General features: G+C 69.8%; 61 protein-coding genes and 1 tRNA gene (2 of these 62 only partly in view). 35 read left to right on the top strand and 27 right to left on the bottom strand.

What is annotated here, in order from left to right:
* Positions 1–1,063 carry the 3' end of a phosphoenolpyruvate carboxylase gene (ppc, locus tag BLQ62_RS14150; RefSeq protein ID WP_068568591.1) on the top strand. Its footprint begins 1,691 nt before the window's first position, so the window shows 1,063 of its 2,754 coding nt (coding positions 1,692–2,754); its start codon lies off the left edge, out of view; its stop codon occupies positions 1,061–1,063.
* A gap of 54 nt (positions 1,064–1,117) precedes the next feature.
* Positions 1,118–1,576 (top strand): limonene-1,2-epoxide hydrolase family protein, encoded by a 459-nt coding sequence (locus BLQ62_RS14145; RefSeq protein WP_068533937.1) that lies wholly within the window; start codon positions 1,118–1,120, stop codon positions 1,574–1,576.
* Positions 1,577–1,646: 70 nt separating this feature from the next.
* On the opposite strand, the gene BLQ62_RS14140 is transcribed toward BLQ62_RS14145, so the two are convergent.
* On the bottom strand, positions 1,647–2,795 hold the full coding sequence (locus BLQ62_RS14140) for an acyl-CoA dehydrogenase family protein (protein ID WP_068533935.1): 1,149 nt from the start codon (positions 2,793–2,795) through the stop codon (positions 1,647–1,649).
* Positions 2,796–3,051: 256 nt separating this feature from the next.
* Between BLQ62_RS14140 and BLQ62_RS14135 the strand changes: the two genes are divergently transcribed.
* From BLQ62_RS14135 to BLQ62_RS14120, 4 genes are read left to right on the top strand one after another with little or no spacing between them, the layout of a single operon-like run.
* Positions 3,052–3,387 (top strand): YbaB/EbfC family nucleoid-associated protein, encoded by a 336-nt coding sequence (locus BLQ62_RS14135; protein WP_160126310.1) that lies wholly within the window; start codon positions 3,052–3,054, stop codon positions 3,385–3,387.
* Positions 3,384–3,692, top strand: coding sequence for a hypothetical protein (locus BLQ62_RS14130; protein ID WP_068568590.1), 309 nt, complete (start codon positions 3,384–3,386; stop codon positions 3,690–3,692). Before BLQ62_RS14135 ends, BLQ62_RS14130 begins: the two co-directional genes overlap by 4 nt.
* An 11-nt stretch (positions 3,693–3,703) precedes the next feature.
* Positions 3,704–4,630: a hypothetical protein gene (locus BLQ62_RS14125; RefSeq protein WP_170842914.1), complete on the top strand. Its 927-nt coding sequence runs from the start codon at positions 3,704–3,706 to the stop codon at positions 4,628–4,630.
* Between the two features lie 22 nt (positions 4,631–4,652).
* The gene (locus BLQ62_RS14120) at positions 4,653–5,345 is read left to right on the top strand and encodes a VOC family protein (protein ID WP_231857740.1); all 693 of its coding nucleotides are present in this window, start codon (positions 4,653–4,655) and stop codon (positions 5,343–5,345) included.
* Here the strand turns inward: BLQ62_RS14120 and pgl are convergent.
* From pgl to tkt, 5 genes are all read right to left on the bottom strand, one after another.
* The gene (pgl, locus tag BLQ62_RS14115) at positions 5,342–6,100 is read right to left on the bottom strand and encodes a 6-phosphogluconolactonase (protein ID WP_068568588.1); all 759 of its coding nucleotides are present in this window, start codon (positions 6,098–6,100) and stop codon (positions 5,342–5,344) included. The genes BLQ62_RS14120 and pgl overlap by 4 nt on opposite strands.
* Positions 6,100–7,014, bottom strand: a complete 915-nt coding sequence (gene opcA, locus BLQ62_RS14110; protein ID WP_068534176.1) for a glucose-6-phosphate dehydrogenase assembly protein OpcA — start codon at positions 7,012–7,014, stop codon at positions 6,100–6,102. The genes pgl and opcA overlap by 1 nt, the downstream gene beginning before the upstream one ends.
* Positions 7,011–8,531, bottom strand: a complete 1,521-nt coding sequence (zwf, locus tag BLQ62_RS14105; protein WP_068533925.1) for a glucose-6-phosphate dehydrogenase — start codon at positions 8,529–8,531, stop codon at positions 7,011–7,013. Before zwf ends, opcA begins: the two co-directional genes overlap by 4 nt.
* 65 nt (positions 8,532–8,596) lie before the next feature.
* Positions 8,597–9,703 carry a transaldolase gene (gene tal / locus BLQ62_RS14100; RefSeq protein WP_068533923.1) on the bottom strand — a complete coding sequence of 369 codons (1,107 nt, stop codon included), beginning with the start codon at positions 9,701–9,703 and terminating at the stop codon, positions 8,597–8,599.
* A 7-nt stretch (positions 9,704–9,710) separates the two neighbouring features.
* Positions 9,711–11,807: a transketolase gene (gene tkt / locus BLQ62_RS14095; protein ID WP_068568586.1), complete on the bottom strand. Its 2,097-nt coding sequence runs from the start codon at positions 11,805–11,807 to the stop codon at positions 9,711–9,713.
* Positions 11,808–12,114: 307 nt separating this feature from the next.
* Here tkt and BLQ62_RS14090 point away from each other — a divergent pair, with 307 nt between their 5' ends.
* Together BLQ62_RS14090 and BLQ62_RS14085 are read left to right on the top strand one after the other, a co-directional pair.
* Complete coding sequence (locus BLQ62_RS14090) at positions 12,115–13,095, top strand: heme o synthase (protein WP_068533920.1); 981 nt, start codon at positions 12,115–12,117, stop codon at positions 13,093–13,095.
* A gap of 1 nt (position 13,096) precedes the next feature.
* Entirely contained in the window at positions 13,097–13,726 is a 630-nt protein-coding gene (locus tag BLQ62_RS14085; protein ID WP_068533918.1) for a maleylpyruvate isomerase family mycothiol-dependent enzyme, read from the top strand.
* 18 nt (positions 13,727–13,744) lie between these two features.
* On the opposite strand, the gene BLQ62_RS14080 is transcribed toward BLQ62_RS14085, so the two are convergent.
* Entirely contained in the window at positions 13,745–14,320 is a 576-nt protein-coding gene (locus BLQ62_RS14080) for a TetR/AcrR family transcriptional regulator (protein WP_068533916.1), read from the bottom strand.
* Between the two features lie 44 nt (positions 14,321–14,364).
* A complete protein-coding gene (locus BLQ62_RS14075; RefSeq protein ID WP_068568584.1) occupies positions 14,365–15,330 on the bottom strand; it encodes a quinone oxidoreductase family protein in 966 nt (321 codons plus the stop codon).
* A gap of 86 nt (positions 15,331–15,416) precedes the next feature.
* On the opposite strand from BLQ62_RS14075, the gene BLQ62_RS14070 reads away from it, so the two are divergent.
* The gene (locus tag BLQ62_RS14070) at positions 15,417–15,986 is read left to right on the top strand and encodes a dihydrofolate reductase family protein (RefSeq protein WP_068533912.1); all 570 of its coding nucleotides are present in this window, start codon (positions 15,417–15,419) and stop codon (positions 15,984–15,986) included.
* Between the two features lie 12 nt (positions 15,987–15,998).
* Here BLQ62_RS14070 and BLQ62_RS14065 read toward each other — a convergent pair whose 3' ends face one another.
* The 5 genes from BLQ62_RS14065 to mptB are packed head-to-tail and all read right to left on the bottom strand — an operon-like array spanning position 15,999 to position 20,831.
* Positions 15,999–16,292, bottom strand: a complete 294-nt coding sequence (locus tag BLQ62_RS14065) for a hypothetical protein (RefSeq protein ID WP_068568581.1) — start codon at positions 16,290–16,292, stop codon at positions 15,999–16,001.
* The gene (locus BLQ62_RS14060; RefSeq protein ID WP_068568579.1) at positions 16,289–17,269 is read right to left on the bottom strand and encodes a COX15/CtaA family protein; all 981 of its coding nucleotides are present in this window, start codon (positions 17,267–17,269) and stop codon (positions 16,289–16,291) included. The genes BLQ62_RS14065 and BLQ62_RS14060 overlap by 4 nt, the downstream gene beginning before the upstream one ends.
* 39 nt (positions 17,270–17,308) lie before the next feature.
* Entirely contained in the window at positions 17,309–18,094 is a 786-nt protein-coding gene (locus BLQ62_RS14055; protein WP_068568577.1) for an ABC transporter permease, read from the bottom strand.
* 1 nt (position 18,095) lies between these two features.
* Positions 18,096–19,028, bottom strand: a complete 933-nt coding sequence (locus BLQ62_RS14050; RefSeq protein WP_068533908.1) for an ABC transporter ATP-binding protein — start codon at positions 19,026–19,028, stop codon at positions 18,096–18,098.
* A gap of 6 nt (positions 19,029–19,034) precedes the next feature.
* Positions 19,035–20,831: a polyprenol phosphomannose-dependent alpha 1,6 mannosyltransferase MptB gene (mptB, locus tag BLQ62_RS14045; protein WP_068568575.1), complete on the bottom strand. Its 1,797-nt coding sequence runs from the start codon at positions 20,829–20,831 to the stop codon at positions 19,035–19,037.
* A gap of 103 nt (positions 20,832–20,934) precedes the next feature.
* On the opposite strand from mptB, the gene BLQ62_RS14040 reads away from it, so the two are divergent.
* Genes BLQ62_RS14040 through BLQ62_RS14005 form a run of 8 tightly spaced genes read left to right on the top strand, consistent with a single transcriptional unit; the run spans position 20,935 to position 27,739 of the window.
* The gene (locus tag BLQ62_RS14040; RefSeq protein ID WP_068533904.1) at positions 20,935–21,621 is read left to right on the top strand and encodes a helix-turn-helix transcriptional regulator; all 687 of its coding nucleotides are present in this window, start codon (positions 20,935–20,937) and stop codon (positions 21,619–21,621) included.
* On the top strand, positions 21,618–23,048 hold the full coding sequence (gene sufB, locus BLQ62_RS14035; RefSeq protein WP_068533902.1) for a Fe-S cluster assembly protein SufB: 1,431 nt from the start codon (positions 21,618–21,620) through the stop codon (positions 23,046–23,048). Before BLQ62_RS14040 ends, sufB begins: the two co-directional genes overlap by 4 nt.
* The gene (gene sufD / locus BLQ62_RS14030; protein WP_068533900.1) at positions 23,048–24,223 is read left to right on the top strand and encodes a Fe-S cluster assembly protein SufD; all 1,176 of its coding nucleotides are present in this window, start codon (positions 23,048–23,050) and stop codon (positions 24,221–24,223) included. The genes sufB and sufD overlap by 1 nt, the downstream gene beginning before the upstream one ends.
* Positions 24,224–24,240: 17 nt before the next feature.
* Positions 24,241–25,011 (top strand): Fe-S cluster assembly ATPase SufC, encoded by a 771-nt coding sequence (gene sufC, locus BLQ62_RS14025; protein WP_068568573.1) that lies wholly within the window; start codon positions 24,241–24,243, stop codon positions 25,009–25,011.
* Positions 25,008–26,270, top strand: a complete 1,263-nt coding sequence (locus tag BLQ62_RS14020; RefSeq protein ID WP_068533897.1) for a cysteine desulfurase — start codon at positions 25,008–25,010, stop codon at positions 26,268–26,270. Before sufC ends, BLQ62_RS14020 begins: the two co-directional genes overlap by 4 nt.
* The gene (gene sufU / locus BLQ62_RS14015) at positions 26,270–26,728 is read left to right on the top strand and encodes a Fe-S cluster assembly sulfur transfer protein SufU (RefSeq protein WP_068533895.1); all 459 of its coding nucleotides are present in this window, start codon (positions 26,270–26,272) and stop codon (positions 26,726–26,728) included. The genes BLQ62_RS14020 and sufU overlap by 1 nt, the downstream gene beginning before the upstream one ends.
* The gene (locus tag BLQ62_RS14010) at positions 26,725–27,111 is read left to right on the top strand and encodes a metal-sulfur cluster assembly factor (protein ID WP_068533892.1); all 387 of its coding nucleotides are present in this window, start codon (positions 26,725–26,727) and stop codon (positions 27,109–27,111) included. The genes sufU and BLQ62_RS14010 overlap by 4 nt, the downstream gene beginning before the upstream one ends.
* Positions 27,112–27,124: 13 nt before the next feature.
* Complete coding sequence (locus tag BLQ62_RS14005; protein ID WP_068568571.1) at positions 27,125–27,739, top strand: hypothetical protein; 615 nt, start codon at positions 27,125–27,127, stop codon at positions 27,737–27,739.
* Here BLQ62_RS14005 and BLQ62_RS14000 read toward each other — a convergent pair whose 3' ends face one another.
* Positions 27,740–28,174 carry a hypothetical protein gene (locus BLQ62_RS14000; RefSeq protein WP_068568569.1) on the bottom strand — a complete coding sequence of 145 codons (435 nt, stop codon included), beginning with the start codon at positions 28,172–28,174 and terminating at the stop codon, positions 27,740–27,742. It lies immediately after the preceding gene.
* Positions 28,175–28,281: 107 nt separating this feature from the next.
* Between BLQ62_RS14000 and BLQ62_RS23385 the strand changes: the two genes are divergently transcribed.
* Positions 28,282–28,875 (top strand): hypothetical protein, encoded by a 594-nt coding sequence (locus BLQ62_RS23385; RefSeq protein ID WP_139184209.1) that lies wholly within the window; start codon positions 28,282–28,284, stop codon positions 28,873–28,875.
* A 30-nt stretch (positions 28,876–28,905) separates the two neighbouring features.
* Here BLQ62_RS23385 and BLQ62_RS13990 read toward each other — a convergent pair whose 3' ends face one another.
* On the bottom strand, positions 28,906–29,319 hold the full coding sequence (locus tag BLQ62_RS13990) for a hypothetical protein (protein ID WP_068568566.1): 414 nt from the start codon (positions 29,317–29,319) through the stop codon (positions 28,906–28,908).
* A 184-nt stretch (positions 29,320–29,503) separates the two neighbouring features.
* Here BLQ62_RS13990 and BLQ62_RS13985 point away from each other — a divergent pair, with 184 nt between their 5' ends.
* Positions 29,504–29,980, top strand: coding sequence for a hypothetical protein (locus BLQ62_RS13985; protein ID WP_139184208.1), 477 nt, complete (start codon positions 29,504–29,506; stop codon positions 29,978–29,980).
* Between the two features lie 22 nt (positions 29,981–30,002).
* Here the strand turns inward: BLQ62_RS13985 and BLQ62_RS13980 are convergent, their stop codons facing one another.
* Positions 30,003–30,890, bottom strand: coding sequence for a bifunctional helix-turn-helix transcriptional regulator/GNAT family N-acetyltransferase (locus BLQ62_RS13980; protein ID WP_068568562.1), 888 nt, complete (start codon positions 30,888–30,890; stop codon positions 30,003–30,005).
* Between the two features lie 106 nt (positions 30,891–30,996).
* Between BLQ62_RS13980 and BLQ62_RS13975 the strand changes: the two genes are divergently transcribed.
* Positions 30,997–32,526 (top strand): AMP-binding protein, encoded by a 1,530-nt coding sequence (locus BLQ62_RS13975; protein ID WP_068568560.1) that lies wholly within the window; start codon positions 30,997–30,999, stop codon positions 32,524–32,526.
* Between the two features lies 1 nt (position 32,527).
* Here BLQ62_RS13975 and BLQ62_RS13970 read toward each other — a convergent pair whose 3' ends face one another.
* Positions 32,528–32,977 (bottom strand): MarR family winged helix-turn-helix transcriptional regulator, encoded by a 450-nt coding sequence (locus BLQ62_RS13970; RefSeq protein WP_068568558.1) that lies wholly within the window; start codon positions 32,975–32,977, stop codon positions 32,528–32,530.
* A 128-nt stretch (positions 32,978–33,105) separates the two neighbouring features.
* On the opposite strand from BLQ62_RS13970, the gene BLQ62_RS13965 reads away from it, so the two are divergent.
* Positions 33,106–34,329, top strand: coding sequence for an acyl-CoA dehydrogenase family protein (locus tag BLQ62_RS13965; protein WP_068568556.1), 1,224 nt, complete (start codon positions 33,106–33,108; stop codon positions 34,327–34,329).
* Between the two features lie 178 nt (positions 34,330–34,507).
* Positions 34,508–34,642, top strand: coding sequence for a hypothetical protein (locus BLQ62_RS24355; protein WP_269451337.1), 135 nt, complete (start codon positions 34,508–34,510; stop codon positions 34,640–34,642).
* Between the two features lie 73 nt (positions 34,643–34,715).
* Here the strand turns inward: BLQ62_RS24355 and BLQ62_RS13960 are convergent, their stop codons facing one another.
* Positions 34,716–35,288: a LysM peptidoglycan-binding domain-containing protein gene (locus tag BLQ62_RS13960; protein ID WP_068533872.1), complete on the bottom strand. Its 573-nt coding sequence runs from the start codon at positions 35,286–35,288 to the stop codon at positions 34,716–34,718.
* Between the two features lie 130 nt (positions 35,289–35,418).
* Here BLQ62_RS13960 and trxA point away from each other — a divergent pair, with 130 nt between their 5' ends.
* Positions 35,419–35,787, top strand: coding sequence for a thioredoxin (gene trxA, locus BLQ62_RS13955; RefSeq protein ID WP_068533870.1), 369 nt, complete (start codon positions 35,419–35,421; stop codon positions 35,785–35,787).
* Here the strand turns inward: trxA and BLQ62_RS13950 are convergent.
* Genes BLQ62_RS13950 through BLQ62_RS13940 form a run of 3 tightly spaced genes read right to left on the bottom strand, consistent with a single transcriptional unit; the run spans position 35,756 to position 38,537 of the window.
* Entirely contained in the window at positions 35,756–36,820 is a 1,065-nt protein-coding gene (locus BLQ62_RS13950) for a lycopene cyclase family protein (protein WP_068533868.1), read from the bottom strand. The two genes, trxA and BLQ62_RS13950, sit on opposite strands and share 32 nt — an antisense overlap.
* Positions 36,817–37,443: a response regulator transcription factor gene (locus BLQ62_RS13945; RefSeq protein ID WP_068568553.1), complete on the bottom strand. Its 627-nt coding sequence runs from the start codon at positions 37,441–37,443 to the stop codon at positions 36,817–36,819. Before BLQ62_RS13945 ends, BLQ62_RS13950 begins: the two co-directional genes overlap by 4 nt.
* Positions 37,440–38,537, bottom strand: a complete 1,098-nt coding sequence (locus BLQ62_RS13940) for a sensor histidine kinase (protein ID WP_068533864.1) — start codon at positions 38,535–38,537, stop codon at positions 37,440–37,442. The genes BLQ62_RS13945 and BLQ62_RS13940 overlap by 4 nt, the downstream gene beginning before the upstream one ends.
* A 108-nt stretch (positions 38,538–38,645) precedes the next feature.
* Between BLQ62_RS13940 and BLQ62_RS13935 the strand changes: the two genes are divergently transcribed.
* The 6 genes from BLQ62_RS13935 (at position 38,646) to BLQ62_RS13910 (ending at position 44,859) form a co-directional block, all read left to right on the top strand.
* The gene (locus BLQ62_RS13935; protein ID WP_068568551.1) at positions 38,646–40,175 is read left to right on the top strand and encodes an ArnT family glycosyltransferase; all 1,530 of its coding nucleotides are present in this window, start codon (positions 38,646–38,648) and stop codon (positions 40,173–40,175) included.
* 34 nt (positions 40,176–40,209) lie between these two features.
* Positions 40,210–41,211: a prolipoprotein diacylglyceryl transferase gene (gene lgt / locus BLQ62_RS13930; RefSeq protein WP_082756970.1), complete on the top strand. Its 1,002-nt coding sequence runs from the start codon at positions 40,210–40,212 to the stop codon at positions 41,209–41,211.
* Between the two features lie 10 nt (positions 41,212–41,221).
* Positions 41,222–42,643 carry a pyruvate kinase gene (pyk, locus tag BLQ62_RS13925; RefSeq protein ID WP_068568915.1) on the top strand — a complete coding sequence of 474 codons (1,422 nt, stop codon included), beginning with the start codon at positions 41,222–41,224 and terminating at the stop codon, positions 42,641–42,643.
* A 37-nt stretch (positions 42,644–42,680) separates the two neighbouring features.
* On the top strand, positions 42,681–43,571 hold the full coding sequence (locus BLQ62_RS13920) for an acyl-CoA thioesterase (RefSeq protein ID WP_068568549.1): 891 nt from the start codon (positions 42,681–42,683) through the stop codon (positions 43,569–43,571).
* A gap of 61 nt (positions 43,572–43,632) precedes the next feature.
* A complete protein-coding gene (locus BLQ62_RS13915) occupies positions 43,633–44,124 on the top strand; it encodes a hypothetical protein (protein ID WP_068568547.1) in 492 nt (163 codons plus the stop codon).
* 6 nt (positions 44,125–44,130) lie between these two features.
* On the top strand, positions 44,131–44,859 hold the full coding sequence (locus tag BLQ62_RS13910; protein WP_068568545.1) for a rhomboid family intramembrane serine protease: 729 nt from the start codon (positions 44,131–44,133) through the stop codon (positions 44,857–44,859).
* On the opposite strand, the gene BLQ62_RS13905 is transcribed toward BLQ62_RS13910, so the two are convergent.
* Entirely contained in the window at positions 44,860–45,831 is a 972-nt protein-coding gene (locus tag BLQ62_RS13905; RefSeq protein WP_082756899.1) for a cytochrome c oxidase assembly protein, read from the bottom strand.
* Positions 45,832–45,966: 135 nt separating this feature from the next.
* On the opposite strand from BLQ62_RS13905, the gene BLQ62_RS13900 reads away from it, so the two are divergent.
* Entirely contained in the window at positions 45,967–46,275 is a 309-nt protein-coding gene (locus BLQ62_RS13900) for a helix-turn-helix domain-containing protein (RefSeq protein ID WP_068533852.1), read from the top strand.
* Positions 46,276–46,282: 7 nt separating this feature from the next.
* On the opposite strand, the gene BLQ62_RS13895 is transcribed toward BLQ62_RS13900, so the two are convergent.
* Complete coding sequence (locus BLQ62_RS13895) at positions 46,283–46,897, bottom strand: ANTAR domain-containing response regulator (protein ID WP_068533850.1); 615 nt, start codon at positions 46,895–46,897, stop codon at positions 46,283–46,285.
* Between the two features lie 59 nt (positions 46,898–46,956).
* Between BLQ62_RS13895 and BLQ62_RS13890 the strand changes: the two genes are divergently transcribed.
* The 4 genes from BLQ62_RS13890 (at position 46,957) to BLQ62_RS23375 (ending at position 49,685) form a co-directional block, all read left to right on the top strand.
* The gene (locus BLQ62_RS13890; RefSeq protein ID WP_068568541.1) at positions 46,957–48,072 is read left to right on the top strand and encodes an alpha/beta fold hydrolase; all 1,116 of its coding nucleotides are present in this window, start codon (positions 46,957–46,959) and stop codon (positions 48,070–48,072) included.
* A gap of 37 nt (positions 48,073–48,109) precedes the next feature.
* Positions 48,110–48,186 (top strand) — tRNA-Leu (locus BLQ62_RS13885).
* Between the two features lie 172 nt (positions 48,187–48,358).
* On the top strand, positions 48,359–49,138 hold the full coding sequence (locus BLQ62_RS23380; RefSeq protein WP_139184207.1) for a hypothetical protein: 780 nt from the start codon (positions 48,359–48,361) through the stop codon (positions 49,136–49,138).
* 55 nt (positions 49,139–49,193) lie between these two features.
* On the top strand, positions 49,194–49,685 hold the full coding sequence (locus BLQ62_RS23375) for a hypothetical protein (protein WP_139184206.1): 492 nt from the start codon (positions 49,194–49,196) through the stop codon (positions 49,683–49,685).
* A 311-nt stretch (positions 49,686–49,996) separates the two neighbouring features.
* Here BLQ62_RS23375 and BLQ62_RS13875 read toward each other — a convergent pair whose 3' ends face one another.
* From BLQ62_RS13875 to BLQ62_RS13865, 3 genes are all read right to left on the bottom strand, one after another.
* The gene (locus BLQ62_RS13875; protein WP_231857739.1) at positions 49,997–50,632 is read right to left on the bottom strand and encodes a DUF4145 domain-containing protein; all 636 of its coding nucleotides are present in this window, start codon (positions 50,630–50,632) and stop codon (positions 49,997–49,999) included.
* A gap of 152 nt (positions 50,633–50,784) precedes the next feature.
* Positions 50,785–52,683, bottom strand: coding sequence for a DNA/RNA non-specific endonuclease (locus tag BLQ62_RS13870; RefSeq protein WP_068568537.1), 1,899 nt, complete (start codon positions 52,681–52,683; stop codon positions 50,785–50,787).
* A gap of 110 nt (positions 52,684–52,793) precedes the next feature.
* The gene (locus tag BLQ62_RS13865) at positions 52,794–53,402 is read right to left on the bottom strand and encodes a TetR/AcrR family transcriptional regulator (RefSeq protein WP_068568912.1); all 609 of its coding nucleotides are present in this window, start codon (positions 53,400–53,402) and stop codon (positions 52,794–52,796) included.
* A 74-nt stretch (positions 53,403–53,476) separates the two neighbouring features.
* On the opposite strand from BLQ62_RS13865, the gene BLQ62_RS13860 reads away from it, so the two are divergent.
* Entirely contained in the window at positions 53,477–54,349 is an 873-nt protein-coding gene (locus BLQ62_RS13860; protein ID WP_068533844.1) for an alpha/beta fold hydrolase, read from the top strand.
* Here BLQ62_RS13860 and BLQ62_RS13855 read toward each other — a convergent pair.
* Positions 54,346–54,653 carry the 3' portion of a tautomerase family protein gene (locus BLQ62_RS13855; protein ID WP_115391346.1) on the bottom strand. It continues 190 nt past the right edge of the window, so the window shows 308 of its 498 coding nt (coding positions 191–498); its start codon lies off the right edge, out of view; it ends in the stop codon at positions 54,346–54,348. The genes BLQ62_RS13860 and BLQ62_RS13855 overlap by 4 nt on opposite strands.

The raw sequence follows: 54,653 nt of genomic DNA, 5'->3' as shown, positions 1-54,653 counted from the left end.
GGGCGGGCTGCAGGAGATCATGCTGGGGTACAGCGATTCCAACAAGGACGGCGGCTACCTCGCGGCCAACTGGGCGTTGTACCGGGCGGAGCTGGACCTCGTCGCGATGGCGCGCGAGGCGGGGATCACGCTGCGGCTCTTCCACGGTCGCGGCGGCACCGTCGGGCGCGGGGGAGGCCCGAGCTACGAGGCGATCCTCGCGCAGCCGCCGGGGGCGGTCCGCGGCTCGCTGCGCCTGACCGAGCAGGGCGAGATCATCGCCGCCAAGTACGCCGAACCCGCGCTGGCCGTGCGGAACCTGGAGTCGCTGGTGGCGGCGACACTCGAGTCCTCGCTGCTCGATGTCGAGGGGCTCGGCGACGACGCCGAGGAGGCCTACGCGGTCCTCGACGAGCTCGCCGCGCTCGCCCGCGACGCCTACGGCGATCTCGTGCACCGCACCGACGGCTTCGTCGAGTACTTCAAGACCTCCACGCCGGTGGAGGAGATCGGCTCGCTGAACATCGGCTCGCGCCCCAGCTCGCGCAAACAGACGTCCAAGATCTCGGACCTGCGCGCGATCCCGTGGGTGATGGCCTGGTCGCTCTCACGTGTGATGCTGCCGGGCTTCTACGGCACGGGCTCCGCGTTCGAGGCGTGGATCGGCGGCGACCCGGAGCGGCTCGAGCGGCTGCGCGCGCTGTACCGGCGCTGGCCCTTCTTCCGGTCGGTCCTCTCCAACATGGCGCAGGTACTCGCGAAGTCCGACCTCGGTCTGGCCGCGCGGTACGCGGATCTCGTGCCCGATGCCGCACTGCGGGAGCGGGTCTTCGGGAAGATCGCCGACGAGCACCGGCGGACGATCGAGATGTACTACGCGATCACCGAGACCGACGATCTGCTCGCCGACAACCACGCCCTCAAACGCTCGGTGTTCAACCGATTCCCGTACCTCGAGCCGCTCAATCACCTGCAGGTCGAGCTGCTCCGTCGGTACCGGTCCGGCGACGAGGATCCGTTGGTGCAGCGCGGCATCCTCCTGACGATGAACGGCCTCGCCACCGCCCTGCGCAACTCCGGCTAGGTCTCCGCCCCAGGACGGAGGACGTGGCGCGCCACCGGCGGTACTGTCGGCCGCATGACTGACGTAGTGGTGCAGGACGAACGGGCGACGGTACTGAACTTCCTCGCCGACATGGCGGACGGCAGGGCGGAGGAGGCGATCGCCGCCTTCGACGAGGACGTGGTCTACACGAACGTGGGCCTGCCCACCCTGCGCGGGCGCTCGCGCGCCGGCCGGGTGATCAGGCTGCTCTCCCTGCCCGCTCTCGGCTTCGGCGTCGAGGTCACCTCGATCGCGTCCGACGGTGCGCTCGTCCTCACCGAGCGCATCGACGAGCTCCGGGTGGGGCCGCTGCGCGTGCGGTTCTGGGTGTGCGGCCGGTTCGACGTGCGCGACGGCCGGATCGTGCTGTGGCGCGACTACTTCGACAACGTCGACGTGTTCAAGGGCATCGTGCGCGGCGTGCTGGCGCTGGTGATCCCCGCCGCGCAGCGTCCGATGACGCCGCTGCAGCGCCCGGGCGACCCGGCGTAGCGGAGCCGGGATACGAGGAAGGGGCGCCGCGGCCGGTGGCCGCGACGCCCCTCGTCGGGGATCGTGCGCGTCAGAGGGTGCGCGCGATGATCTCCTTCATGATCTCGTTGGTGCCGGCGTAGATCATCTGGACGCGGTTGTCGACCCAGAAGCGCGCCGCCGGGTACTCGGCCATGTAGCCGTAGCCGCCGAAGAGCTGCAGGCACTCGGAGGCGACCTCCTGGGCGCGGTCCGAGGTCCACCACTTCGCCATGGCGACGGTGGGGATGTCCAGCTCGCCCTTGACGTGCTTCTCGATGCAGTCGTCGACGAAGACGCGCGCGATGGTGGCCTCGGTGAGCGCCTCGGCGAGCTTGAACTTGGTGTTCTGGAAGCCGAAGATGGGGCGGCCGAAGGCCTCGCGCTCCTTGGTGTAGCGCAGGGTCTCCTCGAAGATGACCTCCATGCCGGCGACGCACGCCTGGCCGATGATGAGGCGCTCCTGGGGGAGCTGCTGCATGAGCTGGTAGAAGCCCTGGCCCTCTTCGGTGCCGAGCAGGTTCTCGACGGGCACGTGGACGTCGTCGAAGAAGAGCTCCGAGGTGTCCTGGCCCTTCTGGCCGATCTTGTTGAGGATGTTGCCCTTGCGGAAGCCCTCGCGGTCGGCTTCGACCAGGATCAGCGAGATGCCGGCGGCGCCCTGATCGGGGTCGGTCTTGCAGACCAGCACGACGATGTCGGCCTGCTGGCCGTTCGTGATGAAGGTCTTGCTGCCGTTGATCACGTACTCGCCGCCGGTCTTGATGGCGCGGGTCTTGACGTTCTGCAGGTCCGAGCCGGTGCCGGGCTCGGTCATGGCGATGGCGCCGACGGCCTCGCCGGAGGCCATCTTCGGCAGCCACTGCTGCTTCTGCTCCTCGGTGCCGTACGCGAGGATGTAGTGCGCGACGATGCCGTTGTGCAGCGAGACGCCCCAGCTGGTGTCGAAGGCCTGCGCCTGCGCGGCGATGAGCACCGACTCGTGGCGGAAGTCGCCGCCACCGCCGCCGTACTCCTCCGGGATCGACAGGCACAGCAGGCCGAGCTCGCCGGCCTTGTTCCACAGGTCGCGGTCTACGTGGTGCTGCTCGGCGAACTTCTCGACGTTCGGCGTGAGCTCCTTGGCCAGGAACTTGTCCGCGAGGTCGCGGAGGGCGTCGAGCTCCTCGTTCATCCAGCTCGAGCGGCGGCGTGCGGCCATGGGGTGACCACCTTTCTGCAGGGGTTCTGCGGGCTTGTTGAACACCACTTAATCAGAACCGTCTCGTCGAAAACAAGCACGACTGACTGATTACCGGCTAACGTGCAGGTCAGCGCCGGAACTCGGTGTCGCTGGCGCGCGTCCCAGGCAGGGCCTGCGCCGCCCGACGGCCGGCGCGAAACTTTTTCGGAACCGTTCCCCGAGCCGGTGCGTCTAATTGATGCGGAGGAAAAACCAACGAGATCGGGGGGACGAGTTGGAGGCGACACCGCAGTTCTGGTCGGACGCCGCGGGGGCGGAGAAGACGTTCGAGCAGGCAAACGAGGTCCGTGAGCGATTGGCCCGGGTAACGGGCACCGGGACGGCCGCGCGTGGGGGCGTGCGGGTCACCGTCGGAATGGGGGGACGGCTCACGGGGGTAGTGATCGCTGGACGCGCCATGGAGCTCTCGGGGGAGGCTCTCGGCGCGGAGATCATGACGGCGGCCTCCCTGGCCGAAAAGGCCGCGGCCAGGGAGGTCCACTCGATAGCCACCGAGTTCTACCCGGACCTGGACTTCTGGGATCAGTACACGGGAGCGGGGGAGAAATGACCGACTGCCGAATCGACCCGGCCACCGTCGCCGCGCACGAGAAGGTGCTGAACGACGTGGCGGCCACGGTGAGCGCCGCCGGTAGCACGTCGGCATCGAACCGGGTCGGAGACGGTGATTACGGAGCACTGTTCGGATGGCTCGCGACGCGTGTCAACAACGCGTTGGACGACCTCACCGAATCCGTCACCACGCACAGCGGAGAACTCGGCACGCACCGTGCCGAGTTCCAGCGCAACGTCGCCGTGAATCAGCAGGCCGATCAAGGCGGCGCGACGGCGCTGACCGAAACGGGCCGGCGATGAGCGGCGACGGCGTGATCGACACCGTCGGCGACGCGGTCGCCGGAGTTCCGCTCGCGGAGGCAGTCGTCGACGCGGCCGAGGCCGTCTTCCAAGACCAGAGCCCCATGGGGCTGATCGCCGCGGTCCTGAGCGGTACCTCCGAAGTGTCGGGCATCATCGACGATCCGATCGGGAGCTTCTTCGCCTCCGGGGTGGGCTGGATCATCGAGGCCATCCCCGCGCTGCAGTCCGCGCTGGACGCGGTGTCAGGCAATGAGGAGAACATCGAAGATCTGAACAAGCTGTGGACGGAACAGATCGCGAAGCCCCTCGCCGGCGTCGCCGACGACGTGCGCAGCGCCGCCGTCGCGACGGCCTCGGGGTGGTCCGGAGTCGACGCCACTGCGTATCGCACCACGACCACGGCGTTGGCCGAGCACAGCGAAGCGTTGGGAACCGCGGCCCGGGCGACCGCCGCAGGTATGAGCTTCGCGGGTTCTCTCGTCCTGGAAGTCCGGACCTTCATCCGGGACGAGCTGTCGAAACTGCTCGTCTGGGCCGTTGCGGCGTACGCCGTTGCCACGGCGTCCTCGATCCCGACGGGCGGTGCTTCCGTTGTCGCGGCGACGAACACGATCCTGCTCCGGGGCGCTGCGCTCGCGCAGCGATTCGCCGGAGTCCTGCGGAAGTTGACCACCAAGCTGGAATCCCTCGCTGAGAAGTTCGCCTCCCTCGGAACTGCTGCCCGAGCGTTGAAGCGTGCGAGCACTGGTATCGACAACGTGGCCGCGTCGACGACGCGCGCCGTCGACGACGGGATCGTGGTGCAGACCGCTTTTCACTTGATGGGCAAGAGTCCGATCTCGTCCGCCACTGAAGTGGCGGCCTCTGCTGGAACGAGTGCGATCAAGGCGACCGGGGACGGGTGGAGCAGCTGGGCCGGATCGCAACCCGCCTGAGTGATTGGTGCACTATGGCGGGGTGACAATCGCATCGGCACGTGACCTGGTGATCCTCGACGTCCCGGACGAGGCGCGTGCCGCGCACGCGCGGCTGCTCGGGGCCGAGCCCGCGGAGCGGTACACCACGGGCGGCATCGATGTGGTGGTCGGCGCACCGCCGTGGGCGGCCTCGTCGGGGCTGCTGGTCGCGTCGGACGACCCCGCCGCGCAGGCGAGGCTCGTCGAGCGACGCGGCCTGCCACTGAAGGAAGCGGAGGGCGGATTCGCCGGCGTCGCAGACGGACTCGTGCTCGGCCTCGGCGGGCCCACCGAGCCCGCCGTCGCACCGGGCGCGGACATCACCGGCGTCGACCACGTCGTCCTCACCTCGCCGAACCGCGACCGGATCATCGCGGCGCTCTGCGGCCGCCTGGACTTCGACCTGCGCCTCGACCGCGTGCAGTCGTGGGGCGTGCACCAGCTCTTCTTCCGCCGTGGTGACCTCCTCATCGAGGTCGTGCTGCAGGAGGGCGAGGGCGTCGACCCCGCCGGCCCGGACGCGCTGTGGGGCCTCGCTTGGCGCACCGTCGACGCGGATGCGACGCACGCCCGCCTGACGGAGCAGGGCATCACCGTGAGCGAGGTGCGGCGCGGCGCCAAGCCGGGCACACGCGTCGCCACGGTCAAGGACCCCGCGCTGGGCGTCCCGACGATCGTGCTGGAGCAGGCCTAGCCGAGCCGGGACGCGGCGGCACCGTCGAGGTACCAGACCGTCGCCTCGGAGCCGTGGGCACCGGCGCAGGGCCAGTCCTCGGGCGAGGCGCCGCCGACGCCGGCCGCGACCGCCTCCGCCTTATCGGTGCCCGAGACCAGGAACCACACGCGCCGTGCCGCGGCCACCGCGGGCAGCGTCAGCGTGAGCCGGCGCGGGGGCGGCTTGGGGGAGTCGCGCACCGAGACGACGGGCTCCTCCGTCTCGCGCACCGCATCGGTGTGCGGGAACAGCGAATTGATGTGGCCCTCGCCGCCCATGCCCAACAGGTGCAGGTCGAACCGGGGCACGGTCGCCGCCCCTACCCGCACCGCGTTGCCGCGGGCAGCGGCGTTGTCCGCCAAGCGCTTCGCGTAGACACGGGCGGCCAGCTCGCCGTCGCCGCTGAACTCGTCGGAGGCGGGGAAGCGGTAGACGTTGGCGTCGGGGATCGGCACGTGCGCCAGCAGCGCGTCCTCGGCCTGCAGCACGTTGCGGTCGGGATCGTCTCCCGCCACGAAGCGCTCGTCGCCGAAGAACACGTCGACCCGCGACCAGTCGATCACCTTCTCGCGCAGCGCCGCCGAGAGGGCGTTGCCGTTCGTGCCGCCGGTCAGCACGATCGAGGCGAAGCCCCGCTCGGCCTGGGCCGCTTCGATCACGGCGACCACGTCGTCGGCCGCCGCGGCGACCAGGGCCGCGGCGTCGTCGAAGGTGCGGACGGTGGGCTCGGTCATCAGGGCATCTCCGATCGGTCCACGTCGGACACGCCGCCCAACGCCGTGAAGTAGATGTCGTCGTCGTCGAGGCGGCGCAGCTCCTCCGCCAGGCAGTCCGCCACATCCCGCCGGCGGATCGCGACGCGGCCGTCGGGCTGACCGGGGCGCACGAGGACGGCGGTGGAGTTCTGATCGAACTCCAGGCGCAGCGGGCCGCTCGGCTGGTCCAGCTGCACCTCGAAGCTGCCCGCGCGCCGCTGCACGGGTACGTCGAGCTGCGCCCGCAGCCACCCGGCGAGCAGATCGATGCCGGGGCTGTTCGACGGCCCGGTCACGACGGCGGAGGTGATCGCCTCGAACGGCGGCTGGTCGAGCGCGGACGCCAGCAGTGCGCGCCACGGGGTGATCCGCGACCAGGCGAGGTCGGAATCGCCCGGCGCGAAGCCGTCGCGGCGCCGGGCCAGAACGGCGACGGAGTCGTCGGAGGCGGTGGCGTCGGTGATGCGGCGGGTCGCCAGCGCGCCCACCTTGTCGGCGGAGGGCACCGCCGGGGCCGCGCCCGGCCACCACGCCACGACGGGGGTGTCGGGGAGCAGGAACGGCACGATCACCGAGGCGGCGTGGTCGGCCAGTTCGCCGAAGAGGCGGAGTACGACCACCTCGGAGGCGCCGGCGTCGCCGCCCACGCGGATCTGGGCGTCGAGGCGGGTCCGCTCGGCGCGCGGGCCCCGCGCGACCACGATGACGCGGCACGGGTGCTCGCGCGAGGCGGCGTTGGTCGCCTCGATCGCGCTCTCGGTGGGCTCGCCCTCCTCGGCGGAGATGATGAGCGTCAGGACGCGGCCCAGGGTCACCGCGCCGCCCGACTCGCGCAGGCGGACGAGCTTCTTCGAGACGTCCTGGGTGGAGGTGTCCGGCAGATCGAGAATCATGGGCGACGCCACGTCCTTCCGGTCCGGGCCAGCATCTCGTCGGCCGACGCCGGGCCCCACGACCCGGACTCGTACTCCTCGGGCCTGCCGCCCTCGGCCCACATCTCGAGCACCGGGTCGAGGATCTTCCAGGACAGTTCGACCTCGTCGTTCACCGGGAACAGCGACGGCTCGCCGAGCAGCACGTCGAGGATCAGGCGCTCGTACGCCTCGGGGGAGCTGACGGTGAACGCCTCGCCGTAGCTGAAGTCCATGTTGACGTCGCGGACCTCCATCGAGCTGCCCGGCACCTTCGAGCCGAACCGCAGCGTCACGCCCTCGTCGGGCTGGACGCGGATGACGAGCGCGTTCTGGCCCAGCTCCTCGGTCATGGTGTCGTCGAAGGGCAGGTGCGGCGCGCGCTTGAACATGAGCGCGATCTCGGTGACCCGCCGCCCCAATCGCTTGCCCGTGCGCAGGTAGAAGGGCACGCCGGCCCAGCGCCGGGACGCGATCTCGACGGTGATCGCGGCGTAGGTCTCCGTGGTGGAGGTCGCGCTGAAGCCCTCCTCCTGCAGCAGGCCCACGACCTTCTCGCTGCCCTGCCAGCCGGGACCGTACTGGCCGCGCGCGGAGGTCTCCGCGAGCGGCTCGACGGGGGAGGTCGCGGAGAGGACCTTGATCTTCTCCGCCTGCAACTCGGCCGGGTGGAAGCTGGTCGGCTCCTCCATCGCGACGAGCGCCATGAGCTGGAGCAGGTGGTTCTGGATGACGTCGCGGGCGGCGCCGATGCCGTCGTAGTAGCCGGCGCGACCGCCGAGGCCGATGTCCTCGGCCATGGTGATCTGCACGCTGTCGACGTAGTGGCTGTTCCACGTCGGCTCGAAGAGCTGGTTCGCGAACCGCAGCGCGAGGATGTTCTGCACCGTCTCCTTGCCGAGGTAGTGGTCGATCCGGAAGACGGACTGCTCGGGGAAGACGTCGTTGACCACCGCGTTGAGCTTCTGCGCCGACTCCAGGTCGTGCCCGAAGGGCTTCTCGATCACCACGCGGCGCCAGCCGTGCGACTGATCGGCGAGCCCGGAGCGCTTGAGCTGCTCGCACACCGTGGGGAAGGCGTCCGGCGGGATCGACAGGTAGAAGGCGGTGTTGCCGCCCGTGCCGCGCACCCGGTCGAGTTCCTCCAACGCGGCGGAGAGCCGGTCGAAGGAGTCGTCGTCGTCGAACTCACCCTGCACGAAGCGGATGCCCTCGGCCAGGCGCTCCCAGACGTCGTTGCGGAACTCGGTGCGCGAGTGGGCTTTCGCCGCCTCGCGCACCGTCGCCGCGAAGTCCTCATCGGTCCAGGGGCGGCGACCGAAACCGACCAGCGAGAAGCCGGGCGGCAGCAGGCCGCGGTTGGCCAGGTCGTACACGGCGGGCATGAGCTTGCGCCGCGAGAGGTCGCCGGTGACGCCGAAGATCACCAGGGACGACGGCCCCGCGATCCTCGGCAGCCGCCGGTCCTTGGGGTCGCGCAACGGATTTCCGGGCATCATGCCTCCCCGTCCGGGCGGTGCCGGCTGCTCGCGGCGATGCCGCTCCGGATCCGGCGCACCGCGGGTTAGGCCTCGGCCTTGAGCTGCTCGGCGGTCGCGTCCAGCAGCTCCTGCCAGGCCTTCTCGAACTTCTCCACGCCCTCGGTCTCGAGCAGTTCGAAGACCTCGGAGAGGTCCACACCTGCGCCCTGCAGATCACCGAAGACCTGCGCCGACTCCTCGGCGCGGCCGAGGATCGTTCCGTCGGTGACCTCGCCGTGGTCGGCGAAGGCCGCCATCGTGGCGCCCGGCATGGTGTTGACGGTGTTCGGCGCGATCAGGCCGGCCACGTACAGCGTGTCCGGGTAGTCCGGGTTCTTCACGCCGGTCGAGGCCCACAGCGGCCGCTGGACGTTGGCGCCCTCGATCGCGGCGAAGCGGGCGGCGCCGAAGATCTCCTCGTAGGCGGCGTACGCGAGGCGCGCGTTGGCCAGGCCCGCCTTGCCGCGCAGCGCCTGCGCGGCGTCGGTGCCCATCTCCTCGAGCCGCTTGTCGATCTCGGTGTCCACGCGGGAGACGAAGAACGAAGCGACCGAGTAGATCTCGGAAACGTCCTTCCCGGCCGCCGCGGCCTCCTCGAGGCCGTCGAGGTAGGCGTCCATGACCTGACGGTGCCGCTCCACGGAGAAGATCAGCGTCACGTTCACCGAGATGCCCTCGGCGATGACGCGCGTGATGGCGGGCAGGCCGGCCAGGGTGGCGGGGATCTTGATCAGCACGTTCGGCCGGTCGACGATGCGGTGCAGCTCGATCGCCTGGGCGATGGTGCCCTCGGTGTCGTGCGCGAGCCGCGGGTCCACCTCGATGGAGACGCGACCGTCGACGCCGCCGGTCTTCTCGAAGACGGGCGCGAGCACGTCGCACGCCGCACGCACGTCGTCGGTGGTGACGGTGCGGATCGTCTCGTCCACGCCCGCACCGCGGGCCTTGAGCTCGGCCACCTGGCCGTCGTACTCGGTGCCCTTGGACAGCGCGGACTGGAAGATCGCCGGGTTGGTGGTGACGCCGGTGACGGAGTCGGTCTCGGTGAGCTCCTTGAGCTTGCCGGACTCGATCAGGCTGCGCGACAGGTCGTCGAGCCAGACGGAGACGCCTGCCTCGTAGAGGGCCGCGAGGTTCGGGTTCTGAGCCATGGTGTGGTTATCCCTTCAGGTTGGCGAGGGACTGCTCGGCCTTCTGGGCCACGTTCTCGCCGGTGAATCCGTACTTGGCGAACAGGACCTTGTCGGAGGCGGACTCGCCGAAGTGCTCGAGCGAGACGACCTCGCCGAAGCCGCCGACGATGCGCCACCACGACTGGGCGATGCCGGCCTCGACCGCGACGCGGGCCTTGACCGCCGGCGGCAGCACGCTGTCCTGGTACGCCTGCTCCTGCGCGTGGAACCACTCGACCGAGGGCATGGAGACGACGCGCGCCGCGATCCCCTTGGCGGCGAGCAGATCCGCGGCCTGCACCGCGAGCTGGACCTCCGAGCCGGTGCCGATGAGCAGCACGTCCGGGGTGCCGTCGGTGTCGCGGAGCACGTACCCGCCGCGGGCGACGCCCTCCGACGAGGTGCCCTCGAGGATCGGCACGCCCTGGCGGGTCAGGACGAGGCCGGTGGGGCCGTTGCCGCCCTTGCGCTCCAGGGTCGCCTTCCACGCCGCGACGGTCTCGTTCGCGTCCGCCGGGCGCACGACGTTCAGGCCCGGGATGGCGCGCAGCGCGGCCAGGTGCTCGACGGGCTGGTGGGTGGGGCCGTCCTCGCCGAGGCCGATCGAATCGTGCGTCCACACGTAGATCGGGTCGATGTCCATGAGGGCCGCGAGGCGCACGGCGGGGCGCATGTAGTCCGCGAACTGCAGGAAGGTGCCCGCGTAGGGGCGGGTCTTGCCGTGCAGCACGATGCCGTTGAGGATCGAGCCCATGGCGTGCTCGCGGATGCCGAAGTGCAGCGTGCGGCCGTAGGGCTGCGCGTTCCAATCGTTGGTCGAGATCGACGTCGGGCCGAACGAATCGGCGCCCTTGATCGTGGTGTTGTTCGAGCCGGCCAGGTCGGCGGAGCCGCCCCACAGCTCGGGCAGGGTCTGGCCAGCGGCCGCGAGGAAGGCGCCCGACGCGGCGCGGGTCGCGAGGGCCTTGTCGTCGACCGACCAGGTGGGCAGCTCGGCGTCCCAGCCCTCGGGCAGCGCACCCGCCTCGAGCCGGTCCAGCAGAGCCTTGCGCTCCGGGTTGGCCGCGGCCCAGGCGCCGAACTTCGCGTTCCAGGCCTCGTGCTCGGCCTGCCCGCGCTTGATCAGCTCACGCGAGTGGGCGATCACCTCGGGGGCCACGTCGAAGTTCTTGGCCGGGTCGAAGCCGAGGATCTCCTTGACGGCGGCCACCTCGTCGGTGCCGAGCGCGGAGCCGTGCACGCCGCCGGTGTTCATCTTGTTCGGCGCGGGGAAGCCGATCACGGTGCGCAGGATGATGATCGAGGGCTTGTCGGTGACCGCCTTGGCGGCGGCGACGGCCTCCTCGATCGCGGTGACGTTCTCGCCGCCCTCGACGTACTGCACGTGCCAGCCGTAGGCCTCGTAGCGCTTCGCGACGTCCTCGGACAGCGCGATGTCGGTGTCGTGCTCGATCGAGATCTTGTTGTCGTCGTAGAAGACGACCAGGTTGCCCAGCTGCTGGGTGCCGGCGAGCGACGAGGCCTCGGAGGTCACGCCCTCCTCGATGTCACCGTCGGAGGCGATGACGTAGACGAAGTGGTCGAACGGGCTCTGGCCCGGCGCGGTCTCGGGATCGAACAGGCCGCGCTCGTAGCGCGAGGCCATCGCCATGCCCACCGCCGAGGCGAGGCCCTGACCCAGCGGACCCGTGGTGATCTCCACGCCGCGGGTGTGGCCGTACTCCGGGTGCCCGGGGGTCAGCGAGCCCTCGGTGCGCAGGGCCTCGATGTCGCTGAGCTCGAGGCCGAAGCCGCCGAGGTACAGCTGCAGGTACAGGGTGAGGCTCGAGTGGCCGCAGGAGAGCACGAACCGGTCGCGGCCGATCCAGTGCGTGTCCGACGGGTCGTGCACCATCACCTTCTGGAACAGGGTGTAGGCCAGGGGAGCGAGGCTCATGGCGGTGCCCGGGTGGCCGTTGCCGACCTTCTGCACCGCGTCGGCCGCCAGCACTCGGGCGGTGTCCACCGCACGCGTGTCGAGATCGGTCCAGTCGGCGGGGTGGTGCGGCGTGGTGAGTGCGTGGATCTCGGCGGTGCTGGTCACGGCGGGCGGACTCTCCTGGTCGTGTAGGCGTACGTGCTCAAGTGTGAACCCTACTCGGCGCCGACGCACGGTCTGCGGAAACTACCGGTTGGCTCGTCGGGCGGCGGGGGTCGCGGTTCCCCGGTGGCCAACCCGATTCGGCACCTCGGGGCCGGAGGACTACCATGGCTCGTAGTAGATGGGGTCTGCGCCGGTCGCGGGCCCGCGGCGGGACCGATGAGTCCCACCGCCCGCGGTCGGTCAGCCCCGGCTGGGGAGGAAACGAGTCCGGCGGCGTCGGGCGTGCGAAGAAGAGAGTGCGGCACACATGGTTTTCAAGGGCGGGCACGGGACCAACACCCCAGACGCTCGCTCGGCGGCCGCACCGGTTCCCGCCTCGTTCGCGGGCCGGGCCTGGCAGACGGTGCTCGCCTACATCGCGCTCACCAAGCCGAAGGTGATCGAGCTGCTGCTCGTCGCCACCATCCCGGTGATGCTGCTGGCCGACCGCGGCCACGTGAACCTGCCGCTCATCCTGTCGACGTTGTTCGGCGGCTGGCTGGGTGCGGCGTCGGCGAACACGCTGAACATGGTCGCGGACGCCGACATCGACCAGAAGATGAAGCGCACCGAGCGCCGCCCGCTCGCGCGGCACGCGGTGCCCGTCCGGCACGCCCTGATCTTCGGTCTGGTGCTCGCCGCGGCCTCGTTCGCCTGGCTGACGTGGCGCGCGAACCTCCTCGCCGCCGTGCTGGTGCTGGTGACGATCGCCTTCTACCTCTTCGTCTACACGATGCTGCTCAAGCGCCGCACCTCGCAGAACGTGGTGTGGGGCGGCGCCGCGGGCTGCATGCCCACCCTCGTGGGCTGGGCCGCCGCCACCGGCACCATCGAGTGGCCGGCCATCGTGCTGTTCCTGGTGATCTTCTTCTGGACGCCGCCGCACACGTGGGCGCTGGCCATGCGCTACCGCGAGGACTACAAGGCCGCCGGCGTGCCCATGCTGCCCGTCGTGGCGCCGGAGACCACCGTCGCGCGACAGATGGTCTGGTACACCTGGGCCACCGTCATCACCACGCTCGTGCTGATCCCCGCCGCGGGCCTGGTCTACGCCATCGCCGCCGCGGTGTGCGGCGGCTGGTTCCTCTACGCCGTGCACAAGCTGTACTCGCAGACCAAGGCCGGTCAGGAGATCAAGCCGCTCAAGGTCTTCCTGCAGTCGAACAACTACCTCGCGGTGCTGTTCTGCGCCCTCTCGGTGGACTCGATCCTCAACTACAGCACCGTCTGGCAGTTGCTCGGCCACTGACATGGCAGCCTCCGACCGTGACGTCTGGCCGCTGATCTTCGCCGAGCGCGCAGCGCTCGCCGAGGACGTGGACGCTCTCACGGACGAGCAATGGAGCACCCCGTCGCTGTGCGCGGGGCTGACGGTCCGCGAGGTCCTGGCCCACCTCACCGCCGGGGCGTCCGACAATCCCGTCGTCTGGTTCGCGGGCGTGCTGCGCAACCGCTTCGACTTCGACGCCAACGTCGCGCAGCGGCTCGCCAAGCGCCTGGGCGACGACCCCGCCGAGACGCTGCAGCGGTTCCGCGGCGTGCGCTCCAGCCGGACCAAGGCGCCGATCCCGGTGTCCGCGATGCTCGGGGAGATCGTGGTGCACGGCGAGGACATCCGGCGCCCGCTCGGCATCGTCCGCGCGTATCCGGCGCAGGTGCTCGAGCGCGTCGCCGCCTTCTACGCCGGCTCGGATCTCATGCTGCCGTCCGCCACCCGGGCGCGCGGGCTGCGCCTGCGGGCCGTCGACGGTGCTTTCGCCGCCGGTGACGGCCCCGAGGTCGCCGGGCCCACCCTCGCGCTGATCATGGCGCTGACCGGGCGCGACGACTATCTCGGCGAGCTGAGTGGACCGGGAGTGGCGGAGTTCGCCGCGCGCTGACCGATCTGCGAGGCGTGCTCAGGCCTGCGCGATCCCCAGGGCGGCGGTCACCGTCGCGCGGACCCGACGGTGCACCTCCTCGGCCGGCGACGCGTCGAACTTGCCGTCCAGGTGGAGGAAGGCCAGCCCGTGGACCAGCGCCCACACGGCCGTGGCGGTGTCCGTGGAATCGGCCGAGCCCGGCAGCGTCTGCTGGATCAGCCCCGTGAGATAGGTCTTGACGGCCTCGACGGCCTCGACCCGGTCGGGCTCCGTGCCGCACGGCTCGGCGAACATGGCGCGGAAGAGTCCGGTGCGGTGCAGGGCGAAGTCCACGTAGGCGATCGCGATGTCGGGCAGGTCCTCGGGGCCCGACGGTGCGGGGCTGGCGGCGGCGAGCGCGGCCGCGAGCTCGCGGTAGCCGACGGCGGCGACCGCCGAGATCAGCGCGCCACGATCCGGGAAGTGCCGGTACGGCGCGGCGGTGGAGACACCGGCGCGGCGAGCGACGGCGCGCAACGACAGATCGGTGGCGCCGCCCTCCTCGTCGAGGATCTCGACGGCGGCGCTCACCAGGGCGCCGGGCAGGTCGCCGTGGTGGTAGGTCGTGGGCATGGGCTCAGAATACAACACCGTGTTGACACCGCTTACATGCCGTGTCAGGGGAGCAGCGCCACCGAGCCGGTCGTCCGCCGTGCCTGCAGGTCCGTGTGGGCGCGCCCGGCCTCCGCCAGAGGGTAGGTCGCGCCGACGGTGAACGTCAGCGAGCCGTCGCGCAGCCCGTCGAGGACGGCGCCGCTGCGCCGCGCGAAGTCCTCCGGCGTCGCGACGTGATGCGCGAGCGTCGGGCGCTGCACGAACAGCGAGCCCAGTGGGTTGAGCCGCTGCAGGTCGAAGGGCGGCACCGGGCCGGACGCCGCGCCGAACAGCACGACGATGCCCTTGTGCCGCGTCGCGAGCAGCGAGGCCTCGAAGGTGTCCTTACCCACGCCGTCGTACACGGCGGCCACGCCCTCGCCGTCGGTCAGCTCTCGCACGCGGGCCGCGACGTCCTCGTCGTAGCGCAGCACCTGCCACGCGCCCGCCTCGCGCGAGAGCCGCTCCTTCTCGTCGGTCGAGACCGTCGTGATCACGCGGGCACCCAGCGCGGTCGCCATCTGCGTCACCAGCAGGCCCGTGCCTCCCGCGCCGGCGTGCACCAGCACGGTCTCGCCCGCCGTCACCGGGTGCGAGTCGTGCGCGAGGTAGTGGGCGGTCATGCCCTGCAGCAGGACCGACGCCGCGACCTCGGGCGCCACCCCGTCGGGCACGACGACGGTGCGGTCGGCCGGGACGTTCACCAGCTCCGCGTACGAGCCCGGGCCGTCGCACCAGGCGACCACGTCGCCCACGGCGCGGCCCGTGACGCCCTCGCCCAGCGCCACGACGGTGCCCGAGCCCTCGCTGCCCGGGACGTACGGCAGCGTCGTGGGGTACATGCCCTCGCGGAAGTAGGTGTCGATGAAGTTCACGCCGATCGCGGACGTGCGCACCAGCACCTGGCCGGGGCCCGGGACGGGGTCGGGTGCCTCGCCGTAGGTCAGGACTTCGGGGCCGCCGTGTTCGGTCACAGTGATCGCGCGCATGTGTCCTCTCTACCGCACGGGGTGTGACAGGGTCGACGGGGCCGCGGAATCCGGCGGCACATCCACCTCGACCGAGGAGTTCCTCGTTGCGTTCACTCGTCTACTACGTCGCCGTCTCGCTCGACGGTCGGATCGCCGGCCCCGAGGGCCAGTACGACTTCTACCCCGTCGACGAGGAGTACTCCCGGCAGATGAACGAGGAGTGGGGCGACGGCCTGCCGACGGGGCTGCACGAGGCCCTGGGGATCACGCCGCCCCGGACCAAGTGGGACACCGTCGTCATGGGCACCACGACCTACCGGATCGGCGCCGACGTGGGCGTGAACGATCCGTACTCGCATCTGCGGACGATCGTCTACTCGCGGTCCCTGAACGCCGCGGACTTCCCGGAGGTGGAGATCGTCGCCGACGATCCCGTCGAGCACATGCGCGCGCTCAAACAGCAGGAGGGCGGCGACATCTGGCTGTGCGGCGGGGGAGCGCTCGCTGCGACGCTCGCGCCCGAGGTCGATCGGCTCGCGCTGAAGATCTACCCGGTGACCGCGGGCGACGGGGTGCCGCTGTTCGCGGGCGGGTTCGCGCCGCAGCAGTGGAAGCTGACCTCGCACCGCGCCTTCGACATCGGCGTGATCCTGGCGCAGTACGAACGGGCCTGAGCCCGTGGTGGCCTAGCGGCCGAATGCGCGGTAGCCGGCCATGCGCTCGTGGTGGCCGGACGCCGTGGTGGCCTTGCTGACCAGCTCGCGGTCCCACTCGGAGGTGTCCAGGCCGGCCTTCTCGGCGGCGTCCTTCGCCTGGGCGGGGTTCGCGACGATCTGATCGCCCATCACCCCGTCGCCGCCGACGAGGGTGATGCGCACGCCCTCCTCGCCCATGTTCTGCAGCACGGCGGTCGCACCGTCGTGCTTGGCGGCGAAGCCCTTCAGGCGGGAGACGACGTTGCCGGGTGCCTGATCACTCATGCGGCCAGCTTATCCGGCGCGACGTCCGAGCCGCGCAGCACCCGCGCCGACATCAGTCGGTAGAGGATCGCGGTCTCCGCGATCACCGACATGGCGCCCGCGACGTGCAGGACCACCAGGAGCGCCGGAACGCCGGTGAAGTACTGGACCACGCCGATCAGCGACTGCGCCGCGACGACCGCGAAGACGATCTTCACCCGTCGCCGCACGGCCTCGCTCGACGGTCCACGGACGATCAGCACCGCGGCCCACACGAGGATCGCGACGTACACCGCCACCAGTAGTCCGTGGGTGAGCGAGAGCGCCGGGATCGACACGTCGAGCCGGTCGATGGCCTTGGGGTTGGTCCGGTCGCCCGCGTGCGGGCCGGCGGCGGTGACGACCACGCCCGCCGCGAGGACGAAGGCCATGACGACCGCGGAGAGGGCGACGAGGCGGCGCGCTCCGGCCGGCGCCGCCTCGATCTCGACGCCGTCGTCGGGTTCACCGACCTTCGCGTAGAGCGTCGCGGCGATCCAGACCATGGCGCAGGAGACCAGCATATGTGCGCCGACGACCCACCAGCGCAACCCGGTGAGCACGGTGATGCCGCCGAGGATGCCCTGGGCGAACGTGGAGAAGGGCAGGATCCAGGCGTAGACCAGGATCTCGCGGCGGCGCCGGGCGCGGGTCACGGCCAGCACGATCGCGATCGACGTGGTGACCACGATCCACACCGCGATCTGCCGGTTGCCGAACTCGATGGCCTGGTGCCACCAGGGGACCTCGTCCTGCGGGATCGGCAGGAGGGAATCGTCGAAGCACTTGGGCCAGGTGGGGCACCCCAGCCCGGATCCCGTCACGCGCACCACCGAGCCGGTGACGGCGATCAGCGCCTGGGAGAGCAGCGCGGCGAGCGCGAACCGCCGCTGCGCCTTCACACTGGGCAGTGGCAGGCGGTCGACGAGGCGCAGGAAGAGCTGGTACACGCCGATCATCGTACGTGGGCGCCCCGGAGCTACTACGGCCTGTAGTGGCTAACCGGTGAACCGGAACAGCCGCACGGCCGCGGCTGAGCCGATCACGCCCCACACCGCGAGGACCGCGAGACCGAACCAGTCGACCGCACCGGACGCCGCGGCGCGGGTCAGGGCCTCGGTGAGCGCACCCGACGGGGACAGGCGTGCGATCAGCACGACGGCATCGGGCACGTGCTCGCGCACGACGACGAGCGAGGCGACCGCGGCCATGACGAACCACAGCAGGTTCGCCAGCGCGAGTACGATCTCGGCCTTGAGCGTGCCGCCCAGCAGCAGGCCCAGCGAGGCGAAGGCGAAGACGCCGAGCGCGAGGATCGGCACCCACAGCAGCACCCCGACGGGTTCGGGTCGCCAGCCGAGCGCGAGGCCGATCCCGCCGATGATGAGCGCCTGCAGGATCACCACGATGATCACGGCGAGGGTCTTACCGCCGATGACGCCCCAGCGCGGCAGCGGCGTCGCGCCGAGCCGCTTGAGCGCCCCGTAGCGCCGGTCGAAGCCGACGGCGATGGCCTGGCCGGTGAACGCCGTCGACATGACCGCGACGGCCATGACGGCCGGGACCAGGGCGTCGATGCGCGTGGCGTCGCCGCCGATCGGCAGGATCGCGAAGCCGACGAGAAGCGCGATCGGGATGAACATCGTGAGCAGCAGCTGCTCGCCGTTGCGCAGCAGGAGCGTGAGCTCCATCCGGGTCTGCGCCGCGAGCATCGCCGAGGGGCGCGCCGCCTCCGGGTTCGGCAGGAAGGTGCCGCGGGCGAATCGGGGCTCGGTTCGGGTCACGTCATCCCCTCAGATCGCGGCCGGTCAGGTCCAGGAAGACGTCCTGCAGCGTGCGCGTTCCCACGCGCAGGTCCGTCAGCAGCGCGCCCTGCGCGGCGAAGTGCGCGGCCGCGTCGGCGATCACCGTCGGCGTCACCTCGGCGCCCCGGATCACGTACACCGAACCGTGGACGTCGGTCGTGTCGACCGTCGCGGTGAAGCCGGGCCCGAGCCGCGCGGCCAGCGCCGCGGGGTCCAGGCCCGACGGTGCGCTCACCCGCAGCTCGTGCTCCGCGCCGAGACGGGTGAGCTCCTCCGGCGTCCCGTCGGCCACGGCGCGGCCGCGGTCGATGATGACGACCCGGTCGGCGAGCGCCTCGGCCTCGTCGAGCAGGTGGGTGGTGAGCAGGACGGTGACGCCGTCGCGGCGCAGCGCGGCGACGAGGTCCCACACCAGCAGGCGCGCCTGGGCGTCGAGGCCCGCGGTGGGCTCGTCGAGGAAGACCAGCTCGGGGCGGCCGACGAGGGCGCAGGCGAGCGAGAGGCGCTGTTGCTGGCCGCCGGAGAGCCGGCGGTAGCCGACGTTCACGACGTCGGTCAGGCCCAGGGTGGAGAGGAGCCAGTCGGGGTCGAGCGGATTCGCGGCGTACGCGGCGACCAGGCGCAGCATCTCGCCCGTCTTCGCGCCGGGGTAGGCGCCGCCGCCCTGCAGCATGACGCCGATCCGGGGCTTGAGCCGCGCGGCGTCGGCGACGGGATCGAGCCCCAGGACCTCGATGGTGCCGGAGTCGGGGGAGCCGAAGCCCTCGCACAGCTCGACGGTGGTCGTCTTGCCGGCGCCGTTGGGGCCGAGCAGGGCCAGAACGCTGCCGCGCTCCACGGTGAGATCGAGTCCGTCGACGGCGACGACGTCGCCGAATCGCTTGGTGACGGAGGTCGCGGACAGTGCGGGCACGGGTAGTCAGACTACTCGGCCCGCGCGGCGCCGCCGTTCGCGGTGGCGGGGGAGCTCGAAGGCGAGGTAGACGGCCAGCGCGACGATGACGACCGTCGCCATCCCGGCCTTGGCGATGACGTAGGGCTCGATCTCGCCGCCGTTGGGCATGAGCATCACGGAGATCACGCTGGAGACGATGACCGCGGCCAGCCGGAAGCCCGGCGCCGTGGCCCAGGCGGCCAGCGGGACGATCGCCCAGAGCAGGTACCAGGGCTGCACGACCGGGAAGAGCAGCACCAGCGCCGCCATCGAGATGCCCAGCGAACCGACGGGGTGGATCCGGCCCGACAGCGTCGCGATGAGCATGCGCAGCACGATCACGGCGGCGAGCGCGGCCGCGATGGGCCGGGTGATCGCGAGGATCGCGGTGGTGTGGTCGCCGAGACCCAGCAGCACCCCGACCTGCCCGGTGCCGAGGCCCAGCACCGTCGGGATGGACAGCCACGAGCGGACCTTGTTGGCCGTGCCGAGCGTGCCCGCGTCGAGCCAGCCGTAGCCGAGCCCCGTCGCCTGGCAGACCACGACGACCACGACGACCAGCACGACGCCCAGGAAGCCGGCGGAGATCGCGAGCGCGATCAGGGTGCGACCCACGTTCGGTCTCCACTCGGCCAGCGCGGTGCGCCAGTCGCGCAGCCGCCCGCCGATGTTGGGGAAGCTGCCGCCGAGCCGGCGGGCCAGCGCCATCCCGATGAACCCGAGGGCGAGCACGGAGGTGATCTTGATCAGGCCGGAGAGCGCGATCATCGCCGCCCCGGCGGTGAGGAGGCCCCCGGTCCGGGTGGGGGCGAACCCGGTGAGGAAGGGCAGGCCGGAGTCGATCGCGCGCAGCGCCCACTCGATGCCGACGAGCATCATGCCGAGCATGAGCGCCTCGTTGTGGATGCCGGCGATGAGATGGAAGATGACCAGCGGGTTCGCCGCGCCCAGCCACAGTGCGGCCACCTCGTTGACGCCGCAGCGGCGGGCGATCCGGGGGAGTGCCCACACGATCATCGCCACGCCGGCGAGCGCGAGCACGCGGTGCAGGACCACGCCGGCCACGACGTTCTCGCCGGTCAGCCACGTGATGCCCCGGCCCATGTAGAGGAACAGCGGCCCGTAGGGCGCGGGGGTGTCGCGCCAGATGTTGGGCACTGAGCGGGTGAAGACGTGGTCGATGCCGAGCGCCGCCGCGGGGCCGATCTTGTACGGGTCGAGGCCGCGCGCGGTGATCTCCGACTGCGCCAGGTACGAGTAGACGTCCTTGCTGAACATCGGCGGCGCGAACAGGAACGGCAGCACCCACAGCGCGAGGATCCGGTCGAAGCCGCGGCGCGTGAGCCGCCGGGGCGGCGCGGGCTCGGCGTGCGCGTTCGGGTTGAGGTAGCCGATGGTGTACCTGCGCAGCAGCACCCACGCGATCATCAGCATCGCGGTGCCGACCATCGTGACCGTCAGCGCCGTGGACTGCATGCGGAACATCAGGCCGAGCAGCCGGCGCCCGGCGATGGGGTTCTGCACCACGGGGAACGAGCCGACGCCGAGCGCGCCGAACGCGATGAGCACGGCGCCGACGCCGCCGAAGGTGGCGATCCGGCGGACCGTGCGCTTCTCCTGCGCGTTCAGGTCCGGGTACTGCTGCTCGTCGGTGTGCAGGCGGTTCACCGTGCCGCCGGGGCCGTTCGCCGCGATGCCCGACGGTGCCCCTCCGGGCTTGGTCAGGCCGAGGTAGTCCGCGAACGTGCGCACAGGGGCGGGGAGGGAAGGGGCGGCGCGCACGTCCGCAAGAGTAGACGGTGTGCGTCCGGCGGCGTGCCGGGTAGGGGTTGAGCTTAGCCTGACCTTGCTGGAAGTGTCGGGCGAATTAAGAAACAATCGTGTTGTGAAATACGAGCAGCACGAAACCCAGCGTGACGGGGACACCCGTGACGCCGTGGTCGCGCTGCTCATGAACCGGGGCCAGGCCACCGCGGCCGATATCGGCGAGGCCCTGGGGATCACGACCACCGCCGTGCGCCGCCATCTCGACAATCTGCTCGAGGCGGGCGACGTGACGGTGGCGCCACCGTCGGGCCTGGGCGGCCGCGGGCGGGGACGTCCCGCGAAGGAGTTCCTGCTCACGCCCTCCGGTCGGCGTCGCCTCGGCCAGGGCTACGACGCCCTGGCGGTCGACGCGCTTCGCGCCCTGCGCGAGGTCGGCGGCGAGGAGGCGGTGCGCACCTTCGCGCGCCGCCGGGCCGATAAGGCCATCGGCACCGTCAGCCCCACCGAGTCCGCAGACCCGGTGGACGGTGCCCGTAGGATCGCGGCGGCCCTCTCGGACGCCGGATTCGCCGCCGATGCCCGAGAAGTGGGCAACGGCGTTCAGATCTGCCAGCACCACTGCCCGGTGTCGGAGGTCGCTTCCGAGTTCCCCGAATTGTGCGAGGCCGAAATTTCGGCGATCGAACAGGCGTTGGGAACTCATGTACAGCGTTTGGCCACCATCGCCAATGGTGACCGCGCATGCACCACCCACGTGCCCCTTGAGCGCGTGGTCCGCGAGCAACCCGCTAAGGAGCTTCGATGACAACGGTCGAGAACGGCCCGCTGTCCCAGGAGGAGACCATTGCGTCCCTGGGAACCTACGGCTACGGCTGGCACGATTCCGACGCCGCCGGCGCCTCGGCGCAGCGCGGCCTCTCCGAGGCCGTGGTCGCCGACATCTCCGCGAAGAAGAACGAGTCGGAGTGGATGCTGAACCAGCGCCTCAAGGCGCTGAGCATCTTCGAGAAGAAGCCGATGCCCTCCTGGGGCAGTGACCTCGACGGCATCGACTTCGACAACATCAAGTACTTCGTGCGCTCCTCGGAGAAGCAGGCCGAGTCCTGGGAGGACCTGCCCGAGGACATCAAGAACACCTACGACAAGCTCGGCATCCCCGAGGCGGAGAAGCAGCGCCTCGTCGCCGGCGTCGCCGCGCAGTACGAGTCCGAGGTGGTCTACCACTCCATCCGTGAGGACCTGGAGGAGAAGGGTGTCATCTTCATGGACACCGACACCGGTCTGCGTGAGCACCCGGAGCTCTTCGAGGAGTACTTCGGCTCGGTGATCCCCGCGGGCGACAACAAGTTCTCCGCGCTGAACACCGCCGTGTGGTCGGGCGGCTCGTTCATCTACGTGCCCAAGGGCGTCCACGTGGACATCCCGCTGCAGGCCTACTTCCGGATCAACACCGAGAACATGGGCCAGTTCGAGCGCACGCTGATCATCGTCGACGAGGACGCCTACGTGCACTACGTCGAGGGCTGCACCGCGCCGATCTACAAGAGCGACTCGCTGCACTCCGCGGTCGTCGAGATCATCGTCAAGAAGGGCGGCCGCTGCCGCTACACGACCATCCAGAACTGGTCGAACAACGTCTACAACCTGGTTACCAAGCGGGCCAAGGCCGAGGCCGGCGCCACCATGGAGTGGATCGACGGCAACATCGGTTCCAAGGTCACCATGAAGTACCCCGCCGTGTGGATGATGGGCGAGCACGCCAAGGGCGAGGTGCTCTCCGTGGCGTTCGCCGGCGAGGGCCAGCACCAGGACACCGGCTCCAAGATGGTGCACTTCGCGCCGAACACCTCGAGCAACATCGTCAGCAAGTCGGTCGCCCGCGGCGGCGGCCGGGCGAGCTACCGCGGCCTGATCCAGATCAACAAGGGCGCCCACGGCAGCAAGTCCACCGTCAAGTGCGACGCGCTCCTGGTCGACACGATCTCCCGGTCGGACACGTACCCGTACGTGGACATCCGCGAGGACGACGTGACGATGGGCCACGAGGCCACCGTCTCGAAGGTCTCGGATGATCAGCTGTTCTACCTGATGAGCCGCGGTCTCACCGAGGACGAGGCCATGGCCATGGTGGTGCGCGGCTTCGTCGAGCCCATCGCCAAGGAGCTGCCGATGGAGTACGCGCTCGAGCTGAACCGCCTGATCGAGCTTCAGATGGAAGGGTCCGTGGGCTAGTGAGCAACACTCTCAACGAGGCGGTCGAGGCGCACCCCGTCGCCAACAAGGGCGAGCTGTTCACGTCCTTCGACGCAGCCGCATTCGAGGTCCCCAGCCACCGTGACGAGGCGTGGCGGTTCACCCCGCTGCGTCGCCTCCGGGGCCTGCACGACGGGTCCGCTCAGGCCGACGGGGCCGTGACCGCCACCGTCGACGCCGTGCCCGAGGGCGTGTCCTTCGAGACCGTCGCCAAGGGCGACGAGCGGCTCGGCCAGGGCGGCATCCCGTTCGATCGGGTCGCCGCGCAGGCGTTCACCTCGATGACCGAGGCCGTCGTGCTGACCGTGGCCAAGGAGGCCGAGGTCGCCGAGCCGATCTTCGTCCGCATCGCCGGCCCCGGCGAGGGGAAGACGGCGTTCTCGCACATCCAGGTCCGCCTGGAGCGGCACGCGCGTGCCGTGGTCGTCCTCGATCACACCGGCTCGGGCACCGTCGCCGAGAACGTCGAGGTCATCCTGGGTGACGGGGCGTCGCTGCAGGTCATCGACGCGCAGGACTTCGCCGACGACGCGGTCTGGGTCACCCAGCACCACGTGCGCGTCGGCCGCGATGCGCACGTCAAGCACTTCGCGGTGCAGCTCGGCGGCGAGCTGGTGCGCATGACCCCGCGCGTGCAGTTCGACGCGCCCGGCGGCAACGCCGAGCTCTTCGGCCTGTACTTCGCCGACGCCGGCCAGCACCTCGAGCAGCGCCTGCTGGTCGACCACTCGGTGCCGAACTGCAAGTCGAACGTCGTCTACAAGGGCGCGCTGCAGGGCGATCCGTCGTCCAAGCTGCCCGACGCGCACACCGTGTGGGTCGGCGACGTGCTGATCCGCGCCGAGGCCGAGGGCACCGACACCTTCGAGCTCAACCGCAACCTGGTGCTCACCGACGGTGCCCGCGCCGACTCGGTGCCGAACCTGGAGATCGAGACCGGCGAGATCGAGGGCGCGGGCCACGCCTCCGCCACCGGTCGCTTCGACGACGAGCAGCTGTTCTACCTGCGCTCGCGCGGCATCCCCGAGGACGAGGCCCGCCGCCTGGTCGTGCGCGGCTTCTTCCAGGAGCTCATCGACCGGATCTCCGTCCCCGAGCTGCGCGATCGACTCGCCGCGGCCATCGAACACGAACTCGCCACCGCCGGCGTCTAAGACGAGAAGGAACCGAATTGTCTACCTTGGAAATCCGCGATCTGCACGTCAACGTCGTGCAGGCGGACGAGAACGCCGAGCCGATCCAGATCCTCAAGGGCGTCGACCTGACGATCAAGTCGGGGGAGACCCACGCGATCATGGGGCCCAACGGCTCCGGCAAGTCCACGCTGAGCTACGCCATCGCCGGCCACCCCAAGTACGAGGTGACCCAGGGCTCGATCACCCTCGACGGCGAGGACGTCCTCGCGATGTCCGTCGACGAGCGCGCCCGCGCCGGCCTGTTCCTGGCCATGCAGTACCCCGTCGAGGTGCCCGGCGTCTCGATGTCGAACTTCCTCCGCTCCGCCGCCACCGCGGTGCGCGGCGAGGCCCCCAAGCTGCGGCACTGGGTCAAGGAGGTCAAGGAGGCGATGGGCGAGCTGTCCATCGACGCGCAGTTCGGCGAGCGTTCGGTCAACGAGGGCTTCTCGGGCGGCGAGAAGAAGCGCCACGAGATCCTGCAGCTGGGCCTGCTCAAGCCGAAGTTCGCCATCCTCGACGAGACCGACTCCGGCCTCGACGTCGACGCCCTGCGCGTCGTCTCCGAGGGCGTGAACCGCTACGCCGAGCGCGAGAACGGCGGAGTCCTGCTCATCACGCACTACACCCGCATCCTGCGGTACATCCACCCCCAGTTCGTCCACGTCTTCGTGAACGGCCGGATCGTGGAGTCGGGCGGCTCGGAGCTGGCCGACGAGCTGGAGGAGAACGGCTACGTGCGGTTCACCCAGGCCGTGGGTACATGACCACTTCGACCTTCGACGTGACCGCCGTGCGGCAGGATTTCCCGATCCTGGCCCGCACGGTCCGCGACGACAAGCCCCTGGTCTACCTCGACTCGGGCGCCACCTCGCAGCGCCCGCGCCAGGTGCTCGACGCGGAGTGGGAGTTCCTCACCACGCATAACGCGGCGGTGCACCGCGGCGCGCATCAGCTCGCCGAGGAGGCGACCGACGCGTACGAGGACGCGCGCGCCGCGATCGCCGAGTTCGTGCGGGTCTCGCCCGACGAGCTGGTGTTCACCAAGAACGCGACCGAGTCGCTGAACCTGGTGGCGTACACCCTCGGCGACGATCGCTCGGCCGCAGTGCTGGGCGGGCACCGGCTGCGTGAGGGCGACACCGTCGTCGTCACCGAGCTGGAGCACCACGCGAATCTCGTGCCCTGGCAGGAGCTGTGCCGCCGCACCGGCGCCACACTCAAGTGGTACGGCGTCACGGACGACGGCCGGATCGACCTCGACTCGCTGGAGCTCGACGAGTCGGTGAAGATCGTCGCGTTCACCCACGCGTCCAACGTGACCGGTGCGATCGCGCCGGTGCCGGAGCTGGTGGCGCGGGCCCGCGCGGTCGGCGCCGTCGTGGTGCTCGACGCGTGCCAGTCGGTGCCGCACAGCCCCGTCGACTTCGCGGACCTCGACGTGGACTTCGCCGCCTTCTCGGGCCACAAGATGTACGGCCCGTCCGGCGTCGGCGTGCTCTACGGCAAGCGCGAGCTGCTGGCGCAGCTGCCGCCGTTCATCACCGGCGGCTCGATGATCGAGACCGTCACGATGGAGGGCTCGACGTACGCGGCACCGCCGCAGCGCTTCGAGGCCGGTGTGCCGATGACGTCGCAAGTCGTAGGCCTCGGCGCCGCCGTGAAGTACCTCGGCGCCCTCGGCATGCGCGAGGTCGCCGCGCACGAGCACTCCCTGGTGGTCGCCGCCCTCGACCGGTTGCACGCCATCGAGGGGCTGCGGATCGTCGGCCCCACCGGTGATGACGAGCGCGGCAGCGCCGTCTCCTTCGTGGTGGACGGGATCCACGCCCACGACCTCGGGCAGGTGCTCGACGACGAGGGCGTCGCGATCCGCGTGGGCCACCACTGCGCGTGGCCGCTGCACCGCCGGTTCGGCGTCGCGGCCACCGCCCGCGCCTCGTTCGGCGTGTACAACACGATCGCCGAGGTCGACGTACTCGGCGACGCGATCGTCAAGGCCCAGAAGTTCTTCGGGGTGATCTGATGCGTATGGAGCAGATGTACCAGGACGTGATCCTGGACCACTACAAGCACCCGCACGGCCGTGGGCTGCGCGAGCCCTTCGAGGCCGAGGTGCACCACGTCAACCCCACGTGCGGTGACGAGGTGACCCTGCGGGTGCACCTGTCGGACGACCACGAGACCGTCGTCGACGTCTCCTACGACGGGCAGGGCTGTTCGATCTCGCAGGCCTCGACCTCGGTCCTCACCGATCAGGTGATCGGCGAGCCGGTCGGCGAGGCCCTGAAGATGCTGCAGTCCTACACGGAGATGCTGCAGTCGCGGGGGCAGGTCGAGGGCGACGAGGACCTCATCGGCGACGGCATCGCCTTCGCCGGCGTCTCGAAGTACCCCGCGCGCGTGAAGTGCGCACTGCTCGGCTGGATGGCGTTCAAGGACGCGCTGTCCCAGATCATCGACTCGGAGGAGAAGACGGCATGAGCGAGAACGCTGCTGAGGCCGCCGGCACCGCGGCCGACCAGGCGCAGGCCGGCGACAACCCGCTGAACCTGCCCACCCTGTTCGACGTCGAGGAGGCCATGCGCGACGTGGTCGACCCCGAGCTGGGCATCAACGTGGTGGATCTGGGCCTCGTCTACGACCTGCGGGTCGACGACGACGCCGCGGTCACCATCGACATGACGTTGACCTCGGCGGCCTGCCCGCTGACCGACGTCATCGAGGACCAGACCCGCGCCGCGCTGGTCTCGTCCGGCCTCGCCACCGACGCCAAGATCAACTGGGTGTGGATGCCGCCGTGGGGCCCGGACAAGATCACCGACGACGGTCGTGAGCAACTGCGCGCACTGGGCTTCACCGTCTAGGACCGCGTCGGCGATGCCGCTGCGCAATCGCGTGGACCCGTGGGGCCGGATCGTCGCCGATCCGGCCCGCGGTGCTTTCCTGGGCAACCGTGGCATCCTGCACGACGAGAGCGGCACCGTCGTCCGTGAGCACGCGAACGCCATGTGGATCGCGTGCCGGCTCGACTTCAACGGCCGGTATCGCTCGCCGCGGGAACCCGAGCCGCGCAAGTACACCCAGCTCTTCCTCTTCGACGAGGCCACTGCGTACGCCGCGGGGCACCGCCCGTGCGGCGAGTGCCGCAACGCCGACTACCGGGAGTTCAAGCGGCTCTGGGCCGTCGCGAACCCCGGCGTCGAGAACACGCCGAAGGCGATGGACCGGGCGCTGCGCGCCGAGCGTCGGGCCGGGACCGCCGTCGTCACCGCGCCGCCGCCCGACGGTGCCGTGGTCACCGACGGCACGGATGCCTTCCTCCGCTGGAACGACGCGTGGTTGCGCTGGAGTTTCGAGGGCTACACACCTGGCCTCCCGACGGGCGAACTGCGCCTGCTCACCCCGCCGTCCGTCGTCCGCATGCTGGCAGCAGGCCTACCGGTGGCCGCCCACCCCTCCGCCGAGAACGCCGAACTCGGGCAGCCGACCTAGTTAGTTCTGATCGCGCCTGTTCTTGCGCCGCGCCCGGCCGATCGCCAGCCCCGCGGGGACGAAGACGAGAGCTCCCGCCACGAGGACGGACGCTCCGCCTGGAACGCCCGTCGCAATCGGATACGGCGCAACCACGGCGAGCGCGATGGGCAGTACATGCGTCGCGAGACCGGGAAGCAGGTACCAGGCGTCCTCGATCTTCGGCCAGAAGGCGGCCGACTGCACGCTGTCCTCGACGGAGGTGGCGATCCCGAGGAGGACGGCTCCGATGGGGAGCGAGAGGAACGGGCCGAGCGGAATCCCGTGCCGCCCCATCACGGCGTAGACGATCGTCGCGAGCAGATACGCGGGGAAGAAGAGCACGATGCCGACGAAGGCACCCGGCCAGAACTTCTGCCAGGCAGACTCGGGCGCCCCGTCGGTGTCGTCGTGCATCTCTCGCCAACGTACCCGCCGACCGGCGACGACCTGAGGGGAGGTCGTGAGCGCCACCGGGCCCGTCTCTGGTCATCGGGTCATCGGCCGTTGTACTTTGGCGCGCAATGATCATCCCCGCTGTCATGCAGATCCATACTTACCGGCGACTGGTCGGTCCGCATCTCGGTCTCCACGGACGGTGGCGATTGCGGTGGACCGTCGAATCGGCCGAACACCTGGGGTACGTGGGCGAAGGGTGGACAGCCGCGGTCGACGCCGTGGATCGCAGCGCCACAGGTGTTCCGCTGGTTGCCGATATCGGGGTGGGGCGCATTCTTTGCGCGAAGGCGCCCGAGACCGACGCGGCCGGCCGGGAAGTGCTCACCGGAACAGTGGTGATCGTCGACGGACCAATGGCCGTTCGCGAGGGGCAACGGCGAGACGTGATCGACCCCGCCAGCGAAAATGCCTTCGTCACGGCGACGGTCACTGGTCTCCGGCTCGCCTCGATGCCCTACGACTACGTGGTCGAGTCCGGCGATCCGATCGAGTTCGACGGACGCGTCGGACAGTGGTTCGACCTCGCACCCGTGCGCGGATCGCAGCTCGTCACACGGATCGACGGACCGCCCAGCGAACTGCGGCACGGCGATCTCCAGGGCGACGACGGCGTGATGTGGCAGGAGATGCTCGTGGTCGATCTCGACACGGAGGACTGACGCAGACCCTATTGCTGCCCGACTGCGGGGTCAGTGGATGACCGTCGCCCCGGAGCATTCCAGGTACGGACGGTTCAACGACGTGTCGGAGACGTGCACCGTGAACTCGACGGTGCCGACCCCGGTGGGGACGCCGTTGATCGAGGACGACAGCTGCCCGGCGATGAAGCCCGGTGCCCCCGGTGCGCGCTGCGAGCCGACCTGCCCCGTCGTGGTGTTGCGCCAGTCGACGACCGTGCTCGTGACCGCAGGATCGGCTGTGCTGGGCCAGGTCGAGAAGAAGTCCGCCGCTGCGGGCACCGACTGGGACTGCCCGGCGGTGACGAGGAGGTCGTTGCCGACGTTGCAGCCCGTGGGTTCCGCGGCAGCGCCGGTGACTCCCGCGGCGGAACCGCACAGCGCGAGCGCGCCGGCGAACGAGACGACCTTGGTGTAACGAGACATCGGAGAACCTTTCGATTCGAATGAACACGTCGATCGCGACCGCTTTCTCGAGCCTCACCAATCCTGTCGATTCCCACTCAGTACTTGTTACCGCCACCCTGAAACAGCGCCGCAACGGAACGGGCCGAGACGACCGCTGACCTGCGCGGGTAATGACGGCGCTTGCGGTCGCGATATTCAAAGCATGGCTACGCAAACTGTTACTCGCATCGTCGGATCCGTCGTCGTCGCCGCCACCGCAGGGGTCGCTCTGGGCGCGGGCATGGCCTCCGCGGACACCATCGGACATGAACAACGCCACGACTGCCCTTCGTTCGCCAGCCCGAACTTCGCCGAGAGGTACGGAATCTTCATCCGCGTGACCCAGACGGTCGAGCCGACGGTGGGCGAGGACGTCGGCATCCTGGTCCAGCACGGCAGGACCTACTTCCGGACGTTCCCCGTCGTCGGAACCATGACCTGGAAGAACGAGGTCACCGGCAAGCAGGGTTCGGTGCCGATCAACACCTCCGTCGAGCGTCGCGAGCTGTTCCAGCCCGGTAGCACCGTGATGACCAGCGGTTCCGCTCGGCCGGGGCCCGGCCCCCTGGTCGTCACGGTCAAGGTCAAGCCGGGGAGCGCGCCCGAGGCGGTCTGCACGGGACGGTTCCAGATGCGCTGATCGCCGCCGCACGGCGGAGCGTCTACCGCAGGTCCTTCGCGAACCAGCGCTGCGCGTAGGGGTTGTCGTTGTAGCGCTCGACCTCGGCGTACCCGAGCGCGCGGTACAGGCCGATCGCCTCGGTGAGATCGGCGTTCGTGTCCAGCCGCACGGTCCGCACGCCCGCCGCGCGAGCGCGATCCTCCAGCTCGGCCATGATCCGGCGGCCGAGACCGAGGCCGCGCATCGTGGGCGCCGCCCACACGCGCTTGACCTCGGCGAAGCCGTCGTCCTGGAAGGTGAGCGCCCCGCACCCGACGGTCTCCTCGCGCAGCGTCGCGACCAGGAGCAGCCCCGCCGGCGGCGTGATCGCCGCGTCACGGATCGCGCCGCCCACATCGGGATCGAAGCCGTCCTGCAGGCGCGCGCCGAGCTCGCCGTAGTACGCCCGGGCCGCGAATCGGGCCGCGGGGGAGCCGGCGTCGGCCTCCTCGACCCGCACCAGCGAGGCGACGAGCAGCCGTTCGACCTCCTCCATCGCCGAGACGAGCCGCGCGCGTTGCCCCGTCGAGAGCGGATCGAGCAGCGCCTGCGCGGCGTCGTGGGATCGGGTTTCGAGCTCGTCGTACTCGGCCGCGCCGGCGGGGGTGACGCGGGCGGTCCGGACGCGACCGTCACCGTCGTCCTGCCCGACGGTGACCAGCCCGTCCGACTCGAGCGCGCGGAGCAGGCGACTGAGGTACCCGGAGTCGAGATCGAGGCGCGAGCGCAGGTCACGGAGGTCGACGCCGCCGTCCGCGCGGCCGATCTCCCACAGCAGCCGCGCCTGCCCCAGTGGGCGGTCCCGCGCGAGGTAGCGATCCTGCAGCACGCCGAGCCGCTGCGTGACCGCGCGGTTGAATCGCCGGACGCCGTCCACCTGATCGTTCATTTCTCTGACTTTAGTCAGAGGAGTGATCGAGGGCAATGGGATGCAACCCGCTCCCGTTTGACCGACTCGCCCCGCGGACCTGTGCGACGGCAATAGCCTGGGCCGCATGTTCGTGAATCTGGGTGTACGTGACTTTCTGGACCGGGCCGAGATCGTCTACCCCGACCGCGTCGGGATGGTCGACGAGCCGGACCAACCGGCACCATCGTGGGGCGAGAGGACCTACGCCGAGATGGCGGCCCTCGCGCGCGGGCAGGCCGCCCGGCTCGACGAGCTGGGCGTTCCCGTCGGCGGCCGCGTCGCCATCGTCTCGCAGAACGCCGCCCGCCTGCTGACGTCGTTCTTCGGAGTCTCCGGCTGGGGTCGGATCCTGGTGCCGGTCAACTTCCGGCTCGCGCCGGCCGAGGTCGAGTACATCGTCGAGGACTCCGGCGCCGAGGTGCTGCTGCTCGACCCCGAGGTCGAGCACCTCGCGGAGACCGTGACCGCGAAGCACGTCTTCGTGCTCGGTCGCGACGACGAGAAGATCTTCGGGCGGGCCGGCGCACCGTCCGAGCCGAAGCCCTGGGCGGGCGACGAGAACGCCACCGCCACCATCAATTACACCTCGGGCACCACCGCTCGGCCGAAGGGCGTGCAGCTCACGCACCGCAACCTCTGGCTCAACGCCACGGTCTTCGGCATGCACGTCGCGCTGACCGACAACGACGTCCTGCTGCACACCCTGCCGATGTTCCACGCCAACGGCTGGGGCATGCCGTTCGCCGCCACCGGGGTCGGGATCAAGCATGTCGTCCTCCGTAAGGTCGACGGTGGCGAGATCCTGCGCCGCGTCCGCGACCAGGGGGTGACGGTCATGTGCGCGGCGCCCGCCGTGGTGACCGCGGCGCTCGACGCCGCCGCCGAGTGGGACGGACCGATCCCGGGCAGCGGCACCGTCCGCGTCATCTGCGCGGGCGCACCGCCGCCCACCCGCGTGATCCACCGCGTGCGGTACGAGTTGGGCTGGGAGTTCATCCAGATCTACGGCCTCACCGAGACCTCGCCGCTGATCACCGTCAACCGCGAGCGTGCGGAGTGGGCCGGCGACGACCCGATGGAGGTGGCCCGCCGCCTCGGCCGCGCGGGCGCGCCGGCGCTCGGCGTGACGCTGAAGATCGACGAGGACGGCGAGATCCTCACCCGCACCAACCATGCGCTCACCGCGTACTGGAACAAGCCGGCCGAGACCGCCGCGGCACTCGAGGGCGACTGGTTCCACACCGGCGACCGCGGGACCTTCGAGGGCGGCTACCTGACCATCGCCGACCGGAAGAAGGACGTGATCATCTCGGGTGGTGAGAACGTCACCTCCATCGAGGTCGAAGACGCTCTCGCCCTGCACCCGGCCGTCCGCGAGGTCGCGGTGATCGGCATCCCGGACGAGAAATGGGGCGAGCTCGTCACCGCGATCGTCGTCGCCGACGGGGTGACCGCCGAGGAACTCATCGCGCACACCCGCGAGCACCTGGCCGGGTACAAGTGCCCGAAGCGGATCGACTTCGTCGACTCGCTCCCGCGCACCGCGACGGGCAAGATCCAGAAGTTCGTGCTCCGCGCGCCGTTCTGGGACGCCTTGGAGCGCAAGGTCAACTGACTCAGGCGTGCCAGGCGGGGTCGCCGATGTTGTCGATCATCCGCTGCAGGGTCCGGATCGTGGTGATGAAGTCGTCGTCGGTGACGCCCGCGCGGATCTGCGCGAGGGCGGAGCGGATGTCCGGCCAGGTCTCGTCGCGGCGCCGCCGGCCCGCGGGGCTGACGGTGAGGGCGCCGTCGGTGTCGTCGAGCAGCCCGGTCGCGACGAGGCAGGTGACGTCGGGGCGCAGCGCGTCGTCGGTGTCGACGAAGCCGCGGTGATACTCGACCACCTCGTCCATCCCGACGCCGTCGGGGCGGTCGGCGATGTAGTTCAGCGCCCACCACTGCGGTTGGGTGAGCCCGTGGCGTTCGAGCGTGGCGCGGATGAACCGGACGGCGGATCGTCCGGTCATGCTGGCCCAGTAGCCGATCGGTTGTCCCAGGATGCGGTCGTCCGTGTAGTCCTCCATGCCCCGACGGTATTTCCTAAACGTTGGTTGAGGTCAAGGGCTTCCCGGGGGTTCGCGCACCGTCGGGCGGCGGAGGTGCGAGGATGGACCCCAATATGTAGAACACGTTCTATTGACGGAGGTTGCCGGTGTTCGAGTGGTCCGACGAAGACCTGATGGTGCGCGACGCCCTGCGGGCGTTCATCGACAAGGAGGTGCGCCCGCACGTCGACGAGCTGGAGACCGGCGCGCTGCCGCCCTACGACATCACCCGGAAGATGCTGCAGACCTTCGGCATCGACCAGGTCAACCGCGAGAACCTCGAGGCCGAGCTGGCCGCGGAAGAGGCGGGGGAGAAGCCGAAGGCCGGCGGCTCCAGCACGCTGAGCTCGTCGATGTTCCTCATCCTCAACGTCGAGATGGCCGGCGTCAGCCTCGGCCTGATCGGCTCGATGGGCGTCTCGATGGGCCTGACGGTGTCGACGATCAAGTCCCGCGGCACCCTCGCGCAGAAGAAGCGCTGGCTGCCCGAGCTGGTCACCATGGAGAAGGTCGGCGCGTGGGCGATCACCGAGCCCGACAGCGGCTCCGACGCCCTCGGCGGCATGAAGACGACGGTGCGCCGGGACGGTCAGGGCGGCTACATCCTCAAGGGGCAGAAGACCTTCATCACCAACGGCCCGCACGCCGACACGATCGTCGTCTTCGCCAAACTCGACGAGGGTGACGGCACGCCGATCCGCGACCGCAAGGTGCTCACCTTCGTGCTGGACACGGGCATGGAGGGGCTCACGCAGGGCAAGGCCTTCAAGAAGATGGGCATGATGAGCTCTCCCACCGGTGAGCTGTTCTTCGACGACGTGCACCTCGGCGCGGACCGCCTGCTCGGCGGGACCGAGGAGACGCCCGGTGGCGGCGGGGCCTCGGCGAAGGCCGGCTTCACCGCCGAGCGGATCGGCATCGCGGCGCTCGCGCTGGGCATCATCAACGAGGCGCAGCGGCTGTCCATCGACTACGCCCGCTCGCGCACACTGTGGGGGCAGGAGATCGGGAAGTTCCAGCTCATTCAGCTGAAGCTGGCCGAGATGGAGGTGGCCCGGATCAACGTGCAGAACATGCTGTTCACGGCCATTGAGGCCTCGCGCGCCGGTAAGCCGCCGACGCTGGCACAGGCCTCGGCCATGAAGCTCTACAGCTCGCGAGCCGCCACCGAGGTGGCGATGGAGGCCGTGCAGCTGTTCGGCGGCAACGGATACATGGCCGAGTACCGCGTCGAGCAGCTCGCGCGCGACGCCAAGTCGCTCATGATCTACGCGGGGAGCAACGAGATCCAGGTGACGCACGTGGCGAAGGGGCTGCTGCGCGGCGAGTGAACAACAGGTAGCGCGATGATGACGGGATCTTGACGCGGAAGTGGTTGCCGCGCCGTCGTCGCGGGGTGATACTGGCTGTGGTTCGAACCCCGGCCGGCGCGTCCGGCCGCTGAAAACTTCATTGCCGCACAGACTTCGGCTTCGCCGGCGTCCGTGCGGCTCGTAGGAAAGGTGAGCCATGATGTTCGCACTCGCACGGAACCTGTACGCGCGGTGGACGATGACCCCGCAGGAACGGCACAACCTGCGCCTGACGAGCACGCCGTTGGCCGTCATCTCGGCTTCGCTCGGCGCTCATCCGCGCAGCCTCTGAGCGCGCCGTGAACGAAAACCGGCCGGCCTTCCATCGCGGGAGGCCGGCCGGTTCGCGTCTGAGCGTCGGTGGATCAGGGGATGGTGATGACCTGGCCGACGTTGATCAGATCCGGGTTCGCGATGTTGTTGAGCTGCGCGATCTCGGTGTAGCGGTTGCCGTCGCCCAGGTACTGCTCGGCGATGGCCCACAGGGTGTCGCCCGAGACGACGGTGTGGGTGCGCGGCGCGGGAGCGGCCGGCGCGGCGGGCGCCTCGGCGGCGACGGGCTCGGGCTCCGGAGCGGCCTGACGAGCCGGGGCGGGCTGGTCGGTGGCGGTGTTGGAGGCCCACTTGTCGGCATCGCCGGCGTAGACGACGAGGTTGCGATCGTCCTGCAGGACGATGCGGTCGGCGCCGGAGCCCTCGGTCTGGGTGGACCAGACGCCCTCACCGGCGCCGTTGTAGAGCACGAAGTTGCCGTCGGTCTGGAAGTTGGCGCGCTCGACGCCCTTGCCATCGGTGCCGCTGGCCCACACCACGGTGCCGGCGCCCTCGGTGAGTACGAGGTTGCCATCGCTCTGCAGGGTCAGCGTGTAGCCGCCGTTGAGGGAGTCGAGAGTCTCCCCGAGGCCGAGCTGGTTACCTGCGCGAAGCACGTCGGTCATGTGTATCCCCTTAGTCGATGTACTCGGTGTACATGCGACGCGCGGGTGCGCGTCCGAGTAGACAATAGCCATCCCATCCGACATTTCGGCGAATGGGAATCATGGAGTCGGCAAAATCGTTGGGGAGAGTATGGCAACAGTTGATATGACCGCAGACAAGTTCGATCAGACCGTGACCGGCAACGATATCGTGCTGGTCGACTTCTGGGCCTCGTGGTGCGGGCCGTGCCGGGCCTTCGCCCCGACCTTTGAGAAGGCATCCGAGGATCATCCCGATGTGGTTTTCGCGAAGGTCGACACCGAGGCCGAGCAGAGCCTCGCGGCGGCCGCCAACATCCGCTCCATCCCGACCCTGATGGTCTTCAAGAAGGGCAACCTCGTCTACAACGAGGCCGGTGCGCTCCCGCCCGCCGCGCTCGAGGACCTCATCGGTCAGGCCCGCGCTCTCGACATCGAGCAGGCCGACTTCAGCGCGGCCCGCGAGGAGTCCGCGGAGTAATCGCGCGAGCCAGGCGCCGGCGCAGCCCCCACGGCGCCGCCACGAACGCCGCAGCCATCGCTGCGGCGTTCGTCGTCGCCGAGGACCGTCCGGCCAGGAAACCGCGCACATGCCGCTCGGGCAGGCCGAAGAACACCTCGAAGAAGTCGCGCTGTTCCGGCGCGGACATACCGAGCAGCGCTGTCAACGCCGCCGCCCGCAGCCGGTGCGCCGCTATCGCGTCGGCGTCGACCGGGTTCCGCCCCGCCCGCAGCGCCCCGACCGCCTCGTCGGCGAAGGCCAGCGAACCCGCTACTGAGTAGCCCGTGGCCGGGTGCAGCGTGCTCCCGCGCACGCCGACACCGCACCAGCCGCGGCCCCGCCGCGGACCCGGCGCGAGCAGCGGGAAGTCCACCCGTTCGTGCAGCGCGCCCGCCACGATCCCGCGCGCGGCCAGCCGGGCGCGCAGCCGCACCTCCAACTCGTCGACGGTGAGCGCGGGCGCCCCCGCCAGGCAGGTCTCCTCCAGTAGGAGCGCCTGGTCCGAGACCCGCACCGCGTAGAGGAACGACGCCGCCGCGCCCTCGGGCACGCCCGGCGCGGGCCGCCAGTCCATCCAGAGTTGCTCGTGCGCGTCGGCGGGCACCAGCACCCCGGCCGCGGTCTGCCGCGGCACCCCGGCCCCGCTCGCCGGCGCCGGCCCGCGCGCGTCGATGACGAACGCGGCGCCGTGCCCGTCGCGCCCGGCCCGCTCCGCGCGGACGTCGACACCGTCGAGGTGCATCGCGTCCTGCAGCGCATCGACGTCCAGCACGGCGTACTCGCGCCGCAGCGCGCGTCGGCTCCGGGCGATGACCCGGGGACTTCCGACGGCGGCGACGACCCCCGTCGGCAGCCACGCGGGGAGCTCGTCCGCCCACAGCCCGAAGGTGCGCCGCCATCGCGCGTCCGGCGCCGGGTCGAACGCCCGCACCGTCAACCCCGCGGCCGCCGCCCGGTGCGCGAGGGCGCGACCGGCCGGCCCCAGCCCCAGCACCACCACGTCCGGCGTCACAGCGGCGCCCCGAGCAGGGCCAACTGGGTGCGGTTCGCGCAGTCCAGACGGGTCATCAACGTCGAAACGTAGCCCTTCACCGTTGATTCGGCGAGGAAGAGCCGCGCCGCGATCTCCGCGTTCGTGGCGCCCGTCGCGAGCTCGCGCAGGACGTCGCGTTCCCGCGCACCCAGCGCGTCGACCCGGGCGTCGCGGCGCGGGCGATCCCCGGCCAGCCGCACCAGCCGGGCCAGCGCGTCGGGGGAGAGCAGGGAACCGCCGCCGGCGGCGGTGCGCACCGCCGCCGCCAGCAGCGCGGGCTCGGCGGTCTTGACCACGAAGCCCGCCGCACCGGCGGCCAGCCCGTCGACCAGCACCGCGTCGGTGTCGAGCGAGGTGATGAGCACGACGGCGACGGGCGGATCGAGCTCGCGCAGCGCCCGCGTCGCCACGATCCCGTCGACGCCGGGCATCCGCACGTCGAGCAGCGCGACCTGCGGTGCCTGCGCGATCCCGGCCTCCACCGCGGCGGCGCCGTCCGCGGCCGTCGCCACCACCTCCAGGTCCGGCTCCGCCGACAGGACCGACCGCAGGTACTCCCGCACGATCGGGTCGTCGTCGGCCACCAGCACGCGCACCGTCATCGGGCCGCCGCCGGGAACTCGGCCTGCAGGGTCCAGCCACCGTCGGGCGCCGGCCCGTGCCGCAACGTGCCCCCGACCAGGGAGGTGCGGGCGGCCAGGCCGCGCAGGCCGGTGCCGCTGCCGGTCGCCGCGAGTCGTGCGTCCGCGGCGGACGCCGGGTTGTGCACACGCACACCGCGTGCGCTCACCTCGACGTCGACGGGCGCGCCCGCCGCGTGCTTGCGCGCGTTGGTCAGGCCCTCCTCCAGCACCCGGGCGAGACAGTCGGCCGTCGCGCGGGGGAGCGGCTGCGACACAGTCCCGGACAGGTCGACGTGCTGCCCGGCGTCGCGGGCCCGGCCGACGGCGTCGGTGATCGCGCCGCCGACCTCGGCGGGAGCCACCACGCCGCTCGTCGCCAGCGGGACCGACGGTGCGTCCACCGTCTGCAGCCCGACCACCACGCGCCGCAGGTCGGCGAGCGCGGCCTGCGCGTCCTCCTCGATGCCGGGCTCGTCCGCCGTCCGCGCGGCGAGCACGATCCGGGTCAGGCGGGCGGTGGCGAGGTCGTGCAGCTCGGCCGCGAGCGCGAGCCGCTCGTCGGCGCGGGCCTGGCGCTCTGCGAGGGCGCGCCGCTCCCGCCCGGCGTCGCGCAGCCGTATCCCCAGGCCGACGGTCGAGCCGCCGAGCACCGGGGCGAGCGAGCCGAGCGCGCCCCACACGGAGTGCGACGACGCCGCCACTGCGGCCGCGAAGACCACGAACGGTGCGAAGGCCAGGACGGCCTCGCGGCGGTCCCGGGCGGCCTGCGCCGCCGCGGACGAGACCAGCGAGACCGCCACCGCGACCCAGACGGTCGCGCCGGCCTGAGTGGCCTCGGACCAGGGCCCGAGCACGAGGTAGCAACCGGCAGCCGCAACGACGGGCGCAGCCGGGACGGGACGCAGCAGCCCGACCGCCGCGGACGCGGCGAGCATCACCGCCGCCCCGAGCCCGAGATCCGCGCCGCGCAGCGCGGGGAAGAGCGCCATCACCAGGCCGAGGGTGCCGATCGCCGACACCACCAGCAGCGCCGCCTGGGCGGCGCGGATGCGGGGACCGGGGTCGACGTGCATGCAGTCATCGTAAGGACGGGCCCGACGGGACCGGTACCTCCTTTCGTCGGTCGACGGGCCGCCGAACGGCGCTACCGCGGGTAGGACCGCTGCGCGAACGTCGATGCCATGACATCCCCGCTCGTCGCAGATCCATCGACGCCCGCAGATGCGCCCGCACGGCCGTCCGCGCCGCCGCCGCTCGCCCGGCTCCCGCTCGCCGTCGTCGGCGCCGTCGTGCTCGCCGTGATGCTGATCGGCAGCCGCAACTACGGCCACTTCTTCGACGAGGCCTACTTCGTCGTCGCCGGCCGCGACCACCCGTCCGCCGGCTACTTCGATCAGCCGCCGCTGGTCCCGCTGCTCGCCGCGGCGCTCGACTCCCTCGCGCACGGGAACCTCGTCGTGCTGCGCCTCCCGGCCACGCTGGCCGTCGCCGCGATCACCGTGCTCGCGGGACTGATCGCCCGCGAGCTCGGCGGGCGCGCGTGGGCACAGGTCTTCGCCGCCGCGGCCGTCGCGATGTCCCTGGTGAGCGCGGTGGGGCACTGGCTCGCGACGTACTCGCTCGACCCGCTGTGGTGGACGCTCATCGTGTACCTGCTGGTGCGGTGGGTGCGCACGCGCCAGGACCGGCTGCTGCTGCTCGTGGGCGCGGTGACCGCGCTGTCGCTGCTCACGAAGTTCCTGGTGCCGGCCCTGTGGATCGCCGTCGCGCTCGGCGCCCTGGCCTGCGGCCCGCGGCGGCTGCTGACCCGCCCCGCGCTGTGGGGCGGCGCCGCACTCGCGGGGGCCGCGGTGGCGCCGACGCTGTGGTGGCAGGCCGGGCACGACTGGGCGTACACCCGGATGGGCGCCGTCGTGCGCGCCGAATGGCCCGGTGGCGCGGGATTCGCGCTCGTCGGGATCTTCGGCGCGGGCCTGCTGATCGGGCTGCCGCTGCTGCTGGCCGGCGCCGTCGCTCTCCTGCGTTCGCGCGACCTGCGGCCGTACCGGTTCCTCGGCGTCGCGCTGTTGCTCGTCGTCGCCGCCATCGTGCTCACCCACGGCCGCGCCTACTACCTCGCGTCGGTGTACGCGCTGCCGATGGCGGCGGGCGCCGTCGCCGTCGAACACTGGTGCCGCCGCCGACGGCTCCGGGCCCGCCGCGCGCTCCGTGCCGTCGCCGTCGTGGCGCTGATCGGTTCCACCGCGAGCTGGGTCGCTGCTTCCCCGGTGTGGTCGCCCGCCGTGGCGGAGCGGATCGGCGCGCCGCCGCTGCGGGCGCCGGCCACGATGCTCGTCGACGGTGACCGCCTCCTGCAGCGGCTCTCGACCAGCGTCGTCGCCGCCTACGCGACGCTCACCCCCGCGGAACGCGAGGGCACCGTCATCGTCGCCGAGAGTTATCCGTTCGCCGCCGCCGTCGACTACTTCGGGCGCGACGCGGGGCTGCCCCGGGCCTACAGCGGCCACCGCGCGTACCACTACTTCGGCCGCCCCGCGGACGGCGCGCGCTCCGTGTTCTGGATCGGCGAGCCGTCCCCGGTGCTCGACGCGGCGTTCACCCACCGTCGCGCGGTGCCCGCACCCGGCGACGACGGCGACCCGGTCGCGGTGCTCTACGCCGGGCGCACCGTCGACTGGCCCGTGCTGTGGGAGCGGCTGCGCGCGCAGTGAACGCGGCCCCGTCGCGGTCAGTAGGGTGACGGGCGTGATCCTCGCGAGCATTCCGAGCCCGGCCCAGGGCGTCTGGCACCTCGGGCCCGTCCCGATCCGCGCCTACGCGCTGTGCATCATCATCGGCATCGTCGTCGCCTGCTGGTGGGGCGACCGCCGCTGGGTGGCGCGCGGCGGCAAGCCCGGCCAGGTGGTCGACGTGGCCGTCTGGGCCGTCCCGTTCGGCCTCGTCGGCGGCCGGCTCTACCACGTGCTGACCGACTTCAGCACCTACTTCGGCCCCGACGGCCGCGGTATCGGCGCCGTCTTCCGCATCTGGGACGGCGGCCTCGGCATCTGGGGTGCGGTGGCCCTCGGCGGCGTCGGCGCCGCGATCGGCTGCCGCAAGATGGGCATCAAGATCGGCCCGTTCGCGGATGCCATCGCGCCCGCCATCGTGGTCGCGCAGGCCATCGGGCGGCTCGGCAACTGGTTCAACCAGGAGCTCTACGGCGCGCCGACCACGCTCCCGTGGGGCCTGGAGATCTACGAGCGCGCCAACGACGTGGGCCAGCGCGGGCCCGACGTGCTCGACGGGCACAGCACCGGCGTCGTGCTCGCGGTCGTGCAGCCCACCTTCCTCTACGAGCTGATCTGGAACCTGCTGGTCGCGGCGTTCCTGGTGATCGTCGACCGGCGCTTCCGCATCGGTCACGGCCGGCTGTTCGCGCTCTACGTCGCCGGCTACTGCCTGGGCCGCTTCTTCATCGAGATGATGCGCGACGATCACGCCACGCTGATCTTCGGCGTGCGCATCAACGTCTTCACCGCGGCGCTCGTCTTCGCCGGGGCCATCGCCTACTTCCTCCTCGCCCCGAAGGGGCGCGAGGATTCGGTCCTGCTCGACGCGCCGGAGGGCGCACCGTCGGAAAGCGACCCCGAGCAGGCGGGATCGGCGTCGGCCCCGACCTCCGTCGCCGGCGAGCAGACTGATGTTCGCCAGATGGAAACCGGCGGGTTGACAGGAGACTCCACAGAGCGGAATAAGGAGGACTAACGTGGACGCCGTGACTCGTCGAACCAAGATCGTCTGCACCCTGGGCCCCGCCGTCGGAACCGATGAGAAGGTCCTCGCCCTCGTCGAGGAGGGCATGGACGTCGCGCGCCTGAACTTCAGCCACGGCGAACACGCCGACCACGCGGTGAATTACGGCCGCGTCCGCGCCGCCTCCGACACCACCGGCCGTGCCGTCGGCATCCTCGCCGACCTGCAGGGCCCCAAGATCCGCCTCGGCCGCTTCACGGGCGACGGCCGCACCGTCTGGGAGACCGGCGAGACCGTGCGCATCACGGTCGAGGACGTCGTCGGCACGCACGACCGCGTCTCCACCACCTACAAGGAGCTCGCGCAGGACGCGCGCCCCGGCGACCGGCTGCTCGTCGACGACGGCAAGGTCGGCCTGACGGTCGTTTCGGTCGAGGGCGACGACGTCGTCTGCCGGGTCACCGAGGGCGGCCCCGTCTCCAACAACAAGGGCGTCTCGCTGCCCGGCATGAACGTCTCCGTGCCCGCGCTGTCGGAGAAGGACATCGAGGACCTGGAGTTCGCGCTCGAGCTGGGCGTCGACTTCATCGCGCTCTCGTTCGTCCGCTCGCCGGCCGACATCGAGCGGGTGCACGCGGTCATGGACCGGGTCGGCCGCCGCGTCCCGGTCATCGCGAAGCTCGAGAAGCCCGAGGCCATCGACAACCTCGAGGCCGTCATCCTGGCGTTCGACGCGGTCATGGTGGCCCGCGGCGACCTGGGCGTCGAGCTGCCGCTCGAGGAGGTGCCGCTGGTGCAGAAGCGGGCCATCCAGATCGCGCGCGAGAACGCCAAGCCCGTCATCGTGGCCACGCAGATGCTCGAGTCGATGATCGAGAACAGCCGTCCCACGCGCGCCGAGGCCTCGGACGTCGCGAACGCGGTGCTCGACGGCGCCGACGCGGTGATGCTCTCGGGCGAGGTGTCCGTGGGCAAGTACCCGATCGAGACGGTGCAGACCATGTCCCGCATCGTCCGCGCGGTCGAGGACGGCGGACCGTCGGTGCCGCCGCTCAACCACGTGCCCCGCACCAAGCGCGGCATCATCTCCTACGCCGCGCGCGACATCGGCGAGCGCCTCAACGCCAAGGCCCTGGTGGCGTTCACCCAGTCGGGCGACACCGTGCGCCGCCTCGCGCGCCTGCACACTCGCCTGCCGCTGCTGGCCTTCACGCCGCTGCCGGAGGTGCGCAGCCAGCTCGCCCTGTCCTGGGGCACGGAGACCTTCCTGGTCGACGGCGCCGACAGCACCGACGCGATGATCAAGCAGGTCGACCACTCGCTCGAGGGCATCGGCCGGTACTCCAAGGGCGACCAGGTGGTCATCGTCGCCGGTGCTCCCCCCGGGACCATCGGCTCGACCAACCTGATCCAGGTGCACCGGATCGGCGAGGACGACCACTGACGGCGAGCCGTCGATCGAGCACCGTACTCTCGTCGTCATGACGGAGACACTCACCGATTTCGACGAGTTCCTCGGCACCCTGGATCTCGCGGCGGCGGGGGAGGGCCGTTTCCTCGGTCGTCACCCCGCCAAGACCGCCGCCCGCACGTTCGGCGGCCAGATCCTCTCGCAGGCGATCGTGGCCTCCGGGAACACGGTCCCGGGCGCGCGCGAGTCGCTGTTCCTGCACGCCGCGCACACGCACTTCATCAACGGCGGCGAGGTGAACGCCGACCTGGAGTTCGTGGTGCGGCGGCTGCGCGACACCCGCAACGTGGCGAACCGGCTGGTCTCGGTCGAGCAGGGCGGCACGGTGCTCGCGCTGATGCAGCTGGCCTACCAGACCGACGGCCGTAATCCGTTGGTGCACGGCGATCCGGCGCCGCAGGTGCCGGGCCCCGAGGGCCTGCCGAGCATCCAGGACACCCTGGCGGGCTACGAGGACGTGGTCGCCATGTTCGTCGAGGCGCCGCAGCCGATGGACATGCGCTTCACCAACGATCCCGCGTGGATCGCCAAGGGCAAGGGGCTGGTCCAGGAGGACAACAACGTCTGGATCCGCACCGCCGGCGAGCTGCCGGACGACCAGGTGATCCACGACGCCGCGCTGGCCTACGCCTCGGACACCACGATCCTCGACTCGATCATCACCCGGCACGGTCTGTCCTGGGGATTCGACCGGATCATGGCCGTCACGCTCAACCAGTCGCTGTGGTTCCACCGGCGGGTCCGGTTCGACCGCTACAACCTCTACGCCACGCATTCGACGGTCGCGGACGGTGGTCGCGGTATGTCGAACGGGCAATTCTTCGATGCAGAAGGCATTCTGGTAGCCAGCACCACCCAGGAGGGTGTGCTCAAGTACTTCCCGCCGAAGGGGGCCAAGTGACCAGCCAGGACACGCAGCAGCGACCGATCCCGGCCGTGCCGGAGGGCACGCCGGGCCGTGAGTGGCGTTCGGAGCTGCCCGCCCCGCTGCCGCCGGGCCCCAGCAGCCGTGGCGTCGCCTCGGACCCGGTTCCCGGACCTGGGTCGTCGTCGTGACCGCCGTCGCGCTCGTCGTCATGGCGGTGGTCGGGATCTTCTCCGTCTCGTTCGGCGTCGCGAGCACTGCCTTCGAGCGACAGGGTTTCGTCGTGCTCGCGGGTCCTGAGTACCGGGCGACGGAGTCCTCGTGCGCCGGGACGGGCGAGGCCGCCGGAGTCAAGGAGGGCGCGCGGGTGGTGCTGCGCAGCGCAGACGGTCGCGTGAGCATCGACGGGCGCCTCGACGAGGGGGCGCTCCGCTCGGGCAAGTGCGTGCTGCCGTTCGACTTCTCGGTGGAGGTCGTCGAAACGGACGTGAACTACGCGGTCACCGTCGCCGGCTTGCCCGCGTCGCCGGTGGCGGGCGCGGAACTGACGGCTTCGTCGGGCACCGTTCTCGTGTCCCTCGCCGGCTAGCCGCCCGTGACCGTACTCGGAACGCCGGTCCGACGGGACTGGCAACCCGTCCTGACCTACTCGCTGATCGCGGTGAACGTGATCGCCTTCGCCTTCAGCGCGAAGGCCTCGGGCAGCATCGAGAACAACATGGCCTCGTTGGAGGTGGCCCGGCTCGCGCTGTCGGAGCCGGCCACCCTGAACGGCTGGTGGTGGACCGCGGTGACCTCAGGGTTCCTGCACTTCGGTCCCATTCACCTGCTGGTCAACATGTTCACGCTGTACGTCTTCGGGCGGAACATCGAGCAGGCGCTGGGCCGTGCGCGGTTCGCGGTGCTCTACGGGGTGTCGCTGCTCGGCGGCAGCGCGGCCGTGCTGTGGTTCGGCCTGGAGAACACGATCACCGTGGGAGCCTCGGGCGCCATCTTCGGTCTCATCGCAGCGCAGCTCGTGCTCTACCTGCGCATGAAGATCGACCCCACGTCGTTGCTGGTGATCATCGGCGTGAACGTCGTCGCGTCGTTCACGCTGTCCGGGATCTCGTGGCTGGGCCACCTCGGCGGCTTCGTCGCCGGTGCGCTCGTGACGGCCGGCATCGTCTACGCCCCCGAGTTGCTCCCGCGCGACAAGCGGACGCGGCAGCAGGTCGAGGCCGTGGGCTGGGCCTGCGCCGGGGTGATCGCGGCCGTGCTGGTCGCGGCGATCGCGGTGCGCTTCGGAACCTTCCCGGGCACGCGGGTCTATCAGCTGCGCTGATCAGTGCCCGCGGTTCATCTCCCGTAGGCGCGCGTTGTACGCGGCCAGGGCGGCCTCGTCGTCGTCGACGTCCACGCCCTCGTCGCCCTCGCCCATCAGCGTGCCGCGGCGGGCGGAGTCGAGCCACGAGCCCATGCCCCCGCCGCGCCGGCCGGTGGCCTCCGCGGTGATCCACTGGAAGGCCACCACGAGCAGCAGGATCATCATCAGGCCGTCGCCGCCGAACCACATGATGGCGCCCGCGGCCGACTGGTCCTCGAGGCCCGTGGGGCCCCAGCCCAGGCGCGACGCGGCGTAGCCGGGCGCCAGCTCGGTGGTGGTCATCATGAGCGTGACGCCCACGAGGGTGTCCGGGCCCATCGCGAGCAGGAACGAGGCGAAGCGCAGCGGGTGCGAGAGCTTCGTCGGGCCGCACAGCTCGTTGCCGATGAGCGGCAGCATGAAGATCCAGCCCACCACGAAGTAGCCGGTGTACTCGAGCTGCTTGAGCCACGGATTGTCGAGCGCGAGGTCTTGGAACCCGGTGAGATGCGTGCTGATCAGCGCGAACGCGTACAGCGGCAGGCCCACGATCGGGCTGGTGATCAGCCGCACCACCCGGTTGCCGAGGACGGCGCGCACGCGCCGGTCGCCGGTCTCGCCGGTGGCCGTCGCCAGCAGCCGGATCGGCTCGGCGAGCACCAGGAACATCGGCACCACGGTGATCAGCACCAGGTGCACCACCATGTGCGCCCAGAACAGGTGCTTGGCGAGTTCGGCCATGACGCTGTTGACCGAGAACACCAGCAGCGCCATCGCGACGAACCACGACAGCACCCGGGAGATCGGCCACGCGACACCGGCGCGCCGCGCCCGGACGACGCCGTAGACGTAGAGAATGGAGGCGACGACCATGAGCCCCGTCACCACGGGTGTGAAGACCCAGGTGTGGAGCACGTCCGGCGACTCCGTCGCCACTGCTGAGGGATACATCGATGCCCGTTGTACCACCCCTGGCAAACTAATCCAACCGGCGTGTAACAAACCACGGCGCACGGTCGATGTACGGACGAACGCCCCTATCAGCCGCCTGGGTCCCCGCCCCGGGCTAGAACTCACGGAGTAGAGATGCCGAAGGTCCCCGAGCCCACGCCTCAAGAGGTCCGCGACTTCCTCAGCCCGATCTCGCACTGGTCGCACCTCAAGGCGAACGCTGAGGAGCAGTACCGCAAGACGATCCTCGCCGCCTACGCGGCCCGGATCCCGATCGTGCACATCGCGCGCTACACCGGCACGTCGCCGCAGGCGGTCAAGAAGGTCATCGACCGCCAGAACGACAAGGCCACGGGCGATGCGCCCGCGTTCCAGAACATGCCGCGCACCGGGTACTACCGGGGCCAGCAGCTGCCGCCGTCGCGGTCCGTCCGCGCGGTCTGATCGGCCGCTAGGGCGCTCCCGCCGAGTCGGTGGGGGTGCCCAGGGTGTCGATGACCAGGTGCGCCACGGTGCGCATGTCCGTGCGCCGGTCCATGGCGGTCCGCTGGATCCAGCGGAAGGCCTCGGGCTCGGAGACGCCGTGCGCCTGCATGAGGATGCTCTTCGCGCGGTCCACGAGCTTGCGGGTCTCGAGCTGACCGGAGAGCGTGGTCACTTCCTTCTCCAGGGCCTTGAGCTCGGCGAACCGGCTGATGGCGATCTCGATCGCGGGGACCAGATCGGCCTTGGTGAAGGGCTTGACCAGGTACGCCATCGCGCCGGCTTCGCGGGCCTTCTCGACGAACTCCCGCTGGCCGAAGGCCGTCAGCATCACGACGGGGGCGATCCGCTCGCGGGCGATGTCCTGCGCGGCGTCCAGGCCGTTGAGCACGGGCATCTTGACGTCCATGATCACCAGGTCGGGCTGCAGGTCCCGGGCCTTTTCGAGGGCGACCTGGCCGTTCTCGGCCTCGCCGACCACGTCGTAGCCCTCCTCCCGCAGCATCTCGGTGAGGTCCATGCGAATGATCGCCTCGTCCTCGGCGACGAGCACGCGGTGCGGGGTGGGCTCGGTGTCCTTCATCAGGGGGTACGTTACCGGGCGGCGGAAATCGGGCACGTCGCGCGCGGTATCGTAGGCCCATGAACGTATTGAGCCTGACTCAATTGCGCGAGCGTGCCGGCAACCTCTGGGCCCTGACTCTGGGCGAGGGTATCCGCCCCGTCGAGCGGACCGAGCACGTCGTCGTCGCCGACGGTGCGCACCGCACCCTCCGCCGGTTCGCCTCCGACGAGGCGCGCGCCGCGGCAGCCGTGCCCGGCGCCGCGCCGGTGCTGCTGGTGCCGCCGATCGCGGCGCCCGCCACCTGCTACGACCTCTCGCCCGAGACCTCCGTCGTCGCGCACCTCGCCTCGACGGGGCGGGTTCCGTACGTGATCGACTTCGGCGAGATGGGTTACGGGGACCGCGGACTCGGCTTCGAGGACTTCGCCCTCGACATCATCCCGCAGGCCATCGCCCGGGCCCTCGAGGACTTCTGGGGCGGCGAGGTGCCCGACGGTGCCGGCGTCGACCTGTTCGGCTGGAGCCTGGGAGGCACGCTCTCCTTCCTCACCGCCGGCGCGTCGACGGAGCCCATCCGGTCGATCGTCTCCATCGCGACGCCGCTCAAGTACGCGGCGCAGCCGCCGTACCCGCTCGTGACGTCGTTGATGAAGCCCGTCGACGGCTTCGGCCCCGGCGTGCTCATCGCGCTCATGGGCGGCATCCCCGCGCCGATCGTGCAGGTGGCCTACCGCGCCACGTCGTGGGACCGCGAGCTCAAGAAGCCCAAGTTCGTGCTGGAGAACCTCGGCGAGCCCGAGAAGCTGGCACGCATGGAGGTCATCGACCGCTTCCAGCGCACCTTCCCGGGCTACCCCGGCAAGCTGGCTCGCCAGCTCTGGGAGCGGCTGATCTTCCGCGGCGAGCTGGCGGACGGTCGTGTGACCCTGGGCGAGACCGTCGTGGACCTGCGCGCCATCGACGTGCCCGTGCAGCTGTTCGGCTCGCACCGGGACGCCCTGTGCGCGTGGGAGACCGCGCACCACGGCGTGGACCTGTTCACCGGCTCGCCGCGGGTGGAGTTCGCGACCGTCGAGTCCAGCCACCTCGGCCTCGTCGCCGGCCCCGATGCCGTCCGCGAGACCTGGCCCGTGATCGACGGCTTCCTCGCCTCCGTGGACGCCGAGTCCGAGGCCGCCGACCCCGCCCGGTAAGCTTGCTCGGCTGACTGTTTCCGACGGTCCGCCGGACGCCCCCGTAGCCCAATTGGCAGAGGCAACGGATTCAAAACCCGTCCAGTGTGAGTTCGAGTCTCACCGGGGGCACCACATCGCCGCAGGTAGGCGGCTTATCGGGTCGCATCTAGGGTGCGTTGACCGCCGCTGTGCTACCCCGTGCTACCCACAGCGTGACCATCCCGGTGCGTTGTACGCACCGTGGCGGAATCTCGTGCCATAATCTCTGAACCCCATCCCACCTCGAAGCCCATATTGGAGAGACGTGCTACCGATCAAGACCACCATCGAGGACGTCGATGCTCTCGGCGGGTACCTCAAGACCCAAGTGGGCTGGGTTCCTATCGATAGAGTTAAGAAGACGATTGACAGCAAGTACGCCGACAATCGAAAGCTCGAGGCGCTTAAGCGCATCGGATTGCTCGAGCGTGATGGCACAAACATCAAACTTTCTGAACGCGGGCGGGCTTACGCCGACGCGACTGAGGCGGAAGTGAAACAGCCTCTTATGATCGCTGCACTTCGTGAAGTTCCCCTCTATGTCGAGACGATCGAGTGGATGCATCACAGCAAGATTCAGGACCCTTCGAAGACAGTTATCGGCAACTACTGGCACGACAAACACCAGGATCAGTTGGAGGGAGCACAAGGGGCTGCCCTGACAGACGCGGTAATCTTCTTTATGCGTGTTGCTGGCGATGCTGGACTCGGCAAGTTCACCAGGGGCGCTAAAGCAAAGCCCGACTCATACTTCAAAACTGATTCGTCCGCGATTGAAGCATTTGTGACGGCTCGTCAAGGAAAGTCTCCACAGGAGGGAACTGAGCATAATGATTCTGCGAAGCATCCTCAGAACCCGCCTACTTCCGATAGTGAGCCGGAAGGAAATCAACGACAAATCTCCGTTGAAACAAGCCCCGCGGTACATGTTAATCTAGAAATTCACATCGCCGCTGATGCTACCGCAGAGACGGTCGCCGAGATTTTCAAGAATATGCGAAAGTATGTTCTGAGCAACCCGGCAGATGCGCCCGAGTCGGTCTGAACCGTTGGAGCTCGTCGCACAGCTTAAGACGCTTCAGGAGCTATATCCTGCGCGAGTGCGAGACTCGCAACATGAGTCTCCTGCGAAAGCTCTACAATCCCTTGTGGAGGCGCGGAATGCGGCGCCCGAGAAGTATGCAGACTACCTGCGAGAAGCGGTGTCGGCGTACGAGAATGGACTCTATCGAGCAGCGATTCTCATGACCTGGGCGGCTACGATCGAACACCTCTATGGCGTTGTGGCGGGGCGAAAGAATGGCGTGAAAGATATTCAGGCCAAGAATCTGTCGCGCTACGGAAGTTCTAAGAATTATCGTGAGGTCAAGAAGTCAGATGACCTGCTTTATCTTAGTGAATCCCAGTTCATTCAGTTGGGCGAGGATGTTGGAATGTACAACAGAAACGCCCGGCAAGTGTTGATTGAGCGCTTGAATCTGCGCAACAGATGTGGGCATCCGACGGGCTATAAGCCCGGCAGGGAAGAGGCGGTTGTATTCATCGAGAGTCTCACGCTAAACATCTTGACTGGTAGTTGGCTAAATTGGTGAACTTTGCTTTCGGAGCTTTGAATCTATCGCCTAAATAGTTGAATCACCGGAGCAAGGTTCGGCTTAGCCTCCGCGAGAGGCGCGGTGTCCGTGGCCGGAGCCGGGGCAGGCAGCGTGTTAAGCGTGCCGCCGTCCTGGCTTGGAATCCAGTCGCCATAGGTGTCGAGGGTGAGCGTGTACTGCGCGTGGCCCATCCACTGCGAGACGAGCATGAAGAGGACACCCCCGAGAGCTGCCCCTTTGTCGGTCGAATGGTTGACCGCCATTGGATCACTGATCGCTCGATCGCCGGACTCCGGATCCAGATTGACCTATCTAGTCGCGTTGGCTGCGGCGCGGGCGGCTTGAAGTTTCTTGACCTTCGCCGGCGACTGGTAGACCTCGTTAAGGATCTCCTCCATGAGTGCGATCACGAGGTCGGCTGTTGGGCGGGTGATCGGGTCATCGAAATCGCCATGTGCCATGTCATTGCCGACGTTGCGGATCTCGTGAGCGGCTTCCTTGATATGTGCTCGGATGAATCCCTGGTTCGCAAGCGCATCAATCTTGGTGTGGAGCTGGCCGGTGGTGATGTCCTTGTCTTTCGCGGTTGCCTCGATCACCGCTCGGGCGAGAATAATTGCAGCTCGTAGATGTCCGGCCGCGCAGCACTCGAACGCTTCCGTGGCCGGACTGGCGATGTGTTCAGGCACGTCTGGGTATGCTCGCGTCGAGTTCGCTGTCGGGTGCCAAATGATTTCGTTGTCCACATCCTTGAATGCATCTACCCGGAAGTCGTCGTAGGTGTGGTAGACCTCAACTGTTCCCGTCGACATAGCATTGCAAGACAGGCAGTAGAACGCACCCTGCACTCGGTACTCGCCGTCATCGTCTGAATCCGTTCGCGCTTCGATAAGCACGTGTCCGGTCAGTACGCCGCAGGACCAGCAGGTGTTGGTGAGGTGCATGCGTGCAGAATAGGCGGTGAGTCACTCCATGTCCGCGGCTGGCTGAGATCAGGTGCCGCCACGTGATGAGGTGCTGAGTGCGTACGTCAGGTCAGCGTTTCGAGTGGCGCGGACGACAGAACAGCGGCGATTCCGGACGGGCGCCAAGGTCGCTACCAGGCGATATCGCCCAGACTGGCCAATGGTTCGTAGTCAGATATGTCCTCCGGCGCGCTGTAGGTGTCACCGGTGCGGAGCTCATCCGGGAAGCGCAACTTGGTCCGCTCTTCGATCGTCGTCAGGCTCACCTGGTAGGCGCGGAACTCGTCGAGATCGAGGGCCTCGAGCCGATCGAGGTTCTGGGTGAGCAGGAATCCGCGGGCGACGAGCTTCCCGTCGCCGACGAACGCGACCACCTTGAAGAACTCGCAGGGGAGAGCGACGCCGCGGTAGGTGCGGTCGTCGTCGCCGAACACCGGCCCGCCGAAGACGCTGACCTTGAGATCCTCCGCCTCGGCGTCGGTGAGCACCGCGTTCTCGATCAGGCCCCAGATGCCTTGGCGGGCACTCTGGTTGAAGTCATCGACCTGCGGGGAGATGTTCGTGTAGTAGAACGAGTCGGAGTTGGCCTGCTCCGCCTCGGCCTTGCTGCCCCAGGTGAGGTCGGCGCGACGGGCGACGTGACCGCGGTCGATGCGGTTGCCGGCGTACAGCTCGTTTCCGACCTGCGTGTCCGCGGGGAGTCGCGGATCGAGGACGAATTTCGAACCGCTCCGATCGATGCTCTGCAGGCTGGCACCGTCGATGTTCCACGCGACCCACCGCGTGAGCCGCCGCGACCGGCTCTGCGTCAGCGAGAAGTGCGTGTAGTCGATGATCGGGCTGCCGTCGACATCGACGGCGTCATCCTTCAGGCTCGCGTCCACCGACGGCACGGGTACCGCGGTGCTGAGGAAATCGGGGTCGTACCCGGCGCCGATCCGAGCGCCGCCGGCGGCCTGCGCCGTCGGGGCACCGTCGGGCGGCGTGAGGGTGATGCCGAGCTTGGTGAACACGGACTTGCCGAGGCACGCGAGCGCGTGCTCGTCGGGGCTGCCGGCCGCCTCGCCGCCGAAGTGCAGGCCGGCGAAGACGCCGGTGGGACGCCCGTTGGCGGCCTTGAACAGCCAGACGGATCCCGAGTCGCCGCCCTGACTGATCTCGTTGTCGGGCGCGGGGTTCCGCGGGTCCGGACCGATCTCGAAGCCGCCGATCTGCTGCTCGCCGGCTGCGCCGCCGTAGTTGATCTTCACGACGACGTCCACCCGGCGCACCACGCCGTGGGTGACGCCGGTGGTGCGGCCGCTCTTGATCACTTTGTCGCCCAGCTCGGGCTCGCCGAGTTCGGTGGGCGCGACGGTCAGCCCGAGGGGCTCGGGTTCGTAGCCGCGGCCCTCGATGGTGGCGACGGCGCAGTCCCCGGCGACGCCGAGATGCGAGCGGTACAGCACGCCGAGCCGGTTGTCGTCGACCCGGTCGTCGTCGTACGCGCCGGGCTGCACGACGGTGTCTCCGATGGCACCGTCGGGACCGTTGAGGACGTGCCAGTTCGACAGGATGAGCGGGGTGCCGTCGGTGCGGTCGTAGACGATCGCGCCGATGGTGCCGGCGGAGACCTTCACGTTGCCGACGCTGATACCGGGGCGGATCGGGTCCAGGCGGGCCTTCGCCTCCGCCGGTGCGGCCTCGGGCTCGGCGACGACGCGGTACGAGAGTTCGAAGCTGCGTTCCAGGACGTCGGTGGGCACCGCGACGCCGTCGACCTCGACCGATTCCGGGAGCAGCGAGGTGCCCAGGCTCTCGAGAGCCTCGGGCGCGGCCTTCCGGCGCACGGTGAACTGCAGGGCGACGGTGTCGGTCGGCTTGCCGTCGACGACCTTGTAGCCGATCCCGACCGAGGTCACGTTCGGATCGGCGAGGTAGTCGGAGGCGCGGGCGCGCACGAACCGGCGTAGCGCCTCGCTGGAGGCCGGAGGCGCATCCTTGGCCTGCGTGGTCGACGGTGCGGTGGGCTTCCGTTTGTTACCGGCCATAACTTCAAAGGTAGGCGAGAATCGCGATGTCGGCTCGGTGAGCCGGGCTCGACGCGGTGGTACGGCCTGACTTCGCCTGATCTGCATCGCACCCCTCGTGCTCCGGCGATTCAGGTCCGCGTCGACGCGCGACCCCGCAGGTAGGCGTGAAGGATGGCGTGCGCCGGTGACTGCTCATCGATGGCTGAACGATGGAACACGAGGGACTCCATGAGTCCGAGCAGTTCATCGACATCGCTGCCGGCGTGGGGAAGCCCGGCGCGGCGGAGCGCGGCTGTCGCGATCCTCCGTGCCGTCGCGTGCACCTCCGAACCGGTTGTCAATTTCGCGTGCAGCGTCGGGGAGTCGTGCAGTTCGATGATCAGGGCGTACCGCGCGCGCATGTCGTCGTGACGGGCCGCGAGTGTCTCGACGAGTCCTGCGAGATGGTCGGCGAGTTCTTCCACCGACAAGGGGGATGAGTCGTCGTCCAGCCAGGTCGCGACGCGCCCGGAATCGACCAGAGTCGATTCGGCCAGTGCGTCCACCACCAACGTCAGCAGCGCCTCGCGTGTACGCGCGACATGGGAGGTCGATCCCGGAGGGAGTCCGGCGCTCGCGTCGACCGCGCGATGGGTCAACGCGCGCACGCCGTCCTGCGCGAGGATGCCGATCGCACTTCGTGCGACCAGGTCTCGACGGTGCTGCGCGGCTGGCGATCGCGATGGTAGGTCGGGCATGAACACATGCTACAGGTGTAGCGTCGGCCTCAAGGCGCTACACCCGTAGCGGCACGCGAGAAGGAGAGCGTGGCATGTTCGTCGACTTCCGGCCCGACCCTGATCTGTACCCGTTCGAGTCTCGGTGGTGTGAAACCGATGCGGGAACAATGCACTACGTGGACGAGGGGCGGGGCCCTGTGCTGCTCTTCTGTCACGGGACGCCTACCTGGAGTTTCCTGTATCGCCGCATCATCGCCGAGCTCCGGGCGCGATATCGCTGCATCGCCGTCGACAATCTCGGATTCGGGCTTTCGGAGCGTCCCGCCGGATGCGGATACACGATCCCTGAGTTGTCGAGCGCGCTCGGTCGCCTGGTGGACCGGCTCGGTCTGGATGACTTCGTCGTCGTCGGACACGACTGGGGTGGACCGATCGCGCTGGACGTGGCGGTGGAGCGTGCCGACCGCGTGCGCGGCGTCGTTCTCGCGAACACGACGTACGGGCCGAACCGGGCGTTCTCGAAACGTCTGTTCAGCGCAGCGATGAGTTCCAGATTCGCGCAACGACAGATCCTCGAGAAGAACCTCATGATCGACCGGATTCTGGTCTCCGAGCTGAGCCGGGTGCTCGCGAGGCGGGAGCTCGAGCACTACCGGGCGGTGCAGTCGACGCCTTCGGCACGCGTCGCCTTGGCGGTCATGCCGAGGGAGATCCGCGATGCCGACTCCTTCTTGGCTGGGCTCGAGAGTGCGGTCCCGGCGGCGCTCGGTCGGAAGCCCGCGCTCGCGATCTGGGGGATGCGCGACCCCGTGTTCCGGCCGCACGCGCATCTGCCGCAGCTGCGACGGGACTTCGCGGGCATCGAGGTCGTGGAGATCGCCCAGGCCGGCCACGCGGTGCAGGAGTTCGCGCCCGGGGAGTTCGCCGGTGCGATCGCACGGCGCTTTCCAGTGGCTGGTGACTAGCCGATTCCGATGCCTCGCTCAGCTCGGCTCCGGGCGATACGCCGTCCCGCTGCTTCCCGAGCCTTCTCCTCGTCTCCGATCACGGAGTTGATGATGTCCGCCAGGCCCATGATGTCTCCGCCCGCGCCCCATCGCCCCTCCGGGATCTCGAGGGGGAACACCCAGACGCGGTGGTGTGCATCGGGATCGCCGGAGCCCTCGGCCTTGACGACGGCGGCGGTGACCTCGGCGACGAGCGCCCGGCGACGGTCGAGGGTGTTCACCTGTCCTTCCGGGACGGACGTGATGACGCGGTAGTGCGGTT

It is taken from the genome of Tsukamurella pulmonis (genome assembly GCF_900103175.1).
Classification (GTDB): Bacteria; Actinomycetota; Actinomycetes; order Mycobacteriales; family Mycobacteriaceae; genus Tsukamurella; species Tsukamurella pulmonis.
The sequence above is the reverse complement of the archived record's forward strand: the minus strand, read 5'-3'. Positions and strand labels throughout refer to the sequence as shown.

Coding starts and splice junctions, on each gene's coding strand:
- BLQ62_RS14090 (WP_068533920.1), top strand. CDS start 12,115: ATGGTTTTCAAGGGCGGGCACGGGACCAACACCCCAGACGCTCGCTCG.
- BLQ62_RS13920 (WP_068568549.1), top strand. CDS start 42,681: ATGACGGAGACACTCACCGATTTCGACGAGTTCCTCGGCACCCTGGAT.
- BLQ62_RS13980 (WP_068568562.1), bottom strand. CDS start 30,890: ATGAACGATCAGGTGGACGGCGTCCGGCGATTCAACCGCGCGGTCACG.
- BLQ62_RS24355 (WP_269451337.1), top strand. CDS start 34,508: ATGATGTTCGCACTCGCACGGAACCTGTACGCGCGGTGGACGATGACC.
- BLQ62_RS23385 (WP_139184209.1), top strand. CDS start 28,282: ATGATCATCCCCGCTGTCATGCAGATCCATACTTACCGGCGACTGGTC.
- BLQ62_RS14140 (WP_068533935.1), bottom strand. CDS start 2,795: ATGGCCGCACGCCGCCGCTCGAGCTGGATGAACGAGGAGCTCGACGCC.
- BLQ62_RS14065 (WP_068568581.1), bottom strand. CDS start 16,292: ATGAGTGATCAGGCACCCGGCAACGTCGTCTCCCGCCTGAAGGGCTTC.
- BLQ62_RS14085 (WP_068533918.1), top strand. CDS start 13,097: ATGGCAGCCTCCGACCGTGACGTCTGGCCGCTGATCTTCGCCGAGCGC.
- BLQ62_RS13900 (WP_068533852.1), top strand. CDS start 45,967: ATGCCGAAGGTCCCCGAGCCCACGCCTCAAGAGGTCCGCGACTTCCTC.
- BLQ62_RS13960 (WP_068533872.1), bottom strand. CDS start 35,288: ATGACCGACGTGCTTCGCGCAGGTAACCAGCTCGGCCTCGGGGAGACT.
- BLQ62_RS13905 (WP_082756899.1), bottom strand. CDS start 45,831: ATGTATCCCTCAGCAGTGGCGACGGAGTCGCCGGACGTGCTCCACACC.
- zwf (WP_068533925.1), bottom strand. CDS start 8,531: ATGATGCCCGGAAATCCGTTGCGCGACCCCAAGGACCGGCGGCTGCCG.
- BLQ62_RS13935 (WP_068568551.1), top strand. CDS start 38,646: ATGACATCCCCGCTCGTCGCAGATCCATCGACGCCCGCAGATGCGCCC.
- BLQ62_RS13990 (WP_068568566.1), bottom strand. CDS start 29,319: ATGTCTCGTTACACCAAGGTCGTCTCGTTCGCCGGCGCGCTCGCGCTG.
- BLQ62_RS13975 (WP_068568560.1), top strand. CDS start 30,997: ATGTTCGTGAATCTGGGTGTACGTGACTTTCTGGACCGGGCCGAGATC.
- opcA (WP_068534176.1), bottom strand. CDS start 7,014: ATGATTCTCGATCTGCCGGACACCTCCACCCAGGACGTCTCGAAGAAG.
- BLQ62_RS14005 (WP_068568571.1), top strand. CDS start 27,125: ATGCCGCTGCGCAATCGCGTGGACCCGTGGGGCCGGATCGTCGCCGAT.
- sufU (WP_068533895.1), top strand. CDS start 26,270: ATGCGTATGGAGCAGATGTACCAGGACGTGATCCTGGACCACTACAAG.
- BLQ62_RS13940 (WP_068533864.1), bottom strand. CDS start 38,537: ATGCACGTCGACCCCGGTCCCCGCATCCGCGCCGCCCAGGCGGCGCTG.
- BLQ62_RS13895 (WP_068533850.1), bottom strand. CDS start 46,897: ATGAAGGACACCGAGCCCACCCCGCACCGCGTGCTCGTCGCCGAGGAC.
- BLQ62_RS13890 (WP_068568541.1), top strand. CDS start 46,957: ATGAACGTATTGAGCCTGACTCAATTGCGCGAGCGTGCCGGCAACCTC.
- BLQ62_RS14130 (WP_068568590.1), top strand. CDS start 3,384: ATGACCGACTGCCGAATCGACCCGGCCACCGTCGCCGCGCACGAGAAG.
- BLQ62_RS13860 (WP_068533844.1), top strand. CDS start 53,477: ATGTTCGTCGACTTCCGGCCCGACCCTGATCTGTACCCGTTCGAGTCT.
- BLQ62_RS13875 (WP_231857739.1), bottom strand. CDS start 50,632: ATGCACCTCACCAACACCTGCTGGTCCTGCGGCGTACTGACCGGACAC.
- sufB (WP_068533902.1), top strand. CDS start 21,618: ATGACAACGGTCGAGAACGGCCCGCTGTCCCAGGAGGAGACCATTGCG.
- BLQ62_RS13870 (WP_068568537.1), bottom strand. CDS start 52,683: ATGGCCGGTAACAAACGGAAGCCCACCGCACCGTCGACCACGCAGGCC.
- BLQ62_RS14020 (WP_068533897.1), top strand. CDS start 25,008: ATGACCACTTCGACCTTCGACGTGACCGCCGTGCGGCAGGATTTCCCG.
- trxA (WP_068533870.1), top strand. CDS start 35,419: ATGGCAACAGTTGATATGACCGCAGACAAGTTCGATCAGACCGTGACC.
- BLQ62_RS13970 (WP_068568558.1), bottom strand. CDS start 32,977: ATGGAGGACTACACGGACGACCGCATCCTGGGACAACCGATCGGCTAC.
- BLQ62_RS14145 (WP_068533937.1), top strand. CDS start 1,118: ATGACTGACGTAGTGGTGCAGGACGAACGGGCGACGGTACTGAACTTC.
- BLQ62_RS14075 (WP_068568584.1), bottom strand. CDS start 15,330: ATGCGCGCGATCACTGTGACCGAACACGGCGGCCCCGAAGTCCTGACC.
- pgl (WP_068568588.1), bottom strand. CDS start 6,100: ATGACCGAGCCCACCGTCCGCACCTTCGACGACGCCGCGGCCCTGGTC.
- BLQ62_RS14000 (WP_068568569.1), bottom strand. CDS start 28,174: ATGCACGACGACACCGACGGGGCGCCCGAGTCTGCCTGGCAGAAGTTC.
- BLQ62_RS13985 (WP_139184208.1), top strand. CDS start 29,504: ATGGCTACGCAAACTGTTACTCGCATCGTCGGATCCGTCGTCGTCGCC.
- BLQ62_RS14060 (WP_068568579.1), bottom strand. CDS start 17,269: ATGATCGGCGTGTACCAGCTCTTCCTGCGCCTCGTCGACCGCCTGCCA.
- tal (WP_068533923.1), bottom strand. CDS start 9,703: ATGGCTCAGAACCCGAACCTCGCGGCCCTCTACGAGGCAGGCGTCTCC.
- BLQ62_RS14010 (WP_068533892.1), top strand. CDS start 26,725: ATGAGCGAGAACGCTGCTGAGGCCGCCGGCACCGCGGCCGACCAGGCG.
- BLQ62_RS13865 (WP_068568912.1), bottom strand. CDS start 53,402: ATGCCCGACCTACCATCGCGATCGCCAGCCGCGCAGCACCGTCGAGAC.
- BLQ62_RS14080 (WP_068533916.1), bottom strand. CDS start 14,320: ATGCCCACGACCTACCACCACGGCGACCTGCCCGGCGCCCTGGTGAGC.
- BLQ62_RS13945 (WP_068568553.1), bottom strand. CDS start 37,443: ATGACGGTGCGCGTGCTGGTGGCCGACGACGACCCGATCGTGCGGGAG.